Below are 55,025 nucleotides of genomic sequence, written 5' to 3'. Positions count from 1 at the left end.
TCCTCGTTCGAGCTCGGCGAGAACCTCGCGGCCACGCCCGGGAACGTGCTGCTGCGCACGCCCATGTTCGAGCTGATCCGGTACGCCCCGACGACCGAGAAGGTTCGTGCCGTCCCGCTGCTGATGGTGCCGCCGACGATCAACAAGTACTACGTGCTCGACCTCGCCCCGGGCCGAAGCATGATCGAGTACCTCGTCGGTCAGGGCCAGCAGGTGTTCGTGATGTCCTGGCGCAACCCCTCGACCCGACATGCGGACTGGGGGCTGGACGCCTACATCCACGCGGTCGAGGAGGCCCTCGACGCCGTGCGCGAGATCACCGGCTCGTCGGCCGCGTCGGTGTACGCCGCCTGCTCGGGCGGGATCATCGCGTCGATGGCGGCGGCCCACCTCGCCGCAACCGGGCGCGGCGACGAGCTGGCGTCGCTCACCCTGGCTGTCACCGTGCTCGACCAGCGCAACGCCGGCACCGCGAACTCCGTGGTCGACCGGCGCCGTGCCGAGGCCGCCGCGGCCATGTCCCGCCGGGCCGGCTACCTGGACGGCAACGCCTTGGCCGAGGTATTCGCGTGGCTGCGTCCGAACGACCTGATCTGGAACTACTGGGTCAACAACTACCTGCTCGGCAAGCTGCCCCCGGCCTTCGACATCCTGTCGTGGAACGCCGACACCACCCGGATGCCGGCTCGCCTGCACGCGGACTTCCTCGCGTTGTCTATCGGAAACAAGCTCGCCACCCCGGGGGATGCGACCGCCCTGGGCGTGCCGGTCGACCTGGGCAGGATCACCGCCGACAGCTACGTCATCGGTGGCGAGACCGATCACCTCACCCCCTGGCAGGCCTGCTATCGCAGCACCGGCCTGCTCGGTGGGAAGTCGGAGTTCGTGCTGTCCACCAGCGGCCACATCGCGGCGCTGGTGAACCCGCCCACCAACGCCAAGGCGGCGTTCCGTTACGCCACGGACACCTCGATGTCGCCGCGGGAGTTCCTGGAGGGCGCGGAGCAGCACCAGGGCTCCTGGTGGACCCACTACGCCGAGTGGTTGGGGGCCCGCTCGGGTGAGCTGCAGTCGGCCTCCGCCGAGCCGGGACGGGGCCGGTTCCAGTCGCTGGGCGGGGCCCCGGGCACCTACGTGTTCGACAAGTGAGCGCGCATCATCCTGCCGAGCGCACCCGGGTCCTCTCCGTCGAGGGGACCCGGGTCCGCGTCTGTGTCCGGGGCACGGGCAGGCCGCTGCTGCTCGTCATGGGGATCGGCGCCAGCCTGGATCTCTGGGAGCCCCTGGAGCGCGCTCTGGCGCCGCTCGGGTACCAGCTGATCTCGATCGACCTGCCGGGCGCCGGCGGCTCGCCGGCCCTGTTCCCGCCTCGCCGGATGGCCGGCCTGGCCCGGATCGCGGTGGCCGTCCTCGACGAGCTCGGCATCGACCGGGCCGACGTGCTGGGACTCTCGTTCGGGGGCATCGTCGCCCAGGAGATCGCGCGTCAGGCGCCGACCCGGGTACGTCGGATGATCCTCTGCGCCACCGGCCCGGGGCTCGGGGGCGTTCCGGGCCGGCCGAGCGCGCTGCGGCACATGATGACACCGAGGCGCTACCAGTCGAAGGACTACGCATCGCGGATCGCGGGCGAGCTCTACGGCGGTCGGGCGCGTCTGGAGCCCAGCATTCACACCTCGATGAAGGCGCGGTACATCCGGCCACCTTCGATGTACGGCTACCTGACCCAGATCTTCGCCGTCACCGGCTGGTCCAGCGTTCCGTGGCTGCACCGGGTGCGGATCCCCACGCTCGTCATGGCCGGCGACGACGACCCGATCATCCCGCTGGCGAATGCCCGGATCATGTCCTGCCTCCTGCCCGACTGCCGCGTCCACATCGTCGAGGGAGGCGGCCACCTGTTCCTGCTCGACATGACCGATGACGTCGTCGGGGTGGTGGACGGGTTCCTCACGGGGACCTGAAGCCGGGGCCTCTCGCGGGCGGTCTACCCCAAAGAGGATGGCGCGAGACCACGGCTGGCGGTGCGACCCTCGTGGCAGAGACGCGGCGCGCTGGTCGTTCCGGTGCCTGCGGATCCGCGCAACCACCCTCCCGGGCAGGTGCGCGCCTAACCGTCACCGGCGTCACGGCGCCAGCCAGCGTCAGGGGTAGTCATGCAGAAGGCAGCAGCGTTCGCGGCGATCGTCGTCGGCGTCATCATGATGGTGGCGGGAGTCGTCACGTGGGTCATCGTCTCCAACACCCTGTCCGAGCAGAAGATCGTGGTCTCCGACGACGCGAGCTGCCTGGCCGGAGACGAGGTCGACGGGCCGTTCTCGGCGTACTGCCAGGCCGACATCATCAACCAGCACACCCTGGACGCCACCGGCGGCAAGACCTACGCCGAGCTGGGTCAGGAGGACCCGCTCCGCGAGACGGCGATGACCTCGGCCTTCTTGCAGTCCTCGCTCTTTACGTCGGTCGTCGCGTTCGGTGTCGCAGCCATGGCATTCGTCCTGGGCCTGATGCAGCTCCTGATCGGGCTGGCGCTCAGGTCGCAGGAGGCCGAGGCGCGGGCACCGGCCACGGGGGCCGCGCCGGTGACCGCCACCTGACCACCGCGTCCCCCGGCCGCGCGGACCCGCGCGGCCGGATCGACTCCCGCGGTTCGACGAGAGGGGCGGTGCCGCAGTCAGGCGATGTGACGGTAGACCGCCTGCGCCACGCAGGCGGGCTTCGTCTGCCCCTCGGCCTCGACGATGAAGTCGATGGTCAGCTCCACCCCGCCGGTCAGCTCGGTGACCGCGAGCACCTGGCCGCGCAGCCGGATGCGACCGCCCGCCGGGACCGGGGCCGGGAAGCGCACCTTGTTCAGACCGTAGTTGAGGGTCATCGTGCCGCCCCGGAGCTCGAGCAGCTCTGCGAACAGGGGCACCACGAGTGACAGCGTGAGGTAGCCGTGCGCGATGGTCCGGCCGAAGGGCCCCGACGCCGCGCGGGCGACGTCGACGTGGATCCACTGATGGTCCCCGGTCGCGGCCGCGAACGTGTCGATCCGGTCCTGGGTCACCTCGACCCAGCGACTGGCCCCGAGGTCGGTGCCCGCGAGCGCGCGAATCTCCTCCGCTCCGCAGGCCACTATGGGTGAGGCGGTCAAGGGGGTAGTGGTCATGGCCGATCCTCGCTCTCAGCCCAGCACCGCGGGTGCCTGCACCTCGCGGCGGAGGATCTTGCCGGTGGAGCCCTTGGGCAGCGCCGCCTCGACCCAGACGTGACGCGGATACTTGTACGCCGCGACCCGGTCCTTGACGAACTCCCGCAGCTCCTGCGGAGTGGCCGATGCGCCGGGCTTCAGCGCGACCGCCGCCCCGATCTCCTCGCCCAGGTCTGCGTGGGCGATCCCGATGACGGCCGCCTCGGCCACCGCCGGGTGCTCGTAGAGCACCTCCTCGACCTCGCGGGGGTAGACGTTGTAGCCGCCGCGGATGATCAGGTCCTTCTTCCGGTCCACGATGTAGAAGTAGCCGTCCTCGTCCTGCCGGGCCAGGTCACCGGTGCGCAGCCAGCCGTCGACGATGGTCTCCTCGGTGGCCTCCGGCTTCCCCCAGTAGCCCTTCATCACGTTCGGGCCGTGGATCGCGACCTCCCCGACGACTCCGCGCGGGACGTCCGTCCCGTCGGCGTCCAGCACCCGCAGCGCGACACCGGCCACCGGGGTGCCGATGGAGCCCGGCTTGCGCACCTTGTCGGGGTGGTTGAAGCAGGCGACGGGGGAGGTCTCGGACAGGCCGTAGCCCTCGAGGATGATGCAGTCGAAGGCCGCCTCGACCCCCTTCAGCACCTCGACGGGGAGGGCCGCGCCGCCCGAGACGCAGGTGCGGAGCGTGGCGACGTCGTACCCCTCGCGGCCGGGCGCGTGCAGCATCGCGGCGTACATCGTCGGCACACCCTCGAAGACCGTCACTCCGTCGCGCTCGATGACCTCCAGCGCCTTGACGCCGTCGAAGCGTGGGACGAGGGTCAGCGTCGCCCCGGCGACCACCACCGCGTTGAGCCCGCAGGTGAGGCCGAAGACGTGGAACAGGGGCAGACAGCCCATCACGACGTCGTCGGGGTCCAGGTCGAACAGGCTCGTCGCGGAGACGGCGGCGTTGCCGGCGAGGTTGTCGTGCGTGAGCTCGGCCCCCTTGGGCTTGCCGGTGGTGCCGGAGGTGTAGAGGATCACCGCGGTGTCCTCGGCGGCCCGCGGCACCGGGGTGCCGGCGCCGGTCAGCGGCAGCAGCTCCTGGCCGAGGGGTCCGACCGGTACCGCGGCGACGCCGACCTCGGCCGCGGCCTTGGTCGCCTCGTCGCCGACCCCGTCGGCGACGAACAGGAACCGCGCGCCGGAGTCGGTCAGGTAGTACTCGACCTCGCGCTGCTTGAGCAGCGGGTTCATCGGGACGACCACGGCACCGGCAAGAAGTGCGCCGTAGAAGTGCACGGGGAACGCCGGGAGGTTCGGGATGACGAGGCCGACGCGATCGCCCGGCTGCAGGCCCTGGCCGACGAGCCACTGGGCGGCCGCGGCGGCGCGGGCGTGCAGCTCGCCGTAGGTCAGCACCGTGTCGTCCAGGCGCACGGCGGGCTTCTCGGGGTACATCTGTGCGGCTTCGTAGAGGTTGTTGGCGAGGTTCGTCATCGGGTGGTCCTGGATTCTCGTGTGGGACGGCGTGACCGGCTGGTCGCACCCTCGACTCTCGCCGAGGAGGGCTCGGGAACCCATGTGCTGGCGTACAGAACATCCGACGCGCCGTTGTCAGCGGCTCACAGCCGCTCTCGTCCGCTCCGCGCCGGCCAGGCGACAGGACGATCGCCGCGCCCAGTCCCGTTTGCGCGGTTCGGGTTCGGGAACGTCGGACCCATGGACGTCACCTCGAAGCACCGCGACCCCGGCCCCGACGACCGGACCGTGGCGGATCCGGACGAGCTCGACCGGCGCGAACCGGACTCGCCGACCGACCTGACCAAGCGGTCCTGGCTGTACGTCGCCCGCAAGACCGCCCGCGAGTTCACCGACGACCAGTGCACCGACCTCGCCGCGGCGCTCACCTACTACGCCGTGCTCGCACTCTTCCCGGCGGCGATCGCGCTGCTGTCCCTCGTTGGCCTGGTCGGCCAGGGCCCCCAGACCGTCGAGACCCTCCTGGGCGTGCTCCGCGACGTCGGCGCCGGCAGCGCGGCCGACACGCTCGCGCCGACCCTGGAGTCGTTGGCCGGCGCCGAGCAGGCTGCCGGGCTGGCGTTCGTCGTCGGCCTCGCGGGAGCGCTCTGGTCGGCTTCGGGGTACGTCGGGTCGTTCGGCCGGGCGATGAACCGGATCTACGAGATCCGCGAGGGTCGGCCGTTCTGGAAGCTGCGGCCCTGGATGATCCTGATCACCCTGGTGGCCCTGCTCCTCACCGCCGCAGTCGCCCTCGCGCTCGTGCTCACCGGGCCCGCCGCAGAGGCGGTCGGCAACGCGGTCGGTCTCGGCTCGACGGCCGTGCTGGTGTGGAACATCGCCAAGTGGCCGGTCATCCTCTTCGCGGTGGTGCTCGTCGTCGCGATCCTGTACTACGCCACCCCCAACGTGCAGCAGCCCAGGTTCAGGTGGGTCAGCGTCGGCGCGGTGCTGGCCATCGTGGTGTGGATCGTCGCGTCGGCCGCCTTCGGGTTCTACGTCTCCAGCTTCTCGTCGTACGACAAGACCTACGGCGCGCTGGCCGGCGTCGTGGTGTTCCTGCTCTGGCTGTGGATCACCAACCTCGCCCTGCTGTTCGGGGCCGAGCTCGACGCCGAGCTGGAGCGCGGCCGTGAGCTGCAGGCGGGTCTGCCGGCCGAGGAGGTCATCCAGCTGCCCCCGCGCGACACGCGCAACATCGAGAAGTCCGAGCGCAAGGCTCGCGAGGACATCGAGCGCGGGAAGGAGATCCGGCTCGGGTCGGGGCGTGAGTCCTGACCTGCCGGGTCGGCTACTCGCCCCAGCCCATCGGGAAGACCTCGAACCCCACCGCATGCGGTACGCCGAGCCGGGTGCCCGTCGCCCGCGACACGCCCTCGAGGAACTCCGCCGGGTCGAAGTGCTCCCAGCCGAGCCCTTCGATGTATGCGGAGTGCGCCTTGAGCGACTCCACCCCCACGTCGAACGTGTCCGTGATCTCGACGGCCTGGTCCGACTCCGGAGAGCTCGCCGCCCACACCTGCGTGACGCCGCCCCACGGTTCGAGGCTGCCCCCGTCGAGCTGCTCGTGGAACACCCATCGGTTGCCGGCGTCGCGGACCGCGTCGAGGGTGGCCTTGCCGGTGGCGATGTGGTCGGCCTGGTTGAGGTTGCGGCCGCCCCACGTGTCGCGGAAGTTGTTGGTGATCACGATTTCGGGGCGGTGTCGCCGTACCACCGCGGTGATGGCCCGCCGGAGCCCCACGCCGTACTCCAGCACCCCGTCCGGGAGGCGTAGGAAGTCGACCGCGTCCACGCCGACGATGCGGGCCGACTCGATCTGCTCGGCCTCACGCACCTCGCGGCACTGCTCGGGCTCCATGCCGTCGATGCCCGCCTCACCGCTGGTCACCATGCAGTAGACGACGTGCTTCCCCTGCCCGGTCCACCGGGCCACGGCAGCGGCGGCGCCGAACTCCATGTCGTCGGGGTGCGCGACCACGCACAGCGCGCGCTCCCAGTCCTCGGTGACGCGGGTGAACGGTGGCGGCGCGGTGTGATCAGTCATGGGCCCAGCATGCTGGAGCGACCCGCCGGCGGGAAGCGTCTGAACTGGGGGCCTCAGAAGAAGCCACCGCCCTTGGGTCGGTCCTCGAGGTGGTGGTGCCACGTTGCAGAACGTCGGCGCGCGGCCGGGTAGGCTCCCCGACGCGTAGACAGCGCGGGGCGGTAGCTCAGTTGGTCAGAGCAGAGGACTCATAATCCTTGGGTCGTGGGTTCGAGCCCCACCCGCCCTACCAGTCAGAAATTGCGTGAACGGCGCTGGAAACGTTGTCGCGAGCGCAGGCCTGTGGTGACCGCTGGCGAGGGCGCTCCACGCGGACGGCGTAGATCTCGTCGGGTGACGACGGACGTGCGGGAGCTCAGCTGGGGCCCCCCGGGTTGGTCGCACCGGGCGGGTCGACCACTGCAGGGGTGGTGCGTGACCGCAACCGCTGCCGATGTCCGCGTGGGGTGAGTCCGCGTGGCTTGTAGACGGCCAGGGCGGTGGTCAGCAGCAGCAGGGCGAGCGCAGCGGTGGAGTGGACGACGACGGTTGGCGCACGCAGCTGGCCGATGGGTGCACCTGAGGCAGCGAGACCGGCGTAGTGGCCGAGGGTTTGCGTATAGGTGACCAGGACCAGGGTTGCGAGGGTGGTCAGGACGAGCTTGAAGACCACCCAGTAGTGCCGCAGCAGACCCCACGCGGAGGTCAACGACTGGACGATGCCGGTGGTCAGGGAGGCGACGGCCAGCGGGACCAGGACGACGGAGTCGGACCAGCCCATCACCAGGTAGGCGCCCCGCACGAGCTGGGCGTCGGCGCTGCTCGTGCCCGCGACGGCGAGCGCGAGGAAGCAGACCACTGCGCCGAACCAGCCGACTGAGGACAGGATGTGGACCAGCAGCAGGGCGTGCCTCGTTCTCGGCGTGCGCCTCATGGGCGGCTGTCCGCCGCGACGGGGACCGGGTGGGTGTCGGTGAGGCTGGGACCGCCCAGGTGGCGGCCCGGCCCGTGCTCTCCACCGGTCAGAACTGCAACCACAACCACGATGGCCACCAGCGCTGCGATGACCAGGGATGCCTTGACCCAGTTCGGCATCGGCGGGGCCGGCGTGCCCGGCGCGTTGGACGGACCGTGGGACCGGTTCTTGTCTCGCATGCGACCAGTGTTTGCGAGACACAGCGTCTTGGTCAAGACAACGTGTCGTCTATGTGACGGTGCGTCTCCCTTGGCGTACCCTGTTGGCCATGCCGAAGTTGTGGGAGGACACCGTCGACGCGCACCGTCAGGCGGTGCGCGAGGCCGTTCTCGATGCGACGTCGGCGCTGGTGGCCGAGCGCGGGGTCGGTGGGGTGTCGATGTCCGGGGTCGCGGATGCGGCCGGTGTGGGGCGGGCCACGCTGTACCGGTACTTCCCGGACCTGGAGGCCGTGCTTGCCGGGTGGCACGAGCGGCAGGTGGCCGGTCACCTGGACCAGCTGCGCCAGGTCGCGGCGCGGGCCGCGGACACCCGGGAGGCTGGCGGTGCTGGCGTGGAGACCCGGTTGCGGGCGGTGTTGACGGCGTTCGCCTTCGCGTCCGCGCAGGGGGCGGGGACCGACGTGACGGCGGTACTGCATCACGGGGAGCGGATGGATGCGGCGCGCTCGGAGCTGGTCGGGTTCATGCGCGACCTGCTCGTCGAGGGTGCCGACGCGGGCGTGGTGCGCACCGACGTGCCCTCCGGTGAGCTGACCGGGTTCGTCCTGCACGCCTTGGGAGCCGCCGTGGAGGTGGTGCCCGCCCACGGCTCAGCTGGCACGGACCGAAACGCCAGAGGAGGGCGTCGCCGCCGCGGTGGTCATGCTGCCGTCGACCGGCTCGTCGGACTGGTCCTGGACGGGCTGCGCCCGACCGGCTGACGCGCGCCCCGCTGTCTCCGACCGTCGCCGCGGTTCGCCCTCGGGCTGTCTCGCTCGGTGGGGTCAGGTGCCGGCGAGGCTCAACGCGAAGCTCCGCTGGTCGTGGGGGCAGCTGCCGTGCCTGCGCGCTGCCGGATGGCGATACCGACGGTCGCGGCCACGATGATCACCGCGCCGAGCCACTGTCGCGGATCGAGCCGTTCACCGGTCAGGTAGCCGGCGGCGACCCCGAAGACCGGGATGAGCGGCAAGAACGCGCCCGCGTAGGAGGCCGGCACCTGGCGGAGACCGGTGACGAAGAACCAGAATCCGAGGCCGTAGTACAGGACTCCGGACCCGGCGGCGCCCAGCCAGGCCCCGGCGCCGAGGCCACTGAAGTCCCAGCCGGGGCCACCGGCCAGGCCCACCACCGTCGCCAGGGCGACCGCGAAGCCGAGCGCCGCGGCTTGCTGGGCGAGCACCACGGTGAGCGAGGAGTCGTCGAGCATCAGCCGTCGGGTGAGCACCGCATACAGGGCGCAGAACCCGATGGAGACCAGGGTCAGGGTGATGCCGATGGCCTTGCCGGTGGCGCCAGGCTGGTAGACGACGAGCAGCACCCCGGTGATGGCGACGGCGACCGATACCGCCAGCGATGCAGGGATGTGCTCGCGGAGCACGAGCGCGGCGAGCAGCAAGATGATGACCGGCTCGAGCGCCCACAGCAGCACGGACATGCTCGCGGTGATGGTGGTGAGCCCGATCAGGCCGAGTGCGTAGGCGACGCCGGGGTTGAGCACGCCGAGCGCGGCGAGCCGGCGCATCGGCGGTGTCCAGGCGAAGCGTTCGCGGCGGACCGCGGTGAGCAGGAGCAGGAGTGCGCAGCTGGCGGCCAGCTGCAGGGGGAGCAGAGTGAGCGGGGCGACGTCGTCGACGACCTGCTTGGAGGCGACGGTGCCGAGTCCCCAGCAGGCGGCCGCGGCGACGAGCGCGGCGACCGCGCTGGGTGCCGCGGGGAGTCGGCGGGTGGAGGTGTGGCTGGACATGGCGGAACTCCGGTGGAGGACGAAGTGGGCAGGACTGAGCATCGGCGCCGCAGGACGGCGCCAGTGGCGTCAGTTCGCGGGGTCCTCCGCGTCGCAGCAGTCGTAGGCCGGCGCCCGGCACGGTCTTGCCGGCGTTCGTGAGCACACCTGCCCAGCCATGTCTTTCAGGCTACTCCTGAACCGATCGTCGGAGTGCTGCGACGAGTGCTGGACCGGACCGCGGCGAGCACGACCGGCGTGAAGTGGTTGCCGGTGACGCAGCGACATGGAGGGGTCAAGCCGTGGTGAGCCAGTTGGCCAGGAGGGCCCGCACGCCGTCGAGGTTGGCGTCGGAGTCGCGGGCCGCGACGTGTCCGTCCGGTCGGACCAGCAGCGCCTCCGCCCCCCGGATGTGCCATCTCCGCCGGGCGACGCCGTCCGTGTCGACCAGTTCGTCGACCGGCACGTCGACTGGCACGCGGACGGGTCGCCCGGAAGACTCGACCGGACCCGCGGAGTGCCCCGCCGTCGGAACGCCGCCGCGTGGAAGCACCTGGTGGAGATGGAGCCAGGGCCGGTGCGCGGCGTGAAGCTCAGCGACCTCGGCCGGGTCCCAGTGTTCGGCGGGTCCGCACAGCAGCAGGTGGAATCCCGGCGCGGTGAGGGCGTCGTGCATCCACAGGCGTTCTTGGCCGGCCGTGACCTGAGCGTCGGGCAACCGTTCGCCGGGCCGCGGGTGCCCTGCCCGACGTCCGGCCATTCGTGACCGCAGCACTCCCAGTCTCGTCGGCATCTTGGTCGAGGAGCTGGCCGGGGTGAGCAGGTTGGGGTAGCGGATGCCGAGCTGGGAGACGGTGCGGAAGGCGACCGCGCGGGTCTTCGGAACCCGGGCGGCGAGCCCGAGGGCTCGCGGCGCGAGGTGGGTGCGGGCGAACCGGACGGGTGCCGCGCTCGAGGTGGCCGCGGTGAACGCGCGGTTGGTGAACCGGAGCACGAACGCCCCGACTGGCCGGCGTTCCCGGTCGTAGGTGTCGAGCAGCCGCGGTGTCGCTCGCCCGTGGCAGACCAACCCGAGCTTCCAGCCGAGGTTTGCCGCGTCCTGGATGCCGGTGTTCATGCCCTGGGCGCCTGCAGGGCTGTGGATGTGGGCGGCGTCCCCGGCCAGGAAAACCGAGCCGGACCGGTAGGTCTCGGCGTGCCGGTGATGGATGCGGAACACGGTCGACCAGATCGGCGAGCTCAGGCGGACGGTGCCGCCGGTGGCCGCGTCCACGACGTCTTGCAGTTCGGCGTCGGTGACGTGTGCGGACCCGACGACGTCCTGCCGGCCGGACCCGCCCTGCGGCGGTTCGGCCGCCGCCTCCGGGCCGACCGTGGGGGATGGGCGGTCGGGGCGTGGGGTGAGCACTCGCCAGGCGGCGGGCCGGCGGAGTGGGAAGAAGAACAGGGGGCCGTGCTGCCCGAACCAGACGTGCGCGGCGCCCGGGTCGAGCCCGTCGGCGTCGAGGTCGGCAAGCAGGAAGGTCTGCGGGTACCGGCCGCCGGCGAAGGTGATGCCGGCGAGTTCGCGCACCCGCGAGTGCGCGCCGTCGCAGCCCACCACGTATCGGGCGCGCAGAGTCTCGCTCGGTGTGAGTCCCTCCGTGGAGGGGTGCTGGTCGGCGGCCGTGGCCTGGACGAGATTGCACTCGAGGCCCTCGTCACCTTGCCCGGAACCGTGGTAGTGCGCGAAGTCGAGGAGCCTTGTGCCCCATTCGACGGTGACTCCGACCTCGGCCAGGTGCTCGACCATTGCGGCCTCGGTCTCGGCCTGGGAGAGGAACAACAGGTACGGGTAGGCGGTGTCGGCCATGCCCATGTCGAACAGCGGCAGCCGGGCGCTCCGACCGTCGGCATGCCAGTGCAGGTGCACGGCCGGGTTGCCCCGCTCCAGGAGCCGGGCGGTGACCGTTCCGCGAAGCACCTCCAGGGTTCGCGGCTGCACCGCGAGGGCACGGGACTCCATGACCGGATGCGGCTTGGGGTCCACGATCCGCACGCTGACCCCGTAGGCAGCCAGCTGGCCGGCCAGGGTCAAACCGGTTGGGCCTGCGCCGACGACCAGCACGTCGACGCGAGCCGGGGCGCCCGATGATGCCTCGTTCTCGACGACACTCACGCGTCCATGTTGGCGCCAGTAGTGGCCGCGGACCACCACCTCGGCCACCCCGGCTACCTCGGCTACCTCGGCTACCTCGGCTCCGTGACACCAACGCAACGCGGCGGGCCCCGACACCCGGGGGATGGAGGCTGCGCCGTGACCCCGGGACAGGGGTCGTGGTGATCCGCCCGTGCTGGTGGTGAACCGTCAGCTGCAGCAGCCTCCGGCGGAAGCGCTGACCGGCTGCCGTTCGGGGCCGACGGCCATGTCACCGTCGGCCCCGTTGGCGCCTCCGCAGCAGCCGCCGTTGACCGGGACCGAGTCGTCGCGCAGTGCCAGGTCGGCGAGGGCGGTCCTGCCCTCGAGCTCCGGGTGGGCATCGGCGAGGACGACGTAGTTCTCCCACTTCTGCCCGTCGGGGCCGGTCACCCAGTGCTTGTCCTGGCGGGCGTAGCAACAGACCACGTCGCCCTCCACGTCCAGGATCAATCCGGCGGCCTCGAGCCGGTTCGCCTCGGCCTCGACCTCCTCCATGGACTCGCGCTCGACGCCGAGGTGGTTCAGGGTGCCGGCCTGCGCCGGGTTCTCGAACAAGATGAGCTTCAGCGCGGGGTTCTCGACCGCGAAGTTCGCGTACCCGGGGCGGCGCTTGGCGGGCTCGGTGTCGAACAGGGTGCGATAGAAGTCGACCGCGGCGTCGATGTCGTTGACGTTGAGGGCTAGCTGCAGACGGGACATGGTGGTGCTCCTTCTCGATGCGGGTGGCGGGAGGGTGTTGTGACTCGGTGCTGCCCGAGCGTGTCGGGGTTTGCGGGCCTGGTCGTTGGTCAGGCGGCGCAGCAGACGAGCTGCGAGGTCGACCCCGTCAGCGCGGCGCGGCCCTTTGAACCGCGCCGCATGGCGTGCGGGGCGTGCCGGGTCAGGGCCTGCGCCAAGGCGACCCGGACGGCGCCCACGACGCCACGCGCGCTGACGGCGGGGGTGGCCCAGCGCGGCGACGCCTCGCGGCCTTGGCGAGCGATCCGAGCGAATTCGGTCGTGCGGATGAGGTCGGCCGTGCGCTGCTGAGCGACCATCGCGCTCAGCGAGGCCGGGTAGCCGCGGTCGACGGCGCCGCGTTGCGGGCTGGGGCTGACGGTCCCGGCCGAGCCGGGGTGGATCAGGGTCATCTCGGGCTCCTCGGAGTTCGGGCCCGGCGTCCGGACCTCGTTACATCGACAACTGTCGATGTCTTCGTCGACCATCGTGCCCATCGACAGCCATCAATGCAAGCATCTGGCAGGAAAAGTTTTCGCAGGCGCTCAGGCCCTGTGGCGGCTTCGGCAACCAACTCGCTGACCTGGCTTCATTGACGGTCACCGATGTCGTGGCACCATGGGTGACATGACGAAGTTGCTTCCGGTTCTGGAGTCCGCGCCGGCCGGGGCGTGCTGCGCCCCGCTGGCCTCGGCCCCGCTGTCCGTCGAGGACGCGAAGGCGCTGGCCACGCAGCTGAAAGCCCTCGCGGACCCGGCCCGGTTGCGGCTGCTGTCGCTGATGCTGGCCAACCAGGACATGGAGGGGTGCACCTGTGACCTGACCGACGCGCTAGGTCTGAGCCAGCCCACCGTCAGCCACCACCTGAAGAAGCTGACCGAGGCCGGCATCGTGTACGCCGACCGAAAGCAGGGGCCGTGGACCTACTACCGGGTCTCGGTCGAGGCGCTTGCGGGCCTCGCGGGCGTCATCTCGGGCACGGCCGCGCCAGCCGCGGCGCCGGCCTGACGAACGGCCCGGGATGGCAGACGTGGAGGCCGGGTTCCCGTGCGTGTCCGTGCTGCAACGAACTCGTCGCCGCGCCGGCGACGTGCGCGGTCGTGCCGATGATCGGCCAGTCGGCTCAGAAGCTCTCGGCGACGTATCGGGCAGCGTTGAACTCGGCACCCCCGTGCACGTCCCCCTCGGTATCACTGGCTGAATGGTGGTCCAGCCAGGCGACCGCTGCGTCGGCGTGGCGGCTGTTGACCAGCACCCATGCGATGCAGTTCGCCTCGGCACAGGTGACATGCGGACCGAGCCGTTCCGCTGAAGCCGGCCGGCCGAAGACCCGGGCGAGGTAGTTCAGCGATTCCTCGAGGTCACGGCCTTCGTCGCGTCCAGCGAGAATCATGCGCACCAGTGCTGGCTTCGCACTCATGAGAGGGTTGTACCCGGAAGCGCTGTCTTCTATTCATGCACCAGGCGGCCCAGCCGAGACTCGTCAGGGCGAGCCCGACACGGGTTGTCCGTCGGCCCCCTCGGGACCTGGGAGGCTCGGCCTGAACAGACCGTCGCAACTCGGTAACCTGCCACGCATGCCCATCAGGTTCGAAAACGTCGGAATCGCCGTCCGCGACCTTGAAGCGACCGTCGCCTTCTTCACCGACCTAGGGCTGACCGTCCTGGGCCGTGACACGGTCCGCGGAGAGTGGACCGACACCGCCGTCGGCCTTGACGGCAACCACGCCAAGATCGCCATGCTCCAGACACCAGACGGCAACGGTCGCCTCGAGCTCTTCGAGTACATCCACCCCGACGCGATCGAGACGGAGCCCACCCTGCCCAACGAGATCGGCATGCACCGCGTCGCCTTCTCGGTCGACGACCTCGGCGAGGCCCTCCAGATCGCCGCGAGACACGGCTGCCACCCGTTGCGCGGCGTGGCGACCTACGAGGACATCTACAAGCTCACCTACGTCCGCGGCCCCAGCGGCATCCTCGTGATGCTCGCCGAGGAGCTCAACAAGAGCTGACTGCGAATCGACAGTCGCGTCGAGGCGCGCAGCTGAGGATCCGCCGGCCGTCGGCCTGCCGGACTGGGAGCTGGAAGCCTTGCCGCCTGCGAGGTACACGTCCCACGCACTCACATCAGGAGCCACGTTGAAGCTGCTTCTCACATCCGGCGGCGTCACGAATTCGAGCATTCACGATGCGCTCACGGGTCTGCTGTACAGGCCCATCGGCGACGCCACTGCGCTGTGCATCCCGACCGCCGAGTGGGGCCATCCCAACTGTGGTCCGTCCGGGGTGTGGCGCTTCATCGCCGGCAAGACGCCCGCTCCCATGATTGACCTCGGCTGGAAGTCGGTGGGCGTCCTCGAACTCACCGCGCTGCCCAGCATCGACGAGGAGCGCTGGGTCCCCTGGGTCCGCGAGGCCGACGTCCTGCTCGTGGACGGCGGTGACGCGTTGTACCTGTGCCATTGGATGCGCGAGTCCGGGCTGGCAGACCTGCTTCCGTCGCTGACCGAGACGGTCTGGGTAGGAGTGAGCGCCGGGAGCATGGTGATGACCCCGAGGGTGGGGGAGGACTTCGTGCAGTGGAGACCACCGACCGGTGACGACCACGCGTTGGGCATCGTCGACTTCTCGATCTGTCCCCACCTGGCTCCCGACGGCATGCGGGGCAACTCCATGGCGGAGGCGGAACACTGGGCTGCGGACATCTCGGGTCCGGCGTACGCGCTGGACGACCAGACGGCCATCAAGGTAGTCGACGGCACCGTTGAGGTCGTTTCGGAAGGGCACTGGAAGCACTTCCCGTCCTAGCTGCGACGCCGATCGCGACTGCGCGGAACGCTCGGCACGAAACCGTGTCGGTCCCAGGGCTAGCGGCGGAGGCGCTCGAACACGTGGACACCCGACCACGTGCTGAGCGCCGTGCACGGTCCGTCGTCGGAGACGGTGGAGCCGCCGCTCCCGTTGTGGAACCCGCGATCCTTCCCGTCCACGGAAGCCAGCCGGGTGAGACCCAGCTTTCCGGGTCACGGATGACGACGTCCTGCCGGTCGTCGTCGCGGTCGGACAGGTTCGTCCCAACTGCCTCTCAGTGGTCGCGAAGGAGGTCTGCACACTCAGAGGTTCAGCGTAGGTTCGTCACCCAGTTGCCGTAGAAGATTCCGAGCGCGGCCGCGACGCAGACTCCCGTGACGATCCAGAACCGGATCACCACCGTCACCTGCTCCCAACCGAGCAGTTCGAAGTGATGCTGGAGTGGCGTCATGAGGAAGATCCTCTTGCCCACACCCGTAGTGCGTCTGGTCAGCTTGAACCAGGACACCTGAAGCATCACCGACCCGGTGACGGCCACGTACAGGCCACCGAGGACGATCAGCAGCAGCTCGGTCCGCGTCAGCAGTGCGAGCCCGGCCATGGCCGCCCCCAGGGCGAGGGAGCCGGTGTCGCCCAAGATGATCTTGGCCGGAGATGCGTTCCACCACAGGAACCCGAAGCAGGCGCCGGTCAGGGCGGCTGCCACGGTCGCCAGGTCCAGCGGGGAAGCCACCTGGTAGCACAAGCCGTCGGTCGTGCCGGCGGATTCGCACAGGTGGTTGTTCTGCCAGATGCCGATGATGGTGTACGCGGCGAAGACCATCGTGGCACTGCCCGCGAGCAGCCCATCGAGCCCGTCGACCAAGTTCGTGGCGTTGCTGGTCCCACTCACCATGAACCAGATGAGCGCAACGACGATCACCCAAGGCAACGCCGGACCGAAGTCCCGCACGAGGGAGAGCCTGTGAGAGACAGCGGCTGGCGCGTCACCCTGCAGGGCGGGATGAAGCGCCAGGAATCCGAACGTGAGGCCGACAACGGTCTGCCCCAACAGCTTGGCCCTGCTCCGGAGACCGAGGCTGCGCTGCATCCTGACCTTGATGAAGTCGTCGAGGAATCCCACGCCGGCCATACCCACCAGGACAAAGAGCACCAGGAGCGCGGACCACGAGGGTGAGTCCCACATCAGGAGCTTGGCGGACGCATAGCCGATCACCACCGAAGCCACGACGGCGGCGCCGCCCATCGTGGGTGTGCCGCGCTTCACGTGATGCGTCTTCGGGCCATCCTCGCGGATCAGCTGCCCCAGGCCCCAGGACGCAAACTGCGTAATCGCCCAGCGAGTGATGAAGAGCGACACCAGGAGCGCGCACGTTCCGCTCAGCAGGATGGCTTTCAACCCGGTCCGTACCGATCGTGTATGGGCGTTCCATCGAGGCCGTCACGGGCTCAGCGGCTCGCCTTGGGCAGAACCTCAAACGAGACCACACTCGCAGGTGTGCAGCAAACCCATCGACGCGTGTCGGCGCTTCCTCGTGCGGACATGAACGTCGAGCTCGTCGACCCACCCTGCAACGGCTGCGTCAAAGCCGTCTCGTGGTGAACAGGGTGTTCCCGTAGACCGCGTCCACTTCCTTCCGCTCCGTCTCGGTGAACCCGAGCTTGGCCAGCACCCGGCGAGACGCGGTGTTCCACTCCCAGACCGTGGCCCACAGACGTTCGTACCCCGACGATCTCGCCCAGTCCAGAACCGCAAACGAGGCTTCGGTCGCGTATCCCTGGCGCCAGACCCGGCGTAGCAGCTCGAATGCCAGTTCTGGTTCCCCTTCCGACGCCCGTCCACTGTCGATCAGCCCGCAGTAGCCGATGACGTCACGAGCGACTTGCCGCTCGACGGCCAGCAACCCGATCGTCGACGGCTGGTTGGCGTGGATCGACTCCTCGAGGTCTGCGACCGTGGGGTGTCCATCCGCGTCGATCCGACGGTGCGGCGGCACTCGTGGATCACGTTCGGTCCACAGCTCACGCTGGACGACCGCCTCGGCTACCCGCCACGGTCTGAGCCGCAGACGTTTCGTCTTGAGCACGACCTCGCGGCCGGGACTCGCTTTACCTGCCATGTCAACAACCCTTTCACGGCCGAACCGTCATGCCGCGAGTTGTCCGTCCGGGTGCCGAAGATCCGGCTTCAGGCTCATGCATGTTCATGCCGAGGTCACGCTGGACTGAAGAGCGTGCCTTCGCTCACGGTTGATCGGACTGGTCCGCAACGATCGGGCAGAGATGCGCCGGACGAGCCGAGACTGATACGCGGAAGGAGGCTCCATGCTCGCCGCACTGAACGACCTGTTGGACGCCGTCGAGGAGGCAGCCGCCGAGCAGGTCGACGTCGCCGCGGTGGCTGCAAAGCACGGCACCACCGAGCACCACCTGCGACGGATGTTCTCTTCGCTGGCGGGCATGCCGGTCTCGGAGTACGTACGCCGGCGCCGGATGTCGCTCGCGGCGGCCGACGTCGCGGGGTCGTCCGACGACCTGCTGACCATCGCTGTCAGGCACGGCTACGGCTCGACCGAGGCGTTCGGCCGCGCGTTCCGCGCCGTCCACGGCGTCGGCCTCACCGACGCCCGCCGACACGGGGGCCCCTTCCGAAGCCAACAGCAGCTCAGGTTCCGCCTGACCGTCGAAGGGAATACCGCAATGCACGTTCGCATCACCGACCGACCAGCCTTCCGCCTGGTGGGTCACGCCACTCGGGTGCCGCTCGTCTACGAAGGCGTCAACCCGCACATCCAAGCCCACATCGCCGCGATCCCCATGGCGGAGCACCTGCGACTGAAGTCGCTCGGCAACGCCTCGCCCGAGGGACTGCTCCAGATCAGCGACGAGCTGGAACCCGAGGGCTCACAGGGCAGCGAGCTGACCTACATGCACGGAGTAGCGATCACGAACGACACGTCGACGCCCGACGACCTGGAGAGCATCACCGTGCCAGCGGGGAGCTGGGTGGTCTTCACCACTGAGGGGCCTCACCCGCAGGTGCTTCAGGAGACGTGGGCGGCGACCGCGGCCGAGTGGTTCCCGTCTAACCCGTGGCGGCTGCGACCCGGCCCGTCGATCGTCGCGGTACTCGAGCACAACGAGGACTTCAGCACCGCTACCTGCGAGCTCTGGCAGCCCGTCGAACGCGCCTGACCCGGATTCGCCCAGGGTGTGCCGGGACCAGTCGCGGTGACGACATGACGACCCACACGGCTTGGAAGCACCTTCCGTTCTGGCTGCGATGCCAGGGCGAAACACCATCCCGTCACCACCGATGATCCGGTCGCCGACCGCCGAGTCCAGAGCGCGTGCATGGACCGACGCGTGCGGGACACCCCCGTCCGCTCACGCAGCCAACCTCGACAGTCGAACCGACCTCGTTGTCACCTGTGGCGGTGGACCTGCTTGGCGACGACCACGATGTAGCGCGTGTAGTGGAAGTGCCCGCCGGAGGTCACGACCCTGTCGGTGCAGCTGATGAGGACCAGGCGGTGCTTGCCGGTGGTGGCGAAGAACCGGTCGGGCAGCTTCTGGCGCTTGTCGAGGGTTGTCTTCTCGACCACCTTGAACCGATGCCGTTCCCCGGCCTGGGTGACGGTGATCCGCTGCCCGGCGTGGGCCCGTCTGAGGTTGAACATCGCGCCGGGACGGTCGTGCCGATCGGAGACGTGTCCGCCGACGACGGCCGTGCCGATCATGTCGCCGAAGCCGGCAGACCGGCGCAGCCACCCCACATCGCCCACGTCACCGGGCAGGGTCATCTTTCTGCCGACGATCCCGTGGCGCTGGACCGCCGCACGCATCCCGATCCCCGGCATCTCGATCGTCGCCGAGGGATCCAGGCGCCGGTCGCGGTCGAAGCCCGGGAGGGTGCCGGAGAAGCCTCCGATCACGGCCGGCGCGACGAAGGCGGGCTTCGCTACCACGGTGGTCTCGGCGGCCTGCCCGCAGCGGTGGGTCGCCGACTTGTTGTCGGCATCGGCCAGGAGGGTGACTCTCCACGTGTACACGCCCGCCGTGTCGATCCGGATGTCGGGGGTGGTCCGGTTCGAGCCGTTGCGAACCTGCAGCGCGAGCGCCCGAACCCGGAACCGGTCATCGCAGGTGGCCGCGGCCCGGGACTCGAAGGGCCCGTAAAGCCGCGCCACGGCGGCGGCAGCTTGATTGCCGGCCAGCCCGCTGACCCGGATCCGGTCGTGGAACGGCTGCCCAGGTGGCACGCGCCGGTCAGAGGTGACCGTGCTGACGACGGGTTGGTTCGTCGGGGTGGGTGGGGTCGGGGTCGGCTCCGGCGTGGGACTCGGGCCCGGCTCGGGAGTCGGATCCACGCAACCCGGCGCGATGGTGATCCTCTGAACCGTCGTCGCGATCAAGTTGTCGGCAGTGACCACCCTCAGACGGAACCGGTACGTCCCCGCGGTGGTGTCAGGGGGAGTGCCGCTGATCGTGCCGTTCCGCGCGAGGGTCAAGCCCGGCGGCAGGGTCCCAGGCGGCGCCCGCCACCGCAACGGCGGCGCGGCATTGCCCTCGACGGTCGGAGCACTGGCCGAGTAGGGCACGCACTCGGTGCCGTCGGGCAGCGGCGTGCAGGCGATCTGGATGGCACCGTCGATGTTCTGGTTCCATCCGTCGAACGTGTTGCAGATCAGCGTCGCCGAATTGACCGGTCTCGGGCCGACGCTTATCCCGATGCCGGTCGGGTCCGTATTGTCGGGATTGGTAGAGGGGGTTCGCGTGACCCTGTTGAAAGCGATCCTTGCTCCGGTGCTGCCGGCGGACACCGCGATGCCGATGTCCGTGCCGGCACCGACGAAGGTGTTGCGGGTGACTGTCGCGTTGTCGGCGTCGAACAAGAGCATTCCCGTGCCATTGGTGGGGTTGCAGTTCCCGCAGCCCGGGGGCCCAGGGGCTTGATCACTGCTGCCGTGGATCGTGTTGCGCCACGGTTCCGCCGGTGGTGTTGACGAACGAGACGCCGTTCTGGGCGCTCAAACCCTCCAGCGGATGCGGAGGCCCTGCGGTGCTGTTCCTGACGTGCATGGTCGCAGACCCGCGGGACTCGAACCCGCTCTTCTGGTAGTCCATGACCGTCGTCCTGGTGATCCGGACGGTTCGCGGCACGGAGGCGTTGTCCGCGCGGATGGCTCGTCCGGTCTGGCAGGAGGCGAAGGCGTTGTTCTGGAACTGGAAGATGTGGTCGACCGTGACGTTGTCGACCCTGCCGCTCGCGTCGTTGAACCAGATGCCGTACAGGACGTTGCCGGCCTGCGTGCAGAGCTGGAAGCCGAGCTCCGGCCCGGTGATCTTGAGGTTCCGGATGGTCATCGACTCACCGGCGTTGGTGACGATCCCGCCGTTCCACTGCGGCACACCCGCGTCCGTCGCGCTGATCGTGAAGCCGGCTCCGTCGATCGTGAACCCGTTCGGCACCGTCAGCGGCTCGGTCGTGGAGCAGTTGGCAGTGAGGGTGAAGGTCGTGCCGCTGGTGTCTCCGGCGCAAGCTGTGGTGATGTTCGCCGCAGCGGCGGGCGTCGCCGTCAGCAGCACGATGGGCAAAGCACCCGAGGCGGCGACCACGGCGCTCGCAAGAAGTGCCAGCGGACGCCTGGAGTTGACGACCAGCATGGCGCCTTCCTCGCCTTCAACACGTCCGTTGCGCCGTGAGGTCACCCGTGCGGCCTGCTCTGACCGTCGAGCTCGTAGGGGAGGGGGACAACGAACCGTGTCATGGGCGTCGCCCCCTAGCTAGTGGCCTATGCGGAAAGATGGCATGGCGCAGACCGGTGGGGATCACCCCTGATGGGGGAGATGAACCGTCCTGGTCGCCGCCCGGAGGGTCAGCCGTCGCCGAAGGGTCGGCATTTCGCAGCTTGACCGTCTGGTGGCAGGCGTACCGATGAGCGGACAGGCCGATGAGGCCGACGTGACCGGGTTGCCTCCGATCGCTTCGTCGTAGGTACTGTCGCGAAATGCGACCCCTTCGCTACTCCATCAACGTCACCTTGGACGGATGCTGCGATCATCGGGCAATCCCTGCGGACGAGGCCTTGCATCGTCACGCGGTCGCGAACCTCGAACAGGCCGACGCGCTTCTCTTCGGCCGGGTGACCTACGAACTGATGCGGTCGGCGTGGATGCCCCCAGCGCCGGCCGACTCGAGACCCGACTGGATGGAGCCCTTCGCCCTGACGATCAACGCGGCGAAGAAGTACGTCGTGTCGAGCACCCTGGAGGAGCTTGACTGGAACGCGGAACTCGTGCGCGGAGATCTGGGCGAGGCCGTTCAGCAGCTCAAACGAGAGCCGGGCAATGGACTGTTCGTGGGAGGAGTGCGGCTCGCACTGTCGCTGACGGAGCTCGGGTTGATCGATGAGTACGAGTTCGTGGTGCATCCCAGGCTCGCCGGCCACGGACCCACCTTGTTCGCGGGGCTGTCGACCCACGTCGACCTGAGGCTCGTGAGCCGGCTGGAGCTCGACTCGGGGGCAGTCGCACTGCGGTACGAGCCGCGAAGGTAGCCGCCGGCATCCCAGCCCGAGCCTGGGTATCGCCGTCCTAGAATTCTCGGGATGTCAGGGCCGACCGCAGGATGCCGTGTCAGTGGGTAGACCTCGCACGCTGGCTCAGACGTACCGACGCTTCGGTGAGGTCGACGCCGCCGAGACGTCACCGCTCTACGCGCGCGTCGCCGTCGCAATGAGCGAGTCCGGAGAGGCGCTGCGCGCCATCGAATCGGCGCCGGCGCGCAGGCGAGGTCCCACCGCCATCCTCGCCGCACTGCACGACCTCGCCCTCGCCGGCCGCGCCCCGGCGCTGGCCGCGGCATATTCCACGGCCGACGGCGACGCCGCCGCCGCGGCGGCGATCGACACGCTGCTGCAGATGACCGAAGCGGTGGTGGCCATCGCCGTACGACGGAAGCCGCTGACCGACGAGACCGGACGCTGTGCCGTGCTCTACCCGGCCGTTGCCGAGGCAGCCCGCCGGGTGGGCGCGACCGCGGTGGGGCTGATCGACGTGAGCTGCGGGGCTGGGCTCAACCTCAATGTGGATCGCGTGTCCATCACCTACGGCGACGGGCAGTTGCTGGGCGACCCGACATCTCCCGTGCGGCTGTCGTGCTCGATCGTCGGGGACCGGCCGGTCCCGCGACGGAAGATCCCCGAGGTCGTGGCCCGCGTCGGCGTCGACGTCGATCCGGTCGACGTGTCCGACCCGGAGGAGGCCCGCTGGCTGTGTGCCTGCCTCCCACCCGATCAGCCGGAGCGGGCCGCGAGGCTCGAGGCCGAGATGTCGTTGACGGTCACGGCTGCTCCGCGGTTGCTGCGAGGTGACGCGCTCGAGGTGCTGCCGGACGCCTTCGCCAGTGTGCCCGCCGCTGCCCTGCCCGTCGTCACCACGACGTGGGCGCTGTCTCAGTTCACGCTCGAGAGCCGCCTGCGGTTCCTGCAACGCCTCGACGAAGCGGCGGCCGGCCGTGCGGTGGCGTGGGTGTCGGCCGAGGGGGTCGGGGTCGCGCCGGCGGTACCGACACTGGGCGATCGCCGCGCCTCGGGTCACAGCATCATCGGCCTGGCGGTGCTCGAGGGAGCGTCCCTGAGCTCCGAGGCCGTCGGTCGTTGCTGGTCGCGGGGTCGCCTGCTGGCGTGGCTGGCGGACTCCTGACGCCGGGGTCGTTCGACTCTCGCCGGCGGTCACGGGGCGTGCCCGGCCCGGTAGCGCGATGCCGGTCCCAGGCCTCAGTGAGGCTCCGCTGGATCGGGCAGCACTCCTTCGAGGTCGTTCACGATGAGGCGGTCCTCGCTCACTTGGCCGGCGCGGATCGATGCCCTGCCGACCATGTGGTTCGCCACCGGAGAGGTCAGCAGCTGGAACAACCCGATGAGCACCAGGACGCCGATGGCGCCGGGGTCCCGCAGCCGGAATCCGAGGCCGATCAGGATGAGGATCAGGCCGAGCACCTGCGGCTTCGTGGCGGCGTGCATGCGGCTGAGCAGGTCGGGGAGCCGGAGCACTCCGATCGCGGCGATCAGGGCCAGGAGTGCGCCGAGCAACATGCAGGCGGCGGCGACGTAGTCGGCCAGCTGGGTCCAGGTCATGTCCGGTCCGCCTCGATGTCGTCGCTGCCCCTGGTGAACCGGGCGACGCTGACCGAGCCCACGAAGCCGAGCAGGGTGAGCACGAGCAGGATCGGCAGCGTGAACGTGTGCCGGTTGAGCGCCGCCTCGATCGCCAGCGCGCAGATGCCGATCGCGACGAACACATCGAGGGCGACCGCTCGGTCGAGGATGGTCGGCCCGATGGTCATGCGGACCACCACGCAGACCGCCGCGACCGAGAGCATCGCGGCACAGATGATCAGGACGATAGTCACGTGACGGCTCCGGGGGGCAGGGTGGGTACGTCGTCGAGGTGGTCGGTGTGCCCTCCGAGGGCACGGACGAGCCTCGCCTCCTGGTCGAGCACGCTCTGCCTGAAACGCTCCACGCCCGCGAGGTCTCCGACGTCGAGGACGTGCAGGAACAGCGTGTGCGTGGACCGGCGTGCTTCGACCACGAGACTGCCGGGGATCAGGCAGGTCATCTCCGCCACGATGGTGAGGACGAAGTCGGACGGGGTGCGCAGGTTCACCTCGATCACGGCGTTCCGCAACGGACGCTGCGGGCGGAGCACCACGCGCGAGACCTGGATGCTGGAGACGACGACGTCGGCCACGAAACGCATCGCCAGCCAGAGCATGGCCAGCGGTCGGACGCGCACGTCCAGGCGCAACGGCGGCAGCGGGAACACCAGGCAAGCGACGATCGCGACGAGGAGACCGCTCGCCGCCGACAGGAGGGAGAGGTCTCCCCACAGCGCCATCCACACGACGGTGAGCCAGACCAGCACCCACGGCTCGAGCGACCGGTAGCGGGCCGGCCGGACCGTGCCGTCCCGCCGCGTCCTCAGCTGCGGACTCATCGGTCGGCTCCGTCCAGGACCGCCTCGAGGTACGGCGTCCGCTGCATCAGGTCGCGGGCGGTCCGGTCGGTGTAGGCGAACATGGGCCCGGCCACGAGGGTGAAGGTGAGGCTGAACGTGACCAGCGCGGCCGTCGGCAGCACCATCGCACGCGGCAGCCGATCCGGCAGTGCGTCGTCGCGCAGCAGCTGGTAGAGATCGCGGTCCGGCGCCTCCTCGTCGCGCACCAACCTGGCCTCCTCGAGGTCGCCGGTGGCGTACGCCGTACCGCCGGCGTGGACGTGGCCACGATGATGCACCATCGTCACCGTCGGATGCCGCTGGTCGACCTCCTCACCGGGACTCGGCAGCGCCTGCGCGGTCTCGTGTGCCTCCTCGGGCGTGCGCCAGAATGCGATCGTCCAGGCCTTCGCCACGGCATAGAGGGTGAGCAGGCTGGTCACTACTCCGCCGACCACGAGCGTGATGGCCAGGGGAGTGCCGACGTCGAGACCTGCCTGCAGCAGGCCCACCTTGCCCAGGAACCCGGACATCGGCGGGATGCCGGCGAGGTTCATCGCCGGCACGAAGAACAGCAGACCGACCAGCGGGGCCAGCCGTGCCAGACCGCCGAGCCGGAGCAGGGCGGTGCTGCCGGCACGACGTTCGATCAGCCCGACGACGAGGAAGAGGGCGGTCTGGATCGTGATGTGGTGGGCGACGTAGAACACGGCTCCGGAGATTCCCGCCTCGGTCGCGAGCCCGATTCCGAAGATCATGTAGCCGATGTGGCTCACCAGCGTGAAGGACAGCATCCGCTTGATGTCGGACTGGGCGACCGCACCGAGGATGCCGACCAGCATCGTCACCAGCGCAGCCCACATCAACAGGTCCGTGAGCGGGCTGTCGGGGAACAGCAGCGTCTGCACCCGCAGGATGGCGTACACCCCCACCTTCGTCAGCAACCCCGCGAACACGGCGGTCACCGGCGCCGGTGCTGTCGGGTAGCTGTCGGGCAGCCACAACGACAGCGGGAAGACGGCCGCCTTGACGGCGAACGTCGTGAGCAGCAGCAGCTGGAGGGTCAGGCTCACGGGCGAGGGGAGCGTCTCGATGCGCTCCGCCAGCTGGGCAAGGTTGAGGCTGCCGGTGGCGGCGTAGACCGCGGCCAGGGAGATCAGGAACAGCGTGGAGGACAGCATGTTCACCACGACGTAGATCGTCCCGGCACGGATCCGGGTCGCGGTCCCTCCCAGGGTGAGCAGCACATAGCTCGCGAACAGCAGCATCTCGAAGCTCACGAACAAGTTGAACAGGTCGCCGGCCAGGAACGCGTTGGAGACGCCGGCGACGAGCACCAGGAACGTCGGGTGGTAGATCGAGACCGGGGCCTCGCGATCGTCGCCGGTCATGCCCTGACCGACGGAGTAGCTGAGCACCGCGAGGGTCACCACGGCGGAGACCAGGAGCATCAGCGCGGAGAGCGTGTCGGCGACCAGGCTGACGCCCAGGGGCGGGGTCCAAGCGCCGAGCCAGGCCACCTGCGGGCCGTGACGGTCGGCCTGCACGAGCAGGACGGCGGCGATCACGACCATGGCCGTGAGCACCGTGAAGCTGACCAGCCGCTGGGCTCGTGGCCGGTGCGAGAACATGAGCGCGGCCCCGGCCCCCAGCAGGGGGAGGATCACGGGCAGCGGCACGAGCGAGTTCATGCGCCCTCCTCGGTCAGGACCTCGTCCTCACCTGCGGTGGCCAGGTCGTGGCTGTCGGAGGCCTCGTCCGCGGCCGCGAGTCGACGGATCGCGGCGTCCTCCACGTCGTCCTGCACGTCGTCATTGGCGTTGAGCTGCCAGCTGCGGTGCGCCATGGCGAGCAGGAAGGCGGTCGTGCCCAGAGCGATGACGATCGCGGTGAGCACCAGCGCCTGGGGCAGGGGATCGGCCATGGCGGCGGGGTCGGTGGTCCCCTCGATCGGCGGGTCCCCCGCCCGTCCGCCGGCGACCAGGAACAGGATGTTCACGCCGTTGCCCATGATGAGCAGCCCCACCAGCACCCGGGTGAGGCTGCGCTCCAGCACCAGGTAGACGCCGCAGCCGATCAGCGTGGCGGCGGTCAGGACGAGGGCGAGGTTCATGCTCACCGGACGGCCTCCTGCTCCGCCTCGCGCTCGTCGCGGAGAATCTGCCGGTCGATCCTGGACCCGAGGGCGCGCAGCAGATCCAGCACGAGGCCGACCACGACGAGGTAGACGCCGATGTCGAAGAAGGTGGACGTGACCACGTGTACGTTGCCGATCAGGGGAACGGCCAGGTCGATCTGGGCGCTCTGCAGGACGGCGCCTCCGAACGCCAGGGGGGCGAGCCCGGAGACGGTGGCGACGAAGAGGCCGGTGCCCATCAGCACGCCCGCGTCGATCGGGGCCGCCTCGTCGAGCTCGTAGCGGCCACCGGCGAGGTAGCGCACCATCAGGGCGAGACCGGTGACCATGCCGGCCGCGAACCCACCACCGGGATTGTTGTGACCGGCGAAGAGCAGGTAGATCCCGAGGACGACGATGACCGGGAACATCAGCCGGGCCACCACCTCGAAGATGATCGAGCGCCGATCCGGCGGGAGCGTGCGCGGACCGGGCAGCCACACACGTCGGCCCGGGCCGGTGGGCACCGTGGCGAGATGCTCCGTGGCGGCGATGTCGTAGACCCGTCTGATCGTCGACATCCGGGTGTCCAGGAAGAGCAGGCTGGCCACGCCGGTCGCCGCAGCCACGAGCACCGAGATCTCGCCCATCGTGTCCCAGGCACGGATGTCGACGAGGATCACGTTGACGATGTTGTGGCCGCCGCCGAACTCCACGGCCGCCTCCGGGTAGGCCGTGGAGACCGGGTCCGCGGTGCGGGCCCCGGTGCTGACCAGCATGATGAGCGTGACCGCGATGCCGACGGCGGCCCCGAGGACCATCCGCAGGTAGCGCCGCGGCGAGAGCGGTCGGTCGGTGAAGTAGACCGGCAGCCGGCGCAGCACCAGCACGAAGACGACCAGGCTGGTCGTCTCCACCAGGATCTGGGTGAGCGCGAGGTCCGGAGCGCCGTGGAGGACGAACAGCAGCGCCGTCCCGTAGCCCGTGACGCCCGCGAGGATCACCGCGCGTAGCCGTCGGCGCGAGCGCGTCGCGAACACGGCGGCCAGGATGATCACCGCGCCGACCAGAGCCTGGGCCGGCGTGTCCCACGCCACCACCGTCCGGGGTCCGTCCAGGGCGGTGAGGACCGCCGTTCCGGCCAGGAGCAACAGCACCACCAAGATGACGACCAGGTACGCCGCCACCGAACCGCGCTGGGTCAGCCCGGTGACCTCCACCGCCGAGCGGTCGACCGTCCGCATGATCAGCCGGTAGGCGCCATCGGCCGTCCGGGACGGGGACAGCGCCGCCTGCAGGCGACCGAAGGTGCGGCGCCGGGCGAAGATCGCAAGGCCGAGCAGGAGTGTCAGGGCGGAGAAGAGCAGCGGAAGCCCCAGGCCGTGCCACAGGGCCAGCTCGGCGGCGTGCGCGCCCGGAGGGAACTGCACGGCGTAGGGCTCGAACACACTGGTGAGCGCGGGTCCCGCGAACCCGAGCGTGGCGGTCGCGACCGTCAGCACGACCGGTGCGACCAGGAAACCGCGCGGTGCCGGAGTGAACTGCGTAGCCCGCAGCTCGGGCTTCGTGGCAAACGTCCCCCACAGGAATCGCGCCGTGTAGGCGACCGTCAGCACCGAGCCGAGGATCACCCCGCCCAGGAGCAGCCATCCGGCGAGGGGCGAGAGGTCCTGCCGGTCGTCTGCGCGGGCCACGTCGAGGAGCGAGCCGAAAACCGCCTCCTTGCCGACGAAGCCGAGGAGGGGAGGAAGTCCCGCCATCGACGCCCCGGCCACGAGGGCGGTCGCGAACACGACGGGGGCGGCGCGTCCGACCCCGGAGAGCACTCGCAGGTCGCGGGTCCCTGCCTGGTGGTCGACGATGCCGACGACGAGGAAGAGCGTCGCCTTGAACAGCGCGTGTGCCAGCAGCATCGCCAGGCCGGCGTACGCCGTGGCACGGGTGCCGACACCGAAGATCAGGAGCAGGAAGCCGAGCTGGCTCACGGTGCCGTAGGCGAGCAGCAGCTTGACGTCGTACTGACGCAGGGCTCGCCAGCCACCGAGCAGCATCGTGCAGATGGCGAGCAGCAGCACCAGCTCGTGCCATCCCGGCGTATCGGCGAAACCTGGGGCGAGCAGCGCGACGAGGTACACCCCCGCCTTGACCATCGCGGCCGCGTGCAGGTAGGCGCTGACCGGGGTGGGCGCCGCCATGGCACCGGGAAGCCAGAAGTGGAAGGGGATCTGGGCGGACTTGCTGAGCGCACCGGTGAGCAGCAGTGCCACGGCGACCGTGGTGGCCGGGCCGGTCGGCGGGTCGGCCAGGAGCTCGCTGATCCGGTGGGTGCCGGCCTGCTGCCCGAGCATCAGCATCCCCACGAGCATGGCCAGACCGCCCAGGGTGGTCACGATCAGCGCCTGCATCGCCGCCTGCCGGCTCGCCCGTCGGGCCGGCTCGCTGCCGATGAGCAGGTAGGAGAAGACCGTGGTCAGCTCCCAGAAGACGTAGAGGACCAGGAGGTCGTCACAGAGGACCAGGCCGAGCATCGAGCCCGCGAAGGCGACGAAGCTGCCCGAGAACGAGGCGAGGCCGGGGTCGTCAGCGTCGAAGTACCAGGCGCAGTAGAGCAGCACCAGGCCGCCCACTCCGGCGACGATGAGCGCCATCAGCCACTGCAGAGCACCCATCCTGAACGCCAGGTCGATGCCGAGGCTCGGCGCCCAGGAGATGACCTCCGTCGGCGCGTCCCCCTGCTGCACGCGGCCGGTCCGGCTCAGCGCCCATCCGAAGCTGAGCAGGGGAACCAGCGCCAGCACCAGGAAGGCCCGTCGGCCGAGCCCCCGCACCAGCCACGGGGACACGGCTGCGGCCACGAAGTGGGCGGCGACCAGCGCGAGCAAGCGGCATCCTCGGGTCGGGGGCGGACAGCGTCGATCCTAGAGAGCGGGCCCCACTTCTCCGCGGACCGGCCGTCGACCGGGACCCGGGCTCACCCGTCGGCGTCGGCGCCGGGGCTCGGTGCGCCGACGATCCCCACCGGGCACTCCGCGCCGTGGATCACGGCGTGGCTGACAGAGCCCAGGAGCATCCCCCGGAACGCACCGCGGCCACGGGTGCCGACGACCACCAGGTCAGCCTCCGCCGAAGCATCCACGAGGGCCCGCTCGGGTGGACACTCCTGGACCTCGGTGCTGACGGCCAACCGCGGGTGCGTACGGCGCAGCGCCTGCCGGGCGTCGTCCGCGATCTGTTCCGCAGTGGACCGGAGCCGGTCCTGGCTGATCCCGCTGCGGACCGCCTCGCCCGTGCAGGTGAGCACCTTCAGCGACCCGGCTGCCCACGCGGAGGCGGCCCGGTCGGCCGCGAAGAGAACCGCGCGCCCGGCCTCCTGCGATCCGTCGGTGCCGACCACGACTCGTCCGGCGGCCCGTCCTGCCGGGTCCTCGGCGGTGGACTTCACGACGATGACGGGACACTCGGCCATGGCGGCGACCTCGAAGGCGACCGATCCCAGCAGCGTTCGAAGGACCGTGCCGTGCCCTCGGGTGCCGATCACCAGCAGCCCGGCATCGGTGGACGCCTCGGTGAGTGCCTGGGCCGGGCTGGTGACCTCGGTCGCGCCGCTCACCTTCAGAGCGGGATCGGCGACCAGCGCGGAGGCGACGCCTTCGGCAGTGACCTCCTCCGCCGCCTCGAGCGCCCCGGGTTCCGGGTGCAGGAGCCCCGGCCCGGGGTCGAGCGTCATCCCCGGGTAGTTCGCGGCGTACAGCACCAGCAACGGCGCACCCCGGCGTCGCGCCTCGCGAGCGGCCCAGTCGAGCGCCTCGGTGCTCGGTCGCTTGCCGTTGTAGCCGACCACCACCGGGGCTTCGGTCACTGGCGATCCCTTCCGCTCACCGTCCTCCCGCGACTGCCGCGCGGACGGATGGGTTGTCGAGCCTACTCGGCACGATCCGTCCAGGGTGGACACCTCGCGGCCACCCGGCGTACTGCCCCGCGAGAACTGCCGCTTCCCGTGGGGAGTTCACACCGGGAAGCGGGCGATTACCACGGGACCGTGGTAATTGGGTCCCCGCCCCACCCGAAACCGGCCAGGGATCCGGACGCAGAACGTCCGGGTTCGGCTCTAGAGTCGGCAGCGTCCAGCGGGCGCGAAGACAGGAGGGCGGAGATGGCCGAGGTTGTGCTGATCCATCACGTGCGGGGGCTCACCGACGGCGTGCGAGCGTTCGCCGACGAATTGCGCGCCGGTGGACACACCGTGCACACGCCCGACCTGTTCGACGGCGAGCGGCCCGCGTCGATCGAGGAGGGCGTGGCCCACGCGCAGGGCCTCGGTGACCAGGTGCTCGAGGAGCGCACCGACCGGGCCTTGGCGGGCCTGCCCGCGGGCCTCGTGTACGCCGGCTTCTCGCTCGGTGCCGGCACCTCTCAACGGCTCGCGCAGACACGGCCGGGCGCCCGGGGCGCGTTGCTCTACGAGGCGTGCATGCCGATCACCGGTGAGTGGGCCTACGGACCGTGGCCGGAAGGGCTTCCGGTGCAGATCCACGGCATGGATCGCGACCCGTACTTCGGGCTCGAGAGCGACATCGACTCGGCGCGCGAGATCGTCGAGACGGTCGGGTCCGACCTGGCCGAGCTGTTCGTCTACCCCGGCGACCAGCACCTGTTCACCGACAGCTCGCTCCCGTCGTACGACGAGGAGGCGACCGCGCTGGTCTTGAAGCGGTCCCGCGACTTCCTCGACCGGCTGGGTTGAGTCCTCACGTGCGACCGCGCAGCGGCCGGAACGGGACCAGGTAGAAGACCGCGATGAGCAGGTAGCCGAACACGGCCACGAGGGGGAAGAACAGCCCGAGCACGATCATCCCCAGGTAGCCCGCGAGCCCCGGCGTCAGCTTGCCGGTCAGGACCTCCAGCTCGGCGTCGGCGGTCTCCTCGTGCACCAGGTGGCTGCGGACGGCGTGCCGCCAGAGCGCTGAGAGGACCAGTCCCGCGCCGAGGAGGGTGAGCCCGTAGACCGTGGTGGCGACCGACGCCGCCTCGGAGCTGTCGACGCTCTCGGCCAGCAACCGCGTCGGGAACGGGAGGAACGACACCAGGAGGAGCAGCAGCAGGTTGATGCGGACGAACCACCGGTCCACGTGGTGCAGGTACTCCGTGACCACGGAGTGGGCCAGCCAGATCGCGCCGACGGTCGCGAAGCTGATCACGTAGGCGAGGTACGACGGCCACTGGTCGAGGACCGCCGCGAGCAGGTCCTCCTCGGACCCCTCCGGGACCGAGATCTCCAGCACCAGCAGGGTGATCGCGATCGCGAAGACGCCGTCGCTGAACGCCTCGAGGCGACTCGCTCGCAGGACCGTCGTGCGCCGAGACTCGTCGTCGTCCGTCATCGGCAGTCCTCTCACTCCGGCCCCGTCGCCCGGCGCGGGCCCACAGATGAGCATCCCGCCGACCCGTGTGTCTGACCAGGGCCGCGCACGTCCTGCGGTGGCGGGCCCTTACCCGGAACGGTGGTTTCCGCCAGAATCGCGACAACCCGGATCCGCCGGGCCTGATTCAAGGAGTTGCCTTGTCAAGACTCACCAACGTCGTCCTCGGGTTGACCACCGCGGCGCTCACGGCCACGGGCGGCCACCTGGCCGCCACGGCCCAGGCCCCGACCGCTCCCGCCGCCCAGACTCAGACCGCGTCGACGGCGCAGGGGAGCGAGGAGCTCGGCGCCGCAATCGACACGATCCTGGCCGACCCGCGGTTCCAGGGGTCCATGGTCTCCGTGGCCGTGCGCGACGCGGGCACCGGCGAACCGCTCTACGAGCGGGACGTCGACCGCCGGCTCAACCCCGCCTCCAACATGAAGCTGTTCAGCTCGGCGGCCGCCATGGACGCCCTCGGCCCGGACTACCGGTTCGGCACCGATCTTCTCGCTGACGGAGTCGTCCGCGGCGGCAACCTGAAGTCCGACCTGTACCTGCGCGGGGGTGGCGACCCCACCCTGCTGGCCGACGACTACCGCGAGCTCGCGCGGCAGCTCGCGGCCGCCGGTGTGGACCGGGTCGAGGGAGACGTGGTCGCGGACGACTCGTTCTTCGACGACGTGCCGCTCGCGACCGCCTGGAGCTGGGACGACGAGCCGTTCTACTACAGCGCGGTCACCTCGGCGCTGACCGTCGCTCCGGACACCGACTACGACTCCGGCACCGTCATCGTGCGCACGCAGCCGGGTGGCGCTGCCGGTGATCAGCCGGTCGTGTCCTTGCAGCCGCAGACCGACGCGGTCCGGGTGGACAACCGCGCGACGACGGGCCCGGCGGGGTCGGGCACCGACCTCACGGTCGAGCGCGAGCACGCCTCCGACCGGGTCGTGGTCACGGGCAGCATCGCCGCCGACGCCTCAACCAACAGCGAGTGGGTCACCGTGCCCGAACCCACCGCGTACGCCGGTGACGTGCTGGCCCGCGCACTCGACGCGGAAGGCATCCGTCTCTCCGGCCGGGTCGAGCAGGGCCGCACGCCGCAGGGAGCGCGCGTGCTCGCGAGCCACCAGTCGATGAGCCTGCAGGAGCTGTTGACCCCGTTCATGAAGCTTTCGAACAACATGCATGCCGAGGCCCTGGTGAAGACGATGGGCCGCGAGGCGACCGGCACCGGCAGCTGGGGTGCCGGGCTCGACGTCGTACGCGCCTACGCGCAGCGCGTCGGCGTCGACACCTCCTCGCTCCGGATCTCCGACGGGTCGGGCCTGTCCCGGTTCGACCTGCTCAGTGCCGACCACATCGCCGACCTGCTCACCGCGGTGCGCGCCGAGCCCTGGTTCCAGGCGTGGTTCGGCGCCCTTCCCGTCGCCGGCAACCCCGACCGCTTCACCGGCGGCACGCTGCGCAGCCGGATGCGCAACACCCCGGCCGCGGACAACCTGCACGGCAAGACCGGGTCGATGACGTCGGTCACCGCCCTGTCGGGCTACGTCACGAACGCGGACGGACGCGAGCTGGTGTTCTCGATGGTCTCCAACAACTTCCTGCAGTCTCCGCGCAGCGCGGAGGACGCCCTCGGTGTCACGTTGGCGTCGTGGAGCGAGGACGACGCCGAAGCGCCGACCGTCAGCAGCCGCAGCCTGGGTCGCTCCACGGACTACGGACCGGCCGACCTCGAGTGCTCGTGGGCAAAGGCCTGCTGATCCGGCCACCGGCAGCCTGACGGCCCGGGCGCGCGGGTCGACGCTCGCTACCCGGCTGGGGGACCACGAACTTCCCCCAGCCGGGGTCCGGCGTGGGGTCACGTCGGGCTATGGCTGCCTCGACCCGTCACGCCTAGCGTCGGTGGGGACTGGACGGGGACGCGATGACCGACGTCACAGGCCCAGCGGGTACGCCGGACGCGCTCGCGGCGCGGCCTCCGGAGCCCGACGCCGGTCGGGTCGGCGGGACCTTCATCGTGCTGTACGCGCTGGCGTTCGCGAGCACCTCGCTCTTGTTCATCGCCCCGCTGCTCGTCACTCTGGCGCTGAAGATCAACACGCTGGTGGGCATCGACCGGGCACCGAACAGCCTGGCTCTCGTCGCGGGCGTCGGCTCGCTGGTCGCGATGGTCGGCAACCCGGTCTTCGGCCGACTCAGCGACCGCACGACCTCGCGGTGGGGGATGCGCCGCCCGTGGATGGTCCTCGGTCTGACCGGCGGGTCGATCGGCATCCTGGTCGTCGCGCTCGCCCCCAACGTGCCCGTGGTCCTGATCGGCTGGTGCACGGCACAGCTGTTCTTCAACGCGGTGCTCGCCGCCCAGGTTGCGGTGCTCCCGGACCAGGTCCCGGCGGCACAGCGCGGTCTGGTGTCCGGCGTCCTGGGTGTGTGCCTGCCGGTCGCGTCGGTGGTCGGCACGTTCCTGGTCAAGCTCTTCACGGGCGACCAGCTCGCGATGTTCCTCGTCCCGTGTGCCGTCGGCGGCTTCTTCATCTTGCTGTTTGCCGCCACGTTGAAGGACCGCCGGCTCGCGTCAGCCGACCGGCCGCCCTGGTCGCTACGGGAGCTCGCCGGGACGTTCTACGTCAACCCGCGCCGGAGCCCCGACTTCGCCTGGGCCTTCGCCAGCCGGTTCATGTTCGTGCTGGCGTACGCGTTCCTGGTGACCTACCAGGCCTACTACCTGCTGGAGCATGTCGGCAGCGCCGAGAGCGAGGTGCCGGGACAGATCTTCCTGGGCACGCTGGCGCAGTCCGCGTTCGTGGTGGTCGCCTCGGTCGTCGGCGGGAGGCTCTCCGACCGGACCGGTCGTCGGAAGGTCTTCGTGCTGACCGCGTCGGTGGGCTACGGGGTGGCGATGTTCGTGATCGCCCTCGCGGCGGGCTTCAACGGCTACCTCGTCGGGATGGCCCTGGGTGGGCTCGCGTTCGGCGTGTACGTCGCTGTCGACCTCGCGCTGGTCACCGACGTGCTGCCCGACAGGAACGACACGGCCAAGGACCTCGGGGTGTTCAACATCGCCGGGGCGTTGCCGTTCTCGGTCGCGCCCGCGATCGCGCCGGTCGTCCTCGCGTTCGGTGGCGGCAGCTACACCGTGCTCTACGCGCTCGGGGGCGTCTGCGCCATCGCCGGGGCGGCGGCCGTGCTGCGCGTGAAGGGCGTGCGCTGAGCAAGAGTCAACGACGTCCGGGTCCCTTCCGGTGCCCGGACGTCATCGAGCGTGCTCTGACGTGCGTGGCGGCTACGCCTGCTGCAGGATCGGCGCGGGCTTGAAGCCCTTGACGAGCATCCAGCTGCCCACCGACAGCTCCCAGACCATGATCGGGAGCGCGATGACCAGTGCCGTCTGCGAGAACTGGCCGTGGATGCCGAACAACGTCGCGATGACCGAGGCCAGCAGCAGCGGGGCGCCGATGAGTCCGATCACGGGGATCGCCCGGGGCACGAGGCCGGAGCGGTACATCAGGGTGCCGAGCAGGAGGGCGTTCACGGCGGCGGCGAGGCCGGGCCCGAGCAGGAGCGTCCAGTCGCGGACCGCGACGAGTGACTGCGCGGCGACGACCAGTCCGTCGTCACCTGCTCCGGCGGCGGCGCCGTCCTGGCGCAGGGTCACCACCGCCAGCAGGCTGGCCACCCCGACCATGATCACGGCGCCCTCCATTACACGGGACGTGACGAAGCCCAGAGCGAGGCCTTCGCTCTGCCTCTTGAGCAGCGGGAAGAGCGCCACCGCAGTGCCGATCAGGGCCACGACGTTGACCACGTCCAGCAGCAGACCTAAGACGACGCGCGTGTCAGCTCCGGCCCCGGTCACGTAGCCCGGGTCGTCCAGCACCGGGGCAAGGAAGAACACGGCGGGGATCGAGCTCGCGAAGGTGAGCAGGTAGAAGGCGCCCGCCACGAAGGCGGTCCTCCGTGGGTTGACGCTCCCGGGTGCTCGGGTCGAGGTGGGGATCGGAGGGGCTGCGGTGGTCGTCATGTCCGGTTCCTTTCGGGGTCGTTGGGGGTGACGGAGATCAGCGGCAGGCCCAGGTCTCGCACCTTCTGGAGCAGTCCGTGCAGGGCAGCCTGGTCCTGGACCGGCCCCTGGATGAGGGTCGTGCCATCGCGCTCGCGGGTGAGCGTCAGCCCGTCGAACCAGGTCGCCCAGCGCGCATCCAGGTGACCGCGCAGGCGGATCTGGTAGAGCTCCGGAGCTTCGGGCCCGCCGGAGGGGGGAGGAGTCTGGCTCATGGCCTCGCTCCTCCCGGTGCCGGTGCTGCTGGTCGTCGCGGCAGCTGATCTGTTCCGGAAGCTATGCGTCGACCTGGTGAGCAGGGATCACCACACTTGGTGATCCTGCTGATGAGCTGCGCAGCCTCGATCAGGCTTTGCGCGAGAGGAGGTCGAGCTCGCCGCCACGGCGTACCGCGGCCCGGCGGCTGGTCACGCCGAGCTTGGCGTAGATGTTCTTGGTGTGCGTCCGGACGGTGTTGACCGACACCACCAGCTCGCGGGCTATTTCCGGTCCGCTGAGGTCGGTGCCGAGCAGTCGGAGCACGTCCAGCTCGCGTTCGCTGAGCGGGTCGACGAGGCCGGGTCGGGTGGGGGACGCCTCCCGGCGCTCGCCCAGCGCGGCGAGGAGCCGACCGACATAGCCGACCATGACACCGCGTCGCGCAGCCAGTCGCAGGAGAGCGCCGATGGCCGGCCCCTCGTCGACGAACGTCCGGACGTAGCCTTCGGGCTCGGCCAGTGTGAGCGCTCGCTCCAGCGGAACCAGCCCGGCTTCGAGGTTGCCGCCCAGCCGGTGGGTCAGCGACTGCAGCACCAGGAGCTCGATGACGATGCCCGTGCGGTGTCCCGCCTCGGCCTCCCGGAGCAGACGGTCGACGAACCCGGCAGCCTCGGAGACCGTGCGGTCCGCCGGCTCCTGCCGCGACTGCGCCAGCAGCGCCCTGGCCAGGGTGACGTGCTCGTACTCCCGCAGGTAGCTCAGCTCGTCGTCCGCGGACAGCCCCTCCCCGGTGGCCCAGGCGAGAGCCTCCTGCACCCTGCCGTGCGCGATCCACGTCCGCGCCCGCACGGCCGGCACCGGACGTGCGTTGGGGGAGAAGTCGCCGACGTACACACGTTCCGCCTCGTCGAGGAGGCCGATGGCGGCGAGCGGGTCGCCCTCCGCCTGCCGGACCCTCGCCATCGCGACCCGCCAGCGGTACGCGTTCTGCGGCAGGCCCAGGTGCTCCCCGAGAGCCTGGCTGCGCAGCAGGAGCGCCCGGGCGCCATCGAGGTCGTCCCACTCGTAGCGCAGGGTGCTCATCCCGACGTACATGTCGGCGGTGCCGCGCAGCGGTGGTCCGTCCGCCGGGACGACGGCGAGTGCGCTCTCGTAGGTGCGCATCGCATCGCGGAGACGTCCCTGCGCGATCCGGATGTCCCCCAGAGTGATCGAGCAGCCGAGCACGTCGGAGAGGTGTCCGGCCCGGTGCATGCTCGCCGTGCAGTCGGTGTACGCCGCGTGCGCAGCCTCGAGATCGCCGCGCGCCCATGACGCGAGCCCGGTCAGAGCGGCCGCCGCGCCGTGTCCCACGGGATCGTCCTCGAGGAGCTCCAGGGCCCGCCGCGCGTGGGCCGTCGTCGCCGTGGTGTCGCCGAGCAGGAGGGCCTGTGCGGCCCGGTAGGCGGCCACCCAGCCGGGTAGCACCCGGAACTGCTCCGGGTCGACGACGAGCATCTCGGTCGCCGGCGGCACCTCTCCCGGCGGCTGCTCCGCTGTCTCGGCCAGCCACCGCTCGACGTTGTGGAGCCGCTGGTCGACGCCCTCGAGCTCGCCGGTCGACAGCAGGGCTCCGACGTACCCGACCTCGAGTACCGGCCGGACGCGGACCACGTCCTCGGGCAGCAGCTCCAGCCAGCCACGCAGCGTGGCCTCCTGACGGTCCCGGCGCTTGCTCGGCATCGTGAGCTCCACCAGGTCCGCCGCCCGGGCGAAGTCCCGGGCCGCGAGGGCGTGCCGGATGGCAACGTCCGGGGCGTCGTGCTGCTCGTGCCACACGCTGGCGCGGCGGTGCAGGTCCGGCACCTGGTCAGGACGCTCGTCGAGTAGACGCGTCGACAGCATGTCGGCGAACAGGTGGTGGTAGCGGTACCAGCGACGTCTGTCGTCCAGCGGCACCAGGAACAGGTTGTCCCGTTCGAGCCGTGCGAGCATCGCGGCGCCGCCGGCCTGACCGGTGACCGCCTCGCAGAGGGGTGCGTTCAACCGGTCGAGCACTGAGGTCTGCAGCAGGAAGCTCCGCACGTCCTCGGGCTGGCGCTGCACCACCTCCTCGACCAGGTAGTCGACGACGTAGCGGTCGTCGCCCGCGAAGCCGGCGATGAAGTCGGTCGCGTCGTCGCGGCCCTCCATCGACAGGGCGGCCAGCTGGAGCGCGGCGATCCAGCCCTCCGTGCGTCCCTCCAGCGCGACGACGTCGTCGGCCGCCAGCCGCAGGGCCATCACGTCATTGAGGTACGCCGCCACCTCGTCGGGCGTGAAGCGGAGGTCGGCCGCCCGGACCTCCACCAGCTCGCCGCGCGCCCGGAGCCGAGCCAGCGGGAGCGCGGGGTCGGCGCGGCCGGCGATCACGATGTGTGTTCGGGGAGGCAGGTGCTCGAGCAGGAACGTCATCTCCTCCCGGACGCCCCGGGCGTCGACGACGTGGAAGTCATCGAGCACGAGCACCAGCTCACCCTCGACGGCGCCCAGGTCGTTGAGCAGGGCACTGGTCACGGTCCGGGCCGGTGGTGCGGCGGAGCCCTGCAGGATCGGAAGCAGGGTCTTGCCGACCTCGGGGAGCGCCTTCTGCACGGCGGCGACGAGGTAGGTCCAGAAGGCCACGGGGTCGTTGTCCTCCGGATCGAGTGACAACCAGGCCGTCGACGTCTCCCCGTCGGCCGATCGCGCGCTCAGCCACTCGGCCAGCAAGGTGGACTTGCCGAACCCCGCCGGCGCGGACACGAGCGTCAGCGTCGCCGACGAGCCACGGTCCAGGCGCTCGATCAGGCGTCGTCGTGGCACCAGGCCGCGCCGCGGCCGGGGGACGTAGAACTTCGTCTCGAGCAGGGTCGGCACCACTCGGACCATCTTCGCCCGGCCCGCGCCACCCTGTCCCGAGAACCTGCCTCTAGCCCTCCGCGTCGCGAGCCGCGGGGGGATCGGCCACGCGCGGGCTGTCGTCACCAGGGGTCGTCGCGGCCAACCGCCGGAGCGACCTCTCCATCGACTCGATGTGGCTGCTGACGTCGTCGAGCGGTCGTCTGCCCACCCAGCCCGGTCCCAGCAGCACGGTGTCCCAGTCCAGCCAGGACTCCGTGTCGTGCGGCTGTGAGCGGTGGTCGGTGTACTCGATGCGCACTCGGTGCCGTGCCTCCAGGACGTCGCGCTCGTGGTACCGCCAGGGACCGAAGTCCCAGAAGGTGCACGGACCCTGCCCGGGCACCAGCACCGGGAACCTGGTGGGGTACGGGAGCTCACCGCCGCCCGCGCCGCTGCTCCTGACCGGAGGAGGTGTCACCGACACGCGGACGTCATGGGCGGCCGTGGCACCAAGGTTCCGGATCACGAGGTAGACGATCCTGGGGTCCGTCCGGTCCGGCTCCAGGGCCGCCACGACGTACGGCAGCGACCGCTCCCGGCGCGTCGCCTTGGCGTCGTGCCAGTAGTGCACCGCGATGATCAGGGCCAGCAGCGCGATCGAGGCGGTGACGATCCCGGCCAGGGCCGACCAGTCGTCGGCCGTCCACTCCCCAGCCGGGGCCGTCTGCCGCGAGTAGATCAACACCACGAGCAGCACACCGCAGACCCACAGCAGGAACCGGCCCAGATAGCTCTCGACCACGCGCACGGCGACGTCCCTGGCGTCACGGACGAAGGTCTCGCCGGTCATGACTGCCGGCGCCCGTGCCCGCTGCGCAGGGCGATCACCATGTCGTCACGCTAGTCATGCTCGGTGGACCCGGCACTCACCCGCCCGGGATGACACTCCCGGACAGGGGTCAGGGTCGTCAGTGTCCACGCGGCACGGCGACCCGGTGCACGTCGTCGTCGGCCGCGGTCTGGGCGGGCCCCAGCACGATGTCGAAGCTGGTGCGCGCCCAGCCCACGTCGAGCGCCCGGCCGTCCGGCGCCGGGGTGCCAGCCGGCTCGTGGACGAACTCCTGGATCAGCGAGTCCTTGACACCGAAGACGCTGTCGCTGTCGAGGTGCTCGTCTCCGCGCAAGAAGATGTGCGTGACGAGCGTGCGCAGTCCCTCGGCGGAGACCATGAAGTGCAGGTGCGAGGGGCGCATCGGCGAGCGGCCCACCGCCGCCAGCAGCCGGCCGACCGGGCCGTCGTGCGGGATCGGGTACGGCGTGGGGGTGACGCCCCAGAACGCGAACCGCCCGCGGTCGTCGCTGAACAGGTGGGCCCGCGCGGCGGTCCGGCCGTCGTCGTACTGCACGTCGTAGCGGCCGTCCGCGTCTGCCTCCCACACCTCGATCCGCGCACCGGGGACGGGGTTGCCGTCGGTGTTGCGAACGGTGCCCTCGACCCAGCACGGCTCGCCGGGTGCGCCGAAGGCCATGTCTCCGCCGATCTCGATCTCCGGTGACCCCTCGACGAAGAACGGGCCGAACACGGTGGCCTCGGTGGCGTCCTCGAAGGCCTCGTTGTTGACGGCGATCGTCTGCATGGATGCGCCGAGCACGTCGGAGAGCAGGATGAACTCCTGACGCCGGTCGTCGGTGATGTGGCCGCACGCGGTCAGGAACTCGATGGCCCGGTCCCACTCCTCGGTGGTCAGTCGGGTCTCCCGGACGAACGCGTGCAGGTGTCGCACCAGCGCCTGCATGAGCTGGCGGAGCCGGGGCGACTCCGCCTGGTCGAAGGACGCGAGCACCGTGCGGGTGAGCGCCTCCTCGCGGCTCGCCTGCTCCTCGGAGACCTCGCAGACGCTCGGCTGCGGGTCGCCGGGGCGGACGCCCGGCTCGATCGCGGGCGGGTAGTGCGCACTCATGACTGGCTCCTCGGGTCGGCGCCCTCCCACGCGGCGCGCAGCAGGGTCTCGATGGCTGGTCCGGTGACCGGGCGTGGGTTCGTGGCCGGCGCGGCGGCCACGACTCGTTCGGCCACCTCGGGGATCGCGTCGAGCGGCAGCCCGAGGTCGCGGAGCGCCCGTGGTGCGCCCACGGCCTGCCGGAGCGCGGCGAGGGCATCCGTGGCGGCAGCCGCCGCGTCGTCGTCGGGTCCGGCGAGTCCCGCGGGTCGGCCGAGCGCGATGGCGAGGCGTCGCGCCTGGTCGGGCACCGCCGGCGCGTTGAAGGCGAGCACGTGCGGGAGCACAACGGCGTGCGTCGGCGCATGGGGCAGGTCGAACGTGCCGCCCAGCACGTGGCAGATCTTGTGGTGCAGGCCGGAGCCCGCGGAGGCGAACGCCGTCGCCGCCAGGTACGCGCCGTACAGGCACTGGTCACGACCCGGGGTGCCCATCGGGTCACCGACGACGTGCGGCAGCCCTTGCGCGAGCGCCCGGGCTCCTTCCAGGGCGAGCGCCTGGTTGACCGGGTTCGACCGCGGTGCCCACATCGAGTCCACGCAGTGCGCCAGCGCGTTGAGCCCGGACGCCACCGAGAGGTCGACCGGCAGGGACCGGGTCAGGTCGGAGTCGTACACCACGACCGTCGGCAGCACCACCGGGTCGACCCCGGTGGTCTTGCGGCGGTCCTCGGTGAGCCCCCAGACCGGCGTCGCCTCGGAGCCGGCGTAGGTCGTGGGGACGGCGATGACGGGGAGCCGGGTCGTCAGGGCCACCGCCTTGGCGACCCCGACGGCCGAGCCCCCGCCGACACAGACGACCACGTCCACGCCGGTGTCGGCGGCCGCCGCGCGAGCCCGTTCGGCCACCGCGACCGGGACGTGCTGCACGACCTCCGTCCACCGGAGGACGACGGGGAGCAGCACGGCGGCGCGGTCGGCGTACGACGAGGCGGACCCGCCGGCGACCAGCATCACGCGCGAGGCGCCGAGGTGCGCGACCTGTGCCTCGAGGTGCTCGAGCGACCGCCCGGCGTCGAGGATCACGCGCTGGGCCAGTGTCTCGTGGGTGAACCTCACGTCTGTAGCAGAGCACGAGCGGCCCCGCAGCGCATCCATGATCCTTCGGCACCCGCAGGTAGTCTCGAAGCACCATGGAGGAGAACAAGGCACGCCGCGTCGTCGACTCGCTTCGCGACCGCGGCACTGACGCCCAACTGGCCCGCGTCGGCGTCTACCAGTTCGGGGTCAGCATCAAGCTCCCGGACGGCCGGGAGGCCACCTGGGACTCCGACGGCACGGCCGCCCTGGAAGCCCAGGTGATGCGCAACGGCGTGCTCGTCGGCTTCGTCCCGGCGATCGACGGCTCCGACGCCTTCACCGAGGAGCAGGTCGTCGACGCGATCGTCCGCACCGACTACGACAAGCCGATTGCCACCCAGAAGGCGACGGCGCCGCCGCCGTCAGCGCCGCTGCCGCGCAAGGGCGGCGTGTTCCGGCGGTTCATGGACGGCTTCCGCTACCACTGACGACGCGGACGCTGCGACGTCAGGCCTCGACGCGGTGCTGCGGGTGCAGCTCCATCGCCCGCTCCAGGGTCCGCTCCTCCAGCGGCGCCGGGTCGAGCGAGCCACGTCCGGCGTACGCCGCGAGCAGCGCCTCCTCGACGGTGTCCAGGTCGAGATCGGGTGACTCGCCGCTGAGCGATCCGACCGAGGCGCCGTCGAAGTCCTGGTCGAGGCGGCCGTAGATGTCGGTCAGCAGTGGGCGGATCCGGACTGCGTCGCCCACGATCACCAGCGAGCTGAAGAGCCAGGCCCGCCTGACCACCCGCTGCGCGGTGCCGACCAGCTTGACGACTCCGCGGGCGTTCACGCTGTGGGGGCCTGGGCAGTACTCGCCCGGCACGGCACCCATCCGCGCATCGACCCCCAGGTCGCGGAACGCGTCGGCGAGCATCCGGCCGAAGGTCTGGAACCGATGGTCGAGGCCCCCCGCCGCATCCGGGTCCGGCGCGACGTGGTCGACGACGATCGCCCGGTCGGTGAAGGCGACCGCCCGCCCGCCGGTGGCCCGGATCGCCGGGACGAAGCCGGCTCTCCGCACGGCGTCCGCCGCACCGCGGAAGCCGTCGAGGCGGACCTCCCGACGCCCGAACGCCGCCACCGGCACGGAGGGGCGGTGGATCCGCAGCACCTCATCGACCTCTCCTTCGCTGGCCCGGCGGACCAGCGCATGAGCGACCGCCAGCTCGAGGGCGGGGTCGCCGCCTGGGGTGGGGCCGCGATGGAGGAGCACGCGCCCATGATGGCGTGGCCTTGCCCGGCGTCGACCAGGGTGTGCCGGACGCCGGTCCGCCCCGGTCCGCACGCCCTACAGTCGGGGCATGACGAACAAGTCGATCGGCATCTCCGACGAGCTCGCGAAGTACGTCGTCGAGGTCGGCGTGAGGGAGCCCGACGTGCTGGCCCGGCTGCGGGCCGAGACCGCCGCCATGCCCAACCACCAGATGCAGATAGCGCCGGAGCAGGGTGCGTTCCTCGCCCTGCTGGTCCAGCTCGTGGGTGCGCGCCGCTGCATCGAGGTCGGCACGTTCACCGGCTATTCGTCGACGGCCGTCGCCCTGGCGCTTCCCGCGGACGGGCGGCTGCTGTGCTGCGACGTCTCCGAGGAGTGGACGTCGACAGCGCGCAAGTACTGGGTCGAGGCCGGCGTCGCGGACAAGGTCGAGCTGCGTGTGGCCCCGGCCGCCCAGACCCTCGACGAGCTGCTCGCGCAGGGGGAGGAGTCGACCTACGACTTCGCCTTCGTGGACGCGGACAAGGCCGGCTACGACGGCTACTACGAGCGCCTGCTGCGTCTGGTCCGGCCGGGCGGTCTCATCGCGCTCGACAACACGCTGTGGGGCGGCCGGGTGCTCGACTCGGATGCGGAGGACGAGGACACCCGCGCGATCCAGGCCCTGAACGTGAAGCTGGCCGGTGACGAGCGGGTGTCCCTGTCGCTGGTGCCGATGGCCGATGGCGTCACGCTCGCGCGCCGCCGCTGACCGTCACGGGTGCAGGGTCACGCCGTCGTACGACGAGGCGTGGCGAGCCGGGACAGCGCGAGGGCGCCGACGAGCAGACCGAAGTCGCGAAGCGCGACATCGTAGAACTCGCCCATGCTGACCAGGTTCACGATGATTCCCAGCAGCCAGGCCGCCACGACGAGGCCACCCCAGCGGGGTGCGACCGCGACCAGGATGCCCGCCACCACCTCGATCACGCCGACCGCCAGCATCGCCTGGTGCGCGGTGCCGGGGACCAGGTCGTTGATCCACGGTGCGAGGTACTGGTCCCAGTCGGTCAGCACCCCCGCGAACTTGTCGAGACCGAACAGGATCGGCGCAACGGTGAAGACCGTGCGTAGCAGCAGGAACGCCTGCCGGGCGCCCTCGGGGTCGGGACCGGCTGCGCGGTCGGACGGGGCGAGCGGTCGGGTCTGGGTCATGACGCCTCCAACGAGTTCTAAAAGACTTGACTCTTGACGTTAGAGCCTCGATGTTCTTGCGTCAAGCATGCTGTCTTTTAGAACTGGTGTCGGGCGTCTCGCTGTCAGGGCGCGCGTCGAGGTACGCCCGGACCGTCGGGTCCGCCGTGACGATCCGGCCCATCTCCTCGCCCCCGTCGCAGCTGAACAGGCCGACCGTCACGCCGTCGCGCGCGGCTCCCAGCACCCGCCACACCGCCCCGGAGCGCTCCCAGCGCAGCAGCGTGCCGATGGGGTCGTCGGAAGTCGTGCCCACGGAATCGCCTCTCGAGGTTGTCTAACGGGGTATGTTTTCGACGTTAGAAGTGTGACGCCGGACCGTCAAGGACTCCGAGGCGAGGTGTGATGGCGGAGGAGCTGGAGCAGCAGGTCGTCGCGGTCGGTGCACTGGCGGAGCCGGTGCGCTGGGCGCTCTACCGCTACGTCGCCGGGTCGGCGGAGCCGGTCAGCCGGGAACAGGCCTCCGCCGCCGTCGACCTCCCCCTGCACACCGCCAAGTTCCACCTCGACCGGCTCGTCGCGGAGGGGTTGCTCGACGTCGAGTACCGACGCCTGACCGGTCGCACCGGCCCCGGAGCGGGCCGACCCTCCAAGCTCTACCGCCGCGCCGACCGCCAGGTGTCGATCACCCTGCCCGAGCGCCGCTACGACCTGGCCGGCGACCTGCTCGCGGCGGCGATCGACCGCTCGCAGCGCGACGGGACGCCGGTCGGCGAGAACGTGCGAGCGGTGGCCCGGGCGGCCGGTCTCCGGATCGCCGCGGGGTCGGGTGAGGCGTCCGACGCCGGCGACGAGGTGGCCCTGATCAGCGGGCTGCTCGCGGCGCACGGCTACGAGCCGCGGCTGGCCGACCACGACGTCTGCCTTGCCAACTGTCCGTTCGACCGGCTCGCCGCCGAGCACACAGACCTGGTCTGCGGGATGAACCTCGCCCTCCTCGAGGGCGTCCTCGAGGGCCTCGACGTCGAGCCGTCCCGGGCACGCCTCGACCCCGAGCCCGGACTCTGCTGCGTCAAGATCGCCACCTGAGTCGTCGGCGCTCCTGCGAGGAGACGCGTGCTCGACGGTCCGGAGGGGTATCAAAGCCCCATGAGCACGAGGACGAGAGAAGTCGCGGCCGACCCGGCGAAGTGCTGGGAGGTGCTCGCCGACGGCTGGCTCTACCCTCTGTGGGTCGTGGGGGCCACCCGGATGCGCGACGTCGACGAGGACTGGCCGACCGTCGGCAGCAAGTTGCACCACTCCGTGGGGGTGTGGCCACTGGTGATCGACGACTACACCGAGGTGGTGGCGTGCGAACCACAGCAGCGCCTGACGCTGCGTGCCCGCGCCTGGCCTGCGGGCGAGGCACACGTGGACATCCTCATCGAGCCCATGGACGACGGTCGGCGTACGCAGATCCACATCGAGGAGAAGGCCGTCGCCGGACCGGGACGTCTGGTCCCGGCCCCCGTGGAGGACTTCCTGATCGACCGGCGCAACGAAGAAGCGCTGAACCGGTTGGCCATGCTGATCGAAGGCAGGTGACCCGGCCACCGGGCCGGGCGCCATGACCGGGTCGACGTACGACGCCGTGGTGATCGGCGCCGGGCCGAACGGGCTGGTCGCGGCCAACCTGCTGCTCGACGCGGGCTGGTCGGTGCTGGTGCTCGAGGCGCAACCGACCCCAGGGGGAGCGGTGCGCAGCGACGAGGACGTCGCACCCGGTTACGTCCACGACACGTTCAGCTCCTTCTACCCGCTGAGTGCCGCTTCGACGACACTCTCCCGGCTCCGTCTCGAGGAGCACGGTCTGCGCTGGCGACACGCCCCCGCCGTACTCGGGCACCCGCTGCCCGACGGCCGCTGGGGCCTGCTCCACCGGGACCGGTCCGTGACCGCTCGACTGCTCGACGAGCAGCACAGCGGGGACGGTGACGCCTGGCACGAGCTGTGCGCCCAGTGGGACCGCATCGGCAAGGCGCTGGTCGGCGGTCTGATGGCACCGTTTCCTCCGGTCCGCTCCGGGGTCGCCCTGCTCGCGCGGCTGCCCTCGGTGGGCGGGATCGAGTTCGTCCGCACCCTGCTCACCCCTGCGCGCCAGCTGGTCGAGCAACGGTTCGGCGGTGAGGCCGCCCGGCTGGTCGTCGCCGGCAACGCCGGCCACGCCGACATCCCGCTCGACGCCCCCGGCTCGGGCGTGATGGGCCTGCTGCTCGCCATGCTCGGACAGACCGTGGGCTTTCCGGTGCCCGAGGGCGGCGCGGGCAACCTGGCCGCGGCGCTGGTCCGCCGGGCCGAGTCGCTGGGCGGTGTCGTCCAGTGCTCGCGTCGGGTCACCCGCATCGACGTACGAGACGGTCGCGCCGCCGGTGTCCGGACGGAGGGCGGCGAGGGGTTCACGGCCGAGCGGGCGGTCCTCGCCGACGTGGTGGCACCCCATCTCTACGGCCGGTTGCTCGACGACGCTGACGTCCCGGCTCGGGTGGGACGCAGGATGCGGTCCTTCGAGCTCGACCCGTCGACCGTCAAGGTCGACTGGGCGTTGGACGGACCGGTGCCCTGGTCCTCGGCGCCGGAGCATGCGCCCGGCACGGTGCACGTCGCGGACTCGCTCAGCGACATGGCCGAGGGGCTCGGCCAGGTGAGCGCCGGACTCATCCCGGCCCGGCCGTTCCTGTTGGCAGGGCAGATGAGCACCGCCGACCCGACTCGCTCGCCCGCCGGCACCGAGTCGATGTGGGCCTACACGCACGTCCCCCAGCACGCCCGGGGCGACGCGGCCGACGGTGGCGTCCGGGGCGTCTGGGACGCCGACGACCGCGAGCGGTTCGCCGACCGCATGCAGGACCGCGTCGAGCGGCTGGCGCCCGGGTTCGGGAGCCGGGTCGTCGCGCGTCGGGTGCTGGGGCCACGCGAGCTCGAGGCCCGCAACGAGAACCTGATCGGCGGGGCGGTCGGCGGGGGCACGTCCCAGCTGCACCAGCAGCTGGTCTTCCGGCCGGTCCCGGGGCTCGGCCGGGCCGAGACGCCCGTCGCCGGTCTCTATCTCGCATCATCCTCGGCACATCCGGGCGGCGGGGTGCACGGTGCGCCCGGGTCGAACGCCGCCCGGGCGGCCCTCGCCCACGACCGGGTCCGCCGACTGACCCGACGAACCCGCTAGGGCGTGCCCGAAGCCGTCAGGGGGTACGCCGAGGACACCGGCCGCCGGTCGGGGCGGCCCGACAGCAGAGGAGGCTCGTGGTGCCCAGCAAGTCGGCGAACGTGAAGAACGAGAAGCAGTACGAAGCCCTCAAGGACAAGGGCATGTCGAAGCAGCGTGCCGCCAAGATCGCCAACTCCGAGGGCGCATCCTCGCGGGGCGGGAAGTCCAGCGGCAAGGGTGGCGACTCCTCCCAGGGCGGCACCAGCGCGCAGAAGAAGAAGGCCGGCCGGAAGGGCGGCAAGGCCAGCGGAGGATCTTGACAAGGGCTGTGGGGTTTCGCGGGTGTACCTGGGGGTATGAAGCGCACTGGGTGATAACCGCTGGAGCAGACGGCGGGCAACCTTTGTCGGATCAGGGGTATGCACGATGAGTGGACGGCTCAACCCAGCACAACCGCGCGACGACGAGGACCTCCCGTCGCCCGACGCGGTTCCTACTGTCGCGGACGAGACCGCGCGGCTCCTCGACGTGGCGGCCTCGGCCGCGGACCCGGCCAGACGAGCCGACGCGCTCGATGCGGTCGTCGTGCTCAACATGCCGCTGGCACGCGCGATCGCGGGTCGCTACCAGAACCGTGGAGTGGCACGCGACGACCTCGAGCAGGTGGCGTTCCTCGCGCTGACCCGTGCCGCCCAGGCCTTCGACCCCGCGTTCGGACGCCCGTTTCACTCCTACGCGGTCCCGTGCATCCGGGGATCGGTGAAGAAGTACTTCCGCGACCAGGCCTGGAGCGTCCGGCCGCCGCGCAGGGTGCAGGAGCTGCAGGCGCAGATCGCGGCGGCCCGGGCAGACCTGGAGCAGAAGCTCGGCCGCTCGCCGCGGATCGGCGAGGTGGCCGAGCACCTCGGGGAAGACCTCGACCACGTCGTCGACGCGCTGTCCGCCGACGGCTGCTACGCCCCGATCTCGCTGGACGCGCCCGCGTCGACCGATGCCGACCAGCCGCTCGGTGACTGGCTGGCCGCTGACGACGCCGATGCGTCCGCAGCAGAGGCCCGGCTCATGCTCGCCCCGATCATCCGTCGCCTCGACGAGCGCGACCGGCGGATCCTCGAGATGCGGTTCTTCCAGGGCTGCACCCAGCAGGAGATCGCCGACCGGATCGGTGTCACTCAGATGCACGTCTCGAGGCTGCTCGCCCGTGCCCTGGCCACGATCCGCGAGCAGCTCGAGGAGCCGCCGCCGAGCTCGGGGTCTCGTCCCGCGCGCCACGTCGTGCCCGCCTGACCGGTCGGCAGCAGGAGTGAGGAGTGCCCGTTCGGGGTACTCCTCACCGTCTCGCGCGACCCTTCCCTCCAGGAGGCATTCCTTGCACCTACCGGCTCCTCGCGGACCCCTCAGCGACCGGGTCGTCACCGCACTGCGCCGTGACTCCGACCCGTTCCGCGGGCGCGCGCTCGACCTGGGGGCCTACTTACCGGCGTCCGACGGGTTGCGCGACGAGGACTTCCAGCTCGCGCTGTGGGTCCTCTACGAGCTGCACTACCGCGGTTTCGACGGCGTCGACGACCGGGCCGAGTGGGACCCCGAGCTGCTGCGCGGGCGTGCCGAGCTGGAGACGGTGCTGGAGCGTGATCTGCGCGCGGCTACCGCGGACCTCCTCGCAACCGTCGGGGACGAGGACGGTGACGTCGTCGAACAGATCCGGCAGCTCATCGACGCGGCCGACGGTCCCGACGTTCCCCGGTTCGTGCAGCGCGAGGCGACCCGGGACCAGTTCGTCGACCTGATGGTTCAGCGCAGCATCTACACGCTCAAGGAGTCGGACCCCAGCTCGTTCGTCCTGCCCCGCGTCGACGGCTCCGTCAAGGTCGCCCTCGCCGAGCTGCAGTACGACGAGTACGGCGGCGGACGGCCGGAGCGGTTGCACGCCGCCCTGTTCGCGAAGGCGATGGAGGCGTGCGGACTCGAGTCGGAGTACGGCTTCTACATCGACCACGCGACCGCCCCCACCCTCGCGCTCAACAACACGGCGAGCTTCCTGTGCCTGCACCGGCGGTTGCGCGGCGCGGCCCTCGGGCACCTGGCGGCCTTCGAGGCGACCAGCACGCTCCCGTGCCGGAAGATCGCGAGCGGCATCCAGCGCCTCGGGCTCGGTGAGGCTGTCTGGGACTACTTCGACGAGCACGTCGAGGCCGATGCCGTGCACGAGGAGGTTGCGCTCCGGTCGATCTGCGCGGCGGCCGTGGCCGCCGAGCCGGCGTTGCGTTCCGACGTGCTCTTCGGCGCGGCGGCCTGCCTCGTGATCGACGCCGTGGTGGCCGAGGACATGCTGACGCGCTGGCGGCCGGAACCCCTCGAGGCGGCCGCCGCCATGTCGCACCAGGTGTCGGCATGAGCACCACTGGTCCGGTGAAGGTCACCGTCTGTCCTCGGGGCCCGCTCCTCGTGCGTGGCGCCCAGGTCGTGGTCGACGACGACGGCCATGAGCACCCGGTGCGGCGTCCCGTCGTCGCCGTCTGCGCCTGCGGGAAGAGCCAGCGGCTGCCGTGGTGCGACGGCACGCACAAGGTGATCCCCCGCTGAGCCGAGGGGACTGGGGTCACGCTGCGCGTGCCCGCAGCTCCGGCAGCACAGCCTTCTCGTAGGCGTCGAAGAAGTCCTGGCTGAACGGCCCCACCTGGGACACGTAGAGCTCGTCGTACCCGGCCTCCACGTAGGCCGAGAGCCGTTCCACGTGCAGGTCGAGGTCCGGCCCGCACGGCATGGTCTCCGCGATCTTGTCGGGGGTGACCAGCTCGGCGGCCTGCTCGAAGTGCTTCGGGCTGGGCAGCACCTGCGCGAGCTCACCCGGTACCCCGGCGTTCGACCAGAGCCGGTGCGCGAGCGCGACGCTGTCGTCGTACGAGGTGCCGTAGCAGGCCTTCGCGCCGGCGGTGACCGGCCCGCGACCGCCGGCGCCGCGGTACTGCTCGATCGCCTCGTTGCTCGGCATGGTCGTGACGAAGCCGTCCGCGATCCGCGCCGCCAGTTCGATGGCCTTGGGTCCGAAGCCCGACATCTGGATCTCGACCGCCTGCTCGGGCACCGTGTAGAGCCGCGCGTCCTCGACGGTGTAGTGCCGGCCATGGTGGTCGACCCGCTCTCCGGTGAGCAGCCGCCGGATCACCTCGACCGCCTCCTCGAGCATGTCGAGCCGCACGTCGGCCGTCGGCCACCTGGCTCCGGTGATGTGCTCGTTGAGCGCCTCGCCGGATCCCACGCCGAGGCGGAAGCCGCCCCGACAGGTGAGCGCCGAGGTGGCCGTCGCCTGGGCCACCACGGCGGGGTGGATCCGCACGGTCGGACACGTGACCGCTGTGGTGACCTTGAGCCCGGTGGCCTCACCGACGGCACCGATGACGCTCCACACGAACGGGCTCTCGCCCTGCTCGTCGTTCCAGGGGTGGAAGTGGTCGGAGATCCAGAGCGCGTCGAAGCCCGCCTGCTCGGCGGCCTTCGCCTGGTCGATCAGGGATCGTGGGGCGTGCTCCTCGCAGGACAGGAAGTATCCGATCTGCATGACGTCCACCTCGGGTCGGGACCAACGGACCTGGATCCGGTGCCCAGCCACGCCGCGGCTCATGCACGATCGGCTGCTCGCACCAGACAGGTGCTTGCTATACCGGTCGCATGACACTCACCATGCGGGTCGGGTCCCTCGACGTCAGGTACGACGAGTCCGTGCTCGAACCTCGTCCGTGGACGGCGGCCCAGGCAGAGCTGGCGGCCGACGTCGCGCGCGACCTGGCGCACGGTCCGCTGCTGGAGCTCTGCTGCGGGGCCGGGCACATCGGCCTGCTGGCCGCGCTCCTGTCCCATCGGGACGCCGTCCTGGTGGACCTCAACGAGGCGGCATGTCGCTTCTCCGAGGACAACGCCACCCAGGTTCGCGCGACCGGTGTCTCGGTGTCGGTCCGTCACGGCGAGATGACGGACGTGCTGGACGAGGGCGAGCAGTTCCCCCTCGTGCTGGCCGACCCGCCCTACATCCCGTCGCACCAGACCGGGCACTTCCCGACCGATCCGTTGGTCGCGATCGACGGCGGGGCTGACGGCCTGGACCTGGCCCGCACGTGTGTCCACGTGGGGGCGCGGCACCTGACACCGGGGGGAGCGTTGGTGCTGCAGCTCCGCGACCGCGACCAGGCGCAGGTGCTCGCCGACGATGCGATGCGCCACGGCCTCGTCGACCCGGAGGTCACGCAGGTCGGCGGGCACGGCGCCCTGCTCCTGCTGCGCAAGAAGCTGTGACCGGCGCGGCTTCAGGGCGGCGGGGCGGTGCTGCCGCGCACGAGCAGTCTCGGCCTGACCACCCTCAGGCCCGGTCGAGCGGACGGGGTCTCCAGGCGACGGACGACGGCACCGACCGCCGCGACCGCCATCTGGTCCGGGTCCTCGCGCACGGTCGTGAGGTCGACGGCCGACAGCGAAGCAAGGCGGATGTCCCCGTAGCCGGTCACCGAGACGTCCTGCGGAACCCGGACTCCAGCCCGCGCGAGCACGTGCAGGAGCCCGACAGCCTGCTCGTCGTTGCCGGTGAGGACGGCCGTGGGCAGCTCGCCGCGACGGATCAGCCGTCGTCCCGCCATCGCGCCGGCTTCCTCGGTGTGGTCTCGGCTGCGCACCTCGAGCAGATCGGTCTCGCAGCCGGCGGCGGAAGCGGCACGGAGGAAGCCGTCCAGCCGAAGACCGGCCATCGGCATGGCGGGGCAGTGCACGTAGGTGAGCTGTTCGTGACCCAGGCCGACCAGATGTCCTACGAGGGCGGCAGTGCCCTGGTCGCCCGCCGATCGGATCGTGTCGTACCCGGGGCCGCGGTCGTCCCGTGCGACCGCGACGAGGGGCACCCGCGCATGCCGGGCCAGGGCGCGCATGTGCGGACCGGAGAGCTGTGAACCGAGCACGATCACCGCGGCACAGCGGTATCCGAGCAGCTGGTCCACCGCCTGGCGAGTGGTGCGCGTCCGGGTGAGCGCACTCAGCACGACGTCGTACCCCTGCGCCGCCGCCGCGGGGTAGAGCGACTCCACCACGGCGATCTCGGCTCCGTGTCCGGGTGCGAACGCCACGCCCACCATGCGGTTCTGGGCGCCGCGCAGGCTGCGAGCGCCGAGATGCGGCCGGTAGCCGAGCGTCTGGGCCGCCCGCCGCACCCGGACCCGGGTGTCGTCACTCGCCCCGGGTGCGTCTCGCAGCACGATCGAGACGAGCTGGCGGGAGACACCGAGGTGATTTGCGATGTCGGCCATCGTCGGCTCGCGCACCCAGGCAAACTAGCACGTGCTAGTGACCGCAGCGCTCGTATCGCGTCACGATGGGCACCCATGTTCCAGGATCGCGAGGAGGCGGCTCGTGCAGGTCATTCCTCGGAACCGAACGTTTGGGGGCTACGCCCCCGGGTACGCCTCCTGCGGGAGCACACAATCCTTGAGGAGGGAGTTTCGATGAGTGCTGCAGGAAAGGTCGCGCTCGGCGTGGCCAGCGGCTATCTCTTGGGCCGGAGGAAGAAGCTCCGACTAGCGATCACGGTCGGCAGCATGCTGGCCGGCAAGAAGATCGCCACGAACCCAAGAGCGTTGCTGCAACAGGGGCAGAAGCTCATCGAGAGCAACGAGGAGCTGTCGCGGCTCTCGGACCAGGTGCGCACGCAGCTCTTCCAGGCCGCGCGCTCGGCCGCGGTGGCGTCGGCCGGCTCGCGGATGGACGGAATCAGCGACGCCATCCGTGATCGTTCTGAGCGTCTCGCGCTCGGCTCCGGTGGCTCCGACGATGAGGACGAGTACGAGGACGAGGACGAGTACGACGAGGGAGAGGCCGAGGAGGAGGAAGAGGCCGAGCCGGAGGACGAGGCCGAGGAAGACGCCGAGCCCGAGGAAGAGGAAGAGGCCGAGCCCGAGGACGAGGCCGAGGAGGAGCCCGAAGAGGAACCCGAAGAGGAACCCGAGCCCCCGCGCCGCAAGCCGCGGCGAAGCTCCCGTCGCTCCCAGCCGGTGAAGAAGGCGGCCTCCAAGGCGGCCCCGGCGAAGAAGTCGGCGGCCAAGAAGAGCGCGCCGGCGAAGAAGGCCGCGAGCGCGCCGGCCAAGAAGGCGGCCCCGGCCAAGAAGTCGGCGGCCAAGAAGAGCGCGCCGGCCAAGAAGGCCGCCAGCTCGACCGCCAAGAAGGCCTCGAGCTCATCAGGCTCGACAGCGAAGAAGACGGCCAAGAAGTCGGCGCCGGCCAAGAAGTCAGCGACCAAGAAGTCGGCACCCGCGAAGAAGACCGCTGCGAAGAAGTCGCCGAGCAGCACTCGCAAGAGCTCGTCCTCGCGCGGCCGCTCCACACGGAAGGGGTGATCGGGCATGTCAGACAAGAGCACCGGGGGCCTGAAGGGCCTGATGGACGAGCTTCCCGTTGACCGACTCAAGGACGAGCTGCGCTCGGGACTCACCACGCTTGGTGGGAAGGCGGTCGAGTCGGCCGGCCAGCGTCTCACCGACCTCACGGACCGGCTCAGCGACGTCGCCGACGGCGGCGGCGTGGTCGGAAAGGCGGCCAAGAAGGGCGCCGAAGAGGCAGCGGAGGGTGGCTCGCCCGTGAAGGGCGCACTCAAGGGCGGCCTCTCGGGAGCCAAGGACAAGGTCAAGGAGAAGCTCGGCGGCGGCGGTGGTGGTGGCGGCAAGGGCACCAAGTCCACCAACATCATCGAGGAGATCGATGTCGGCGTGCCGGTGAGCGTCGCCTACAACGCGTGGACCGAGTTCCAGGAGTGGTCCGGCTTCATGAAGAAGGTCGACAACATCGAGCAGGAGGACGACACCAAGCTCAACTTCAAGGCGCAGGTGTTCTGGTCCCACCGTCGATGGGAGGCCCAGATCCTGGAGCAGGTGCCCGACGAGAAGATCGTCTGGCGCTCCAAGGGGGAGAAGGGGCACGTAGACGGTGCGGTCACCTTCCACGAGATCGGCCCCAACCTCACCCGCATCCTGGTGGTGCTGGAGTACTACCCGCAGGGTCTGTTCGAGCGCACCGGCAACCTGTGGCGTGCCCAGGGCCGGCGCGCCAGGCTCGAGCTGAAGCACTTCCGACGCCACGTGATGACCGAGGTCATCCAGAACCCCGACGATGTCGAGGGTTGGCGCGGCGAGATCTCCGACGGTGAGGTGGAGCGCGACCACGACGAGGTCGTGGAGGAGGAGCAGCAACAGGCCGACGAGGCCGAGGGCGAGGAGGACGAGTCCGCCGAGGAGGAGCCCGAGGACGAGTACACCGAGGACGAGGAGTACGACGAGTCCGAGGAGGAGCCCGAGGAGGAGCCGGAGGACGAGTCCGAGGAGGAAGAGCCCGAGGACGAGTACGCCGAGGAGGAGGAGCCCGAGGAGGACGATTCCGAGGAGGAGTCCGACGAGGAGGAGCCCGAGGA

Annotated in this window: 59 protein-coding genes and 1 tRNA gene (1 of these 60 running past the window's edge); 27 read left to right on the top strand and 33 right to left on the bottom strand. The window is 70.6% G+C overall.

Annotated elements, in window-relative coordinates; genetic code table 11:
- The 3 genes from VFH10_RS00555 to VFH10_RS00545 all read left to right on the top strand — a co-directional run.
- Positions 1-1,149: the 3' portion of a PHA/PHB synthase family protein gene (locus tag VFH10_RS00555; RefSeq protein WP_325124941.1), read on the top strand. It extends 546 nt beyond the left edge of the window; only the last 1,149 of its 1,695 coding nucleotides appear in the window; its start codon lies beyond the left edge, outside the window; the stop codon is at positions 1,147-1,149.
- Positions 1,146-1,964, top strand: coding sequence for an alpha/beta fold hydrolase (locus tag VFH10_RS00550; RefSeq protein WP_325124940.1), 819 nt, complete (start codon positions 1,146-1,148; stop codon positions 1,962-1,964). Before VFH10_RS00555 ends, VFH10_RS00550 begins: the two co-directional genes overlap by 4 nt.
- 192 nt (positions 1,965-2,156) lie before the next feature.
- Positions 2,157-2,597, top strand: a complete 441-nt coding sequence (locus VFH10_RS00545) for an aromatic ring-opening dioxygenase LigA (protein WP_325124939.1) — start codon at positions 2,157-2,159, stop codon at positions 2,595-2,597.
- A gap of 77 nt (positions 2,598-2,674) precedes the next feature.
- Here VFH10_RS00545 and VFH10_RS00540 read toward each other — a convergent pair whose 3' ends face one another.
- Together VFH10_RS00540 and VFH10_RS00535 are read right to left on the bottom strand one after the other, a co-directional pair.
- Complete coding sequence (locus VFH10_RS00540) at positions 2,675-3,154, bottom strand: MaoC family dehydratase (RefSeq protein WP_325124937.1); 480 nt, start codon at positions 3,152-3,154, stop codon at positions 2,675-2,677.
- A 15-nt stretch (positions 3,155-3,169) separates the two neighbouring features.
- Positions 3,170-4,663, bottom strand: a complete 1,494-nt coding sequence (locus VFH10_RS00535; RefSeq protein WP_325124936.1) for a long-chain fatty acid--CoA ligase — start codon at positions 4,661-4,663, stop codon at positions 3,170-3,172.
- Between the two features lie 222 nt (positions 4,664-4,885).
- Between VFH10_RS00535 and VFH10_RS00530 the strand changes: the two genes are divergently transcribed.
- On the top strand, positions 4,886-5,962 hold the full coding sequence (locus VFH10_RS00530; protein ID WP_325124934.1) for a YihY/virulence factor BrkB family protein: 1,077 nt from the start codon (positions 4,886-4,888) through the stop codon (positions 5,960-5,962).
- Between the two features lie 13 nt (positions 5,963-5,975).
- Here the strand turns inward: VFH10_RS00530 and VFH10_RS00525 are convergent, their stop codons facing one another.
- Complete coding sequence (locus tag VFH10_RS00525; RefSeq protein ID WP_325124933.1) at positions 5,976-6,731, bottom strand: PIG-L deacetylase family protein; 756 nt, start codon at positions 6,729-6,731, stop codon at positions 5,976-5,978.
- 155 nt (positions 6,732-6,886) lie between these two features.
- On the opposite strand from VFH10_RS00525, the gene VFH10_RS00520 reads away from it, so the two are divergent.
- Positions 6,887-6,963 (top strand) — tRNA-Ile (locus VFH10_RS00520).
- A 123-nt stretch (positions 6,964-7,086) separates the two neighbouring features.
- On the opposite strand, the gene VFH10_RS00515 is transcribed toward VFH10_RS00520, so the two are convergent.
- Both VFH10_RS00515 and VFH10_RS00510 read right to left on the bottom strand, forming a co-directional pair.
- Complete coding sequence (locus VFH10_RS00515; RefSeq protein ID WP_325124932.1) at positions 7,087-7,644, bottom strand: DUF2269 domain-containing protein; 558 nt, start codon at positions 7,642-7,644, stop codon at positions 7,087-7,089.
- On the bottom strand, positions 7,641-7,865 hold the full coding sequence (locus VFH10_RS00510; RefSeq protein WP_325124931.1) for a hypothetical protein: 225 nt from the start codon (positions 7,863-7,865) through the stop codon (positions 7,641-7,643). The genes VFH10_RS00515 and VFH10_RS00510 overlap by 4 nt, the downstream gene beginning before the upstream one ends.
- An 89-nt stretch (positions 7,866-7,954) precedes the next feature.
- Here VFH10_RS00510 and VFH10_RS00505 point away from each other — a divergent pair, with 89 nt between their 5' ends.
- Entirely contained in the window at positions 7,955-8,608 is a 654-nt protein-coding gene (locus VFH10_RS00505; RefSeq protein ID WP_325124930.1) for a TetR/AcrR family transcriptional regulator, read from the top strand.
- A gap of 80 nt (positions 8,609-8,688) precedes the next feature.
- Here the strand turns inward: VFH10_RS00505 and VFH10_RS00500 are convergent, their stop codons facing one another.
- From VFH10_RS00500 to VFH10_RS00485, 4 genes are all read right to left on the bottom strand, one after another.
- Entirely contained in the window at positions 8,689-9,633 is a 945-nt protein-coding gene (locus tag VFH10_RS00500; protein WP_325124928.1) for a DMT family transporter, read from the bottom strand.
- Positions 9,634-9,907: 274 nt separating this feature from the next.
- Complete coding sequence (locus VFH10_RS00495; protein WP_325124926.1) at positions 9,908-11,770, bottom strand: FAD-dependent monooxygenase; 1,863 nt, start codon at positions 11,768-11,770, stop codon at positions 9,908-9,910.
- Positions 11,771-11,959: 189 nt separating this feature from the next.
- The gene (locus VFH10_RS00490) at positions 11,960-12,490 is read right to left on the bottom strand and encodes an ArsI/CadI family heavy metal resistance metalloenzyme (RefSeq protein WP_325124924.1); all 531 of its coding nucleotides are present in this window, start codon (positions 12,488-12,490) and stop codon (positions 11,960-11,962) included.
- 89 nt (positions 12,491-12,579) lie between these two features.
- A complete protein-coding gene (locus VFH10_RS00485) occupies positions 12,580-12,921 on the bottom strand; it encodes a hypothetical protein (protein WP_325124922.1) in 342 nt (113 codons plus the stop codon).
- Between the two features lie 214 nt (positions 12,922-13,135).
- Between VFH10_RS00485 and VFH10_RS00480 the strand changes: the two genes are divergently transcribed.
- The gene (locus tag VFH10_RS00480; protein ID WP_325124920.1) at positions 13,136-13,516 is read left to right on the top strand and encodes a metalloregulator ArsR/SmtB family transcription factor; all 381 of its coding nucleotides are present in this window, start codon (positions 13,136-13,138) and stop codon (positions 13,514-13,516) included.
- A gap of 115 nt (positions 13,517-13,631) precedes the next feature.
- Here VFH10_RS00480 and VFH10_RS00475 read toward each other — a convergent pair whose 3' ends face one another.
- The gene (locus VFH10_RS00475) at positions 13,632-13,928 is read right to left on the bottom strand and encodes a hypothetical protein (protein ID WP_325124918.1); all 297 of its coding nucleotides are present in this window, start codon (positions 13,926-13,928) and stop codon (positions 13,632-13,634) included.
- Between the two features lie 157 nt (positions 13,929-14,085).
- On the opposite strand from VFH10_RS00475, the gene VFH10_RS00470 reads away from it, so the two are divergent.
- The gene (locus VFH10_RS00470; protein ID WP_325124916.1) at positions 14,086-14,523 is read left to right on the top strand and encodes a VOC family protein; all 438 of its coding nucleotides are present in this window, start codon (positions 14,086-14,088) and stop codon (positions 14,521-14,523) included.
- Positions 14,524-14,602: 79 nt separating this feature from the next.
- On the top strand, positions 14,603-15,319 hold the full coding sequence (locus tag VFH10_RS00465; protein ID WP_325124914.1) for a Type 1 glutamine amidotransferase-like domain-containing protein: 717 nt from the start codon (positions 14,603-14,605) through the stop codon (positions 15,317-15,319).
- Between the two features lie 313 nt (positions 15,320-15,632).
- Here the strand turns inward: VFH10_RS00465 and mraY are convergent, their stop codons facing one another.
- Positions 15,633-16,721 (bottom strand): phospho-N-acetylmuramoyl-pentapeptide-transferase, encoded by a 1,089-nt coding sequence (mraY, locus tag VFH10_RS00460; protein ID WP_325124912.1) that lies wholly within the window; start codon positions 16,719-16,721, stop codon positions 15,633-15,635.
- A 184-nt stretch (positions 16,722-16,905) separates the two neighbouring features.
- Entirely contained in the window at positions 16,906-17,442 is a 537-nt protein-coding gene (locus tag VFH10_RS00455; protein WP_325124910.1) for a GNAT family N-acetyltransferase, read from the bottom strand.
- A gap of 205 nt (positions 17,443-17,647) precedes the next feature.
- On the opposite strand from VFH10_RS00455, the gene VFH10_RS00450 reads away from it, so the two are divergent.
- Positions 17,648-18,517 carry an AraC family transcriptional regulator gene (locus tag VFH10_RS00450; RefSeq protein ID WP_325124908.1) on the top strand — a complete coding sequence of 290 codons (870 nt, stop codon included), beginning with the start codon at positions 17,648-17,650 and terminating at the stop codon, positions 18,515-18,517.
- Positions 18,518-18,747: 230 nt separating this feature from the next.
- Here VFH10_RS00450 and VFH10_RS00445 read toward each other — a convergent pair whose 3' ends face one another.
- Both VFH10_RS00445 and VFH10_RS00440 read right to left on the bottom strand, forming a co-directional pair.
- Positions 18,748-20,217 carry a sortase domain-bontaining protein gene (locus tag VFH10_RS00445; protein ID WP_325124906.1) on the bottom strand — a complete coding sequence of 490 codons (1,470 nt, stop codon included), beginning with the start codon at positions 20,215-20,217 and terminating at the stop codon, positions 18,748-18,750.
- A gap of 61 nt (positions 20,218-20,278) precedes the next feature.
- Positions 20,279-20,989 carry a hypothetical protein gene (locus VFH10_RS00440; RefSeq protein ID WP_325124904.1) on the bottom strand — a complete coding sequence of 237 codons (711 nt, stop codon included), beginning with the start codon at positions 20,987-20,989 and terminating at the stop codon, positions 20,279-20,281.
- Positions 20,990-21,333: 344 nt separating this feature from the next.
- On the opposite strand from VFH10_RS00440, the gene VFH10_RS00435 reads away from it, so the two are divergent.
- Positions 21,334-21,882, top strand: a complete 549-nt coding sequence (locus tag VFH10_RS00435) for a dihydrofolate reductase family protein (RefSeq protein ID WP_325124902.1) — start codon at positions 21,334-21,336, stop codon at positions 21,880-21,882.
- 82 nt (positions 21,883-21,964) lie between these two features.
- Complete coding sequence (locus VFH10_RS00430; RefSeq protein WP_325124900.1) at positions 21,965-23,029, top strand: DUF2332 domain-containing protein; 1,065 nt, start codon at positions 21,965-21,967, stop codon at positions 23,027-23,029.
- 74 nt (positions 23,030-23,103) lie between these two features.
- Here the strand turns inward: VFH10_RS00430 and mnhG are convergent, their stop codons facing one another.
- The 7 genes from mnhG to VFH10_RS00395 form a co-directional block, all read right to left on the bottom strand.
- Positions 23,104-23,463 (bottom strand): monovalent cation/H(+) antiporter subunit G, encoded by a 360-nt coding sequence (gene mnhG, locus VFH10_RS00425; protein WP_325124898.1) that lies wholly within the window; start codon positions 23,461-23,463, stop codon positions 23,104-23,106.
- Positions 23,460-23,738 (bottom strand): monovalent cation/H+ antiporter complex subunit F, encoded by a 279-nt coding sequence (locus VFH10_RS00420; RefSeq protein WP_325124896.1) that lies wholly within the window; start codon positions 23,736-23,738, stop codon positions 23,460-23,462. The genes mnhG and VFH10_RS00420 overlap by 4 nt, the downstream gene beginning before the upstream one ends.
- Complete coding sequence (locus VFH10_RS00415; protein WP_325124894.1) at positions 23,735-24,325, bottom strand: Na+/H+ antiporter subunit E; 591 nt, start codon at positions 24,323-24,325, stop codon at positions 23,735-23,737. Before VFH10_RS00415 ends, VFH10_RS00420 begins: the two co-directional genes overlap by 4 nt.
- A complete protein-coding gene (locus VFH10_RS00410; protein ID WP_325124892.1) occupies positions 24,322-26,016 on the bottom strand; it encodes a Na+/H+ antiporter subunit D in 1,695 nt (564 codons plus the stop codon). Before VFH10_RS00410 ends, VFH10_RS00415 begins: the two co-directional genes overlap by 4 nt.
- On the bottom strand, positions 26,013-26,438 hold the full coding sequence (locus VFH10_RS00405) for a Na(+)/H(+) antiporter subunit C (protein ID WP_325124944.1): 426 nt from the start codon (positions 26,436-26,438) through the stop codon (positions 26,013-26,015). The genes VFH10_RS00410 and VFH10_RS00405 overlap by 4 nt, the downstream gene beginning before the upstream one ends.
- A 2-nt stretch (positions 26,439-26,440) precedes the next feature.
- The gene (locus VFH10_RS00400) at positions 26,441-29,323 is read right to left on the bottom strand and encodes a Na+/H+ antiporter subunit A (protein WP_325124890.1); all 2,883 of its coding nucleotides are present in this window, start codon (positions 29,321-29,323) and stop codon (positions 26,441-26,443) included.
- Positions 29,324-29,412: 89 nt separating this feature from the next.
- Positions 29,413-30,300 (bottom strand): universal stress protein, encoded by an 888-nt coding sequence (locus VFH10_RS00395; RefSeq protein ID WP_325124888.1) that lies wholly within the window; start codon positions 30,298-30,300, stop codon positions 29,413-29,415.
- 294 nt (positions 30,301-30,594) lie between these two features.
- Here VFH10_RS00395 and VFH10_RS00390 point away from each other — a divergent pair, with 294 nt between their 5' ends.
- Complete coding sequence (locus VFH10_RS00390) at positions 30,595-31,185, top strand: dienelactone hydrolase family protein (protein ID WP_325124886.1); 591 nt, start codon at positions 30,595-30,597, stop codon at positions 31,183-31,185.
- 4 nt (positions 31,186-31,189) lie between these two features.
- On the opposite strand, the gene VFH10_RS00385 is transcribed toward VFH10_RS00390, so the two are convergent.
- Positions 31,190-31,822 (bottom strand): TMEM175 family protein, encoded by a 633-nt coding sequence (locus VFH10_RS00385; RefSeq protein ID WP_325124884.1) that lies wholly within the window; start codon positions 31,820-31,822, stop codon positions 31,190-31,192.
- Between the two features lie 179 nt (positions 31,823-32,001).
- Between VFH10_RS00385 and dacB the strand changes: the two genes are divergently transcribed.
- Positions 32,002-33,609, top strand: coding sequence for a D-alanyl-D-alanine carboxypeptidase/D-alanyl-D-alanine endopeptidase (gene dacB / locus VFH10_RS00380; RefSeq protein ID WP_325124882.1), 1,608 nt, complete (start codon positions 32,002-32,004; stop codon positions 33,607-33,609).
- Between the two features lie 164 nt (positions 33,610-33,773).
- A complete protein-coding gene (locus tag VFH10_RS00375; RefSeq protein WP_325124880.1) occupies positions 33,774-35,060 on the top strand; it encodes an MFS transporter in 1,287 nt (428 codons plus the stop codon).
- A gap of 72 nt (positions 35,061-35,132) precedes the next feature.
- Here VFH10_RS00375 and VFH10_RS00370 read toward each other — a convergent pair whose 3' ends face one another.
- From VFH10_RS00370 to VFH10_RS00345, 6 genes are all read right to left on the bottom strand, one after another.
- On the bottom strand, positions 35,133-35,870 hold the full coding sequence (locus VFH10_RS00370; RefSeq protein ID WP_325124878.1) for a DUF4386 domain-containing protein: 738 nt from the start codon (positions 35,868-35,870) through the stop codon (positions 35,133-35,135).
- Complete coding sequence (locus tag VFH10_RS00365) at positions 35,867-36,124, bottom strand: hypothetical protein (RefSeq protein WP_325124876.1); 258 nt, start codon at positions 36,122-36,124, stop codon at positions 35,867-35,869. The genes VFH10_RS00370 and VFH10_RS00365 overlap by 4 nt, the downstream gene beginning before the upstream one ends.
- A gap of 130 nt (positions 36,125-36,254) precedes the next feature.
- Complete coding sequence (locus tag VFH10_RS00360) at positions 36,255-38,984, bottom strand: LuxR C-terminal-related transcriptional regulator (protein WP_325124874.1); 2,730 nt, start codon at positions 38,982-38,984, stop codon at positions 36,255-36,257.
- Between the two features lie 52 nt (positions 38,985-39,036).
- Positions 39,037-39,798, bottom strand: a complete 762-nt coding sequence (locus tag VFH10_RS00355) for a hypothetical protein (protein WP_325124872.1) — start codon at positions 39,796-39,798, stop codon at positions 39,037-39,039.
- Positions 39,799-39,916: 118 nt separating this feature from the next.
- Entirely contained in the window at positions 39,917-40,909 is a 993-nt protein-coding gene (locus VFH10_RS00350; RefSeq protein WP_325124870.1) for an intradiol ring-cleavage dioxygenase, read from the bottom strand.
- Positions 40,906-42,006: a maleylacetate reductase gene (locus VFH10_RS00345; protein ID WP_325124868.1), complete on the bottom strand. Its 1,101-nt coding sequence runs from the start codon at positions 42,004-42,006 to the stop codon at positions 40,906-40,908. Before VFH10_RS00345 ends, VFH10_RS00350 begins: the two co-directional genes overlap by 4 nt.
- 74 nt (positions 42,007-42,080) lie before the next feature.
- Between VFH10_RS00345 and VFH10_RS00340 the strand changes: the two genes are divergently transcribed.
- The gene (locus tag VFH10_RS00340) at positions 42,081-42,455 is read left to right on the top strand and encodes a hypothetical protein (RefSeq protein WP_325124866.1); all 375 of its coding nucleotides are present in this window, start codon (positions 42,081-42,083) and stop codon (positions 42,453-42,455) included.
- A gap of 19 nt (positions 42,456-42,474) precedes the next feature.
- Here the strand turns inward: VFH10_RS00340 and VFH10_RS00335 are convergent, their stop codons facing one another.
- Positions 42,475-43,224: a lipoate--protein ligase family protein gene (locus VFH10_RS00335; RefSeq protein ID WP_325124864.1), complete on the bottom strand. Its 750-nt coding sequence runs from the start codon at positions 43,222-43,224 to the stop codon at positions 42,475-42,477.
- 88 nt (positions 43,225-43,312) lie between these two features.
- Between VFH10_RS00335 and VFH10_RS00330 the strand changes: the two genes are divergently transcribed.
- A complete protein-coding gene (locus VFH10_RS00330; RefSeq protein WP_325124862.1) occupies positions 43,313-43,975 on the top strand; it encodes a class I SAM-dependent methyltransferase in 663 nt (220 codons plus the stop codon).
- A gap of 17 nt (positions 43,976-43,992) precedes the next feature.
- Here VFH10_RS00330 and VFH10_RS00325 read toward each other — a convergent pair whose 3' ends face one another.
- Positions 43,993-44,418: a hypothetical protein gene (locus tag VFH10_RS00325; RefSeq protein WP_325124860.1), complete on the bottom strand. Its 426-nt coding sequence runs from the start codon at positions 44,416-44,418 to the stop codon at positions 43,993-43,995.
- Between the two features lie 61 nt (positions 44,419-44,479).
- Positions 44,480-44,713: a hypothetical protein gene (locus VFH10_RS00320; RefSeq protein WP_325124858.1), complete on the bottom strand. Its 234-nt coding sequence runs from the start codon at positions 44,711-44,713 to the stop codon at positions 44,480-44,482.
- Between the two features lie 89 nt (positions 44,714-44,802).
- Here VFH10_RS00320 and VFH10_RS00315 point away from each other — a divergent pair, with 89 nt between their 5' ends.
- The 7 genes from VFH10_RS00315 to VFH10_RS00285 all read left to right on the top strand — a co-directional run bounded on the left by VFH10_RS00315 (position 44,803) and on the right by VFH10_RS00285 (position 50,170).
- Complete coding sequence (locus tag VFH10_RS00315) at positions 44,803-45,486, top strand: helix-turn-helix transcriptional regulator (protein WP_325124856.1); 684 nt, start codon at positions 44,803-44,805, stop codon at positions 45,484-45,486.
- Positions 45,487-45,546: 60 nt separating this feature from the next.
- Complete coding sequence (locus VFH10_RS00310; RefSeq protein ID WP_325124854.1) at positions 45,547-45,984, top strand: SRPBCC family protein; 438 nt, start codon at positions 45,547-45,549, stop codon at positions 45,982-45,984.
- 22 nt (positions 45,985-46,006) lie between these two features.
- On the top strand, positions 46,007-47,602 hold the full coding sequence (locus VFH10_RS00305) for an NAD(P)/FAD-dependent oxidoreductase (RefSeq protein WP_325124852.1): 1,596 nt from the start codon (positions 46,007-46,009) through the stop codon (positions 47,600-47,602).
- A gap of 80 nt (positions 47,603-47,682) precedes the next feature.
- Entirely contained in the window at positions 47,683-47,904 is a 222-nt protein-coding gene (locus tag VFH10_RS00300; RefSeq protein ID WP_325124850.1) for a DUF7218 family protein, read from the top strand.
- 106 nt (positions 47,905-48,010) lie between these two features.
- The gene (locus VFH10_RS00295; RefSeq protein WP_325124848.1) at positions 48,011-48,871 is read left to right on the top strand and encodes a sigma-70 family RNA polymerase sigma factor; all 861 of its coding nucleotides are present in this window, start codon (positions 48,011-48,013) and stop codon (positions 48,869-48,871) included.
- A gap of 82 nt (positions 48,872-48,953) precedes the next feature.
- Positions 48,954-49,982 carry an iron-containing redox enzyme family protein gene (locus tag VFH10_RS00290; RefSeq protein WP_325124846.1) on the top strand — a complete coding sequence of 343 codons (1,029 nt, stop codon included), beginning with the start codon at positions 48,954-48,956 and terminating at the stop codon, positions 49,980-49,982.
- Positions 49,979-50,170 (top strand): CDGSH iron-sulfur domain-containing protein, encoded by a 192-nt coding sequence (locus tag VFH10_RS00285; protein WP_325124844.1) that lies wholly within the window; start codon positions 49,979-49,981, stop codon positions 50,168-50,170. Before VFH10_RS00290 ends, VFH10_RS00285 begins: the two co-directional genes overlap by 4 nt.
- A gap of 16 nt (positions 50,171-50,186) precedes the next feature.
- Here VFH10_RS00285 and VFH10_RS00280 read toward each other — a convergent pair whose 3' ends face one another.
- The gene (locus tag VFH10_RS00280; protein ID WP_325124842.1) at positions 50,187-51,146 is read right to left on the bottom strand and encodes a TIGR03557 family F420-dependent LLM class oxidoreductase; all 960 of its coding nucleotides are present in this window, start codon (positions 51,144-51,146) and stop codon (positions 50,187-50,189) included.
- Between the two features lie 110 nt (positions 51,147-51,256).
- Here VFH10_RS00280 and VFH10_RS00275 point away from each other — a divergent pair, with 110 nt between their 5' ends.
- The gene (locus VFH10_RS00275; protein ID WP_325124840.1) at positions 51,257-51,877 is read left to right on the top strand and encodes a methyltransferase; all 621 of its coding nucleotides are present in this window, start codon (positions 51,257-51,259) and stop codon (positions 51,875-51,877) included.
- Positions 51,878-51,888: 11 nt separating this feature from the next.
- Here the strand turns inward: VFH10_RS00275 and VFH10_RS00270 are convergent, their stop codons facing one another.
- Entirely contained in the window at positions 51,889-52,890 is a 1,002-nt protein-coding gene (locus VFH10_RS00270; RefSeq protein ID WP_325124838.1) for a LacI family DNA-binding transcriptional regulator, read from the bottom strand.
- A 180-nt stretch (positions 52,891-53,070) separates the two neighbouring features.
- On the opposite strand from VFH10_RS00270, the gene VFH10_RS00265 reads away from it, so the two are divergent.
- Together VFH10_RS00265 and VFH10_RS00260 are read left to right on the top strand one after the other, a co-directional pair.
- Complete coding sequence (locus VFH10_RS00265) at positions 53,071-53,958, top strand: hypothetical protein (RefSeq protein ID WP_325124836.1); 888 nt, start codon at positions 53,071-53,073, stop codon at positions 53,956-53,958.
- A 6-nt stretch (positions 53,959-53,964) separates the two neighbouring features.
- Positions 53,965-55,025: SRPBCC family protein (locus tag VFH10_RS00260; protein ID WP_325124834.1), on the top strand; the 1,061-nt coding region annotated here is incomplete at its 3' end.

Origin of the sequence: Nocardioides sp., from assembly GCF_035697785.1 — a bacterium.
Lineage (GTDB): Bacteria > Actinomycetota > Actinomycetes > Propionibacteriales > Nocardioidaceae > Nocardioides_B.
This window is presented reverse-complemented; position numbering and strand designations above follow the sequence as displayed.

Bases quoted from the DNA above. Each gene is read 5' to 3' on its own strand.
- VFH10_RS00545 (WP_325124939.1), top strand. From the start codon at position 2,157: ATGCAGAAGGCAGCAGCGTTCGCGGCGATCGTCGTCGGCGTCATCATG.
- VFH10_RS00540 (WP_325124937.1), bottom strand. From the start codon at position 3,154: ATGACCACTACCCCCTTGACCGCCTCACCCATAGTGGCCTGCGGAGCG.
- VFH10_RS00535 (WP_325124936.1), bottom strand. From the start codon at position 4,663: ATGACGAACCTCGCCAACAACCTCTACGAAGCCGCACAGATGTACCCC.
- VFH10_RS00530 (WP_325124934.1), top strand. From the start codon at position 4,886: ATGGACGTCACCTCGAAGCACCGCGACCCCGGCCCCGACGACCGGACC.
- VFH10_RS00525 (WP_325124933.1), bottom strand. From the start codon at position 6,731: ATGACTGATCACACCGCGCCGCCACCGTTCACCCGCGTCACCGAGGAC.
- VFH10_RS00515 (WP_325124932.1), bottom strand. From the start codon at position 7,644: ATGAGGCGCACGCCGAGAACGAGGCACGCCCTGCTGCTGGTCCACATC.
- VFH10_RS00510 (WP_325124931.1), bottom strand. From the start codon at position 7,865: ATGCGAGACAAGAACCGGTCCCACGGTCCGTCCAACGCGCCGGGCACG.
- VFH10_RS00505 (WP_325124930.1), top strand. From the start codon at position 7,955: ATGCCGAAGTTGTGGGAGGACACCGTCGACGCGCACCGTCAGGCGGTG.
- VFH10_RS00500 (WP_325124928.1), bottom strand. From the start codon at position 9,633: ATGTCCAGCCACACCTCCACCCGCCGACTCCCCGCGGCACCCAGCGCG.
- VFH10_RS00490 (WP_325124924.1), bottom strand. From the start codon at position 12,490: ATGTCCCGTCTGCAGCTAGCCCTCAACGTCAACGACATCGACGCCGCG.
- VFH10_RS00485 (WP_325124922.1), bottom strand. From the start codon at position 12,921: ATGACCCTGATCCACCCCGGCTCGGCCGGGACCGTCAGCCCCAGCCCG.
- VFH10_RS00480 (WP_325124920.1), top strand. From the start codon at position 13,136: ATGACGAAGTTGCTTCCGGTTCTGGAGTCCGCGCCGGCCGGGGCGTGC.
- VFH10_RS00475 (WP_325124918.1), bottom strand. From the start codon at position 13,928: ATGAGTGCGAAGCCAGCACTGGTGCGCATGATTCTCGCTGGACGCGAC.
- VFH10_RS00470 (WP_325124916.1), top strand. From the start codon at position 14,086: ATGCCCATCAGGTTCGAAAACGTCGGAATCGCCGTCCGCGACCTTGAA.
- VFH10_RS00455 (WP_325124910.1), bottom strand. From the start codon at position 17,442: ATGGCAGGTAAAGCGAGTCCCGGCCGCGAGGTCGTGCTCAAGACGAAA.
- VFH10_RS00450 (WP_325124908.1), top strand. From the start codon at position 17,648: ATGCTCGCCGCACTGAACGACCTGTTGGACGCCGTCGAGGAGGCAGCC.
- VFH10_RS00440 (WP_325124904.1), bottom strand. From the start codon at position 20,989: ATGCTGGTCGTCAACTCCAGGCGTCCGCTGGCACTTCTTGCGAGCGCC.
- VFH10_RS00435 (WP_325124902.1), top strand. From the start codon at position 21,334: ATGCGACCCCTTCGCTACTCCATCAACGTCACCTTGGACGGATGCTGC.
- mnhG (WP_325124898.1), bottom strand. From the start codon at position 23,463: ATGACCTGGACCCAGCTGGCCGACTACGTCGCCGCCGCCTGCATGTTG.
- VFH10_RS00415 (WP_325124894.1), bottom strand. From the start codon at position 24,325: ATGAGTCCGCAGCTGAGGACGCGGCGGGACGGCACGGTCCGGCCGGCC.
- VFH10_RS00410 (WP_325124892.1), bottom strand. From the start codon at position 26,016: ATGAACTCGCTCGTGCCGCTGCCCGTGATCCTCCCCCTGCTGGGGGCC.
- VFH10_RS00405 (WP_325124944.1), bottom strand. From the start codon at position 26,438: ATGAACCTCGCCCTCGTCCTGACCGCCGCCACGCTGATCGGCTGCGGC.
- VFH10_RS00390 (WP_325124886.1), top strand. From the start codon at position 30,595: ATGGCCGAGGTTGTGCTGATCCATCACGTGCGGGGGCTCACCGACGGC.
- VFH10_RS00385 (WP_325124884.1), bottom strand. From the start codon at position 31,822: ATGACGGACGACGACGAGTCTCGGCGCACGACGGTCCTGCGAGCGAGT.
- VFH10_RS00375 (WP_325124880.1), top strand. From the start codon at position 33,774: ATGACCGACGTCACAGGCCCAGCGGGTACGCCGGACGCGCTCGCGGCG.
- VFH10_RS00370 (WP_325124878.1), bottom strand. From the start codon at position 35,870: ATGACGACCACCGCAGCCCCTCCGATCCCCACCTCGACCCGAGCACCC.
- VFH10_RS00365 (WP_325124876.1), bottom strand. From the start codon at position 36,124: ATGAGCCAGACTCCTCCCCCCTCCGGCGGGCCCGAAGCTCCGGAGCTC.
- VFH10_RS00355 (WP_325124872.1), bottom strand. From the start codon at position 39,798: ATGACCGGCGAGACCTTCGTCCGTGACGCCAGGGACGTCGCCGTGCGC.
- VFH10_RS00350 (WP_325124870.1), bottom strand. From the start codon at position 40,909: ATGAGTGCGCACTACCCGCCCGCGATCGAGCCGGGCGTCCGCCCCGGC.
- VFH10_RS00340 (WP_325124866.1), top strand. From the start codon at position 42,081: ATGGAGGAGAACAAGGCACGCCGCGTCGTCGACTCGCTTCGCGACCGC.
- VFH10_RS00330 (WP_325124862.1), top strand. From the start codon at position 43,313: ATGACGAACAAGTCGATCGGCATCTCCGACGAGCTCGCGAAGTACGTC.
- VFH10_RS00325 (WP_325124860.1), bottom strand. From the start codon at position 44,418: ATGACCCAGACCCGACCGCTCGCCCCGTCCGACCGCGCAGCCGGTCCC.
- VFH10_RS00315 (WP_325124856.1), top strand. From the start codon at position 44,803: ATGGCGGAGGAGCTGGAGCAGCAGGTCGTCGCGGTCGGTGCACTGGCG.
- VFH10_RS00310 (WP_325124854.1), top strand. From the start codon at position 45,547: ATGAGCACGAGGACGAGAGAAGTCGCGGCCGACCCGGCGAAGTGCTGG.
- VFH10_RS00305 (WP_325124852.1), top strand. From the start codon at position 46,007: ATGACCGGGTCGACGTACGACGCCGTGGTGATCGGCGCCGGGCCGAAC.
- VFH10_RS00295 (WP_325124848.1), top strand. From the start codon at position 48,011: ATGAGTGGACGGCTCAACCCAGCACAACCGCGCGACGACGAGGACCTC.
- VFH10_RS00285 (WP_325124844.1), top strand. From the start codon at position 49,979: ATGAGCACCACTGGTCCGGTGAAGGTCACCGTCTGTCCTCGGGGCCCG.
- VFH10_RS00280 (WP_325124842.1), bottom strand. From the start codon at position 51,146: ATGCAGATCGGATACTTCCTGTCCTGCGAGGAGCACGCCCCACGATCC.
- VFH10_RS00275 (WP_325124840.1), top strand. From the start codon at position 51,257: ATGACACTCACCATGCGGGTCGGGTCCCTCGACGTCAGGTACGACGAG.
- VFH10_RS00265 (WP_325124836.1), top strand. From the start codon at position 53,071: ATGAGTGCTGCAGGAAAGGTCGCGCTCGGCGTGGCCAGCGGCTATCTC.